The organism is Alloalcanivorax marinus (assembly GCF_016785095.1).
In the GTDB taxonomy this organism is placed as follows: domain Bacteria; phylum Pseudomonadota; class Gammaproteobacteria; order Pseudomonadales; family Alcanivoracaceae; genus Alloalcanivorax; species Alloalcanivorax marinus_A.
Genome location: NZ_JAEKJB010000004.1, coordinates 114,581 through 169,984, shown reverse-complemented (window position 1 = coordinate 169,984; position 55,404 = coordinate 114,581). Strand labels below are relative to the sequence as shown.

Sequence of the window (55,404 nt, the reverse complement as noted above, 5' to 3'; positions counted from 1 at the left end):
CCATCGTACTGGTGGCCGGTGGTGGCGACAGTGCCCTGCGTAAATCCCGCCTGCTGTACAAGGCGGGCGCCAAAGTGCGTCTGGTGGCGCCCCGTTGCCGTGAGGATTTGCGTGCTCTGGTGGAACAGGGAGGTGGTGAGTACCGGGCGCGATCGGTGGCGACCGCCGATCTGGAAGGCGTGCGGCTGGTGGTGGCCGCCACCGACGACGGCGATGCCAACGAAGCCCTGGCGCGGCTCGCCGACGAGCGCGGCCTGCCGGTGAATGTGGTGGATCGCCCGCAACTCAGCAGCTTCGTGTTCCCGGCGCTGATCGACCGCGACCCGCTGTTCGTGGCGATCAGTTCCTCCGGGGTGTCACCGGTGCTGGTACGCCGCTTGCGCGCTCGTCTGGAAGCCTGGCTGCCGGCCCGTTGGGGCCGGCTGGCACACCTGCTGGGCCGGTTCCGCGCGCCGCTGGCACGGCGGCTGCCGGTGCGCCGGGACCGGGAAGCCTTCTGGGAGGCGCAGTTGAACGGCCCCTTGGAGGAGCGCGTGCTGTCCGGCCATGAATCCGAGGCCGAAGCCGGTTTGCGTCAGGCCATCGAGCACGCCTCGGCCCGGCCCGCTGGCGCCACCGGAGAGGTCTACCTGGTGGGCGCCGGCCCCGGCGACCCGGACCTGCTCACCTTCCGCGCCCTGCATCTGCTCGACAAAGCGGACGTGGTGCTCTATGACCGCCTGGTGGCCCCGGAGATCGTCGCCCTGGCCCGCGCCGACGCCGAGAAGGTCTACGTGGGCAAGGCCCGCGACCGCCACACCTTGCCCCAGGACAACATCAACGACCTGCTGGTGCACTACGCCCGCCAAGGGAAAAAAGTGTGCCGCCTGAAGGGCGGTGACCCCTTTATTTTCGGGCGCGGCGGCGAGGAACTGGAAAAGGTGGTGGCCGCCGGCATCGACTTCCAGGTGGTGCCCGGCATCACCGCCGCCAGTGGCTGCGCCGCTTACGCCGGCATCCCGCTGACCCACCGGGACCATGCCCAGTCGGTGCGTTTCGTCACCGGCCACCGCAAGGACGGCAGTGTGGACCTGGACTGGGCCGGGCTGATGGCGCCCAACGAGACGCTGGTGTTCTACATGGGGTTGGTGGGGCTGCGGCAAATCTGCGCGCGGTTGATGGAACACGGCCGCGACCCGGCCACGCCCATCGCGCTGGTGTCCCGGGGTACCACCGACCTGCAGGAAGTAATCACCGGCACCCTGGCGGATTTGCCGGACGCGGTGGAAGGGCGGGAAATCCACGCGCCCACCCTGATCATCGTCGGCGGCGTGGTGGGCCTGCACCCGCGCTACCGCTGGTTCCACTGAAACCGAACGCCGAGCGGCCGCGCCTGCCTCGTTTCCTCGTGCGTAGGAGCGACTGGGCGGCATTCCGCTTCAGTCGCGATCAGCCTCGGTGCCAACATCATCGCGACTAAAGTCGCTCCTACGGCAAACCCGGGCGTTTCAGAGTGCCTGGCGGTCGCGGGCTTCCCAGAGGGCCTCGGCGGCCCGCAGGCCGGCTTCCAGCGTGTCCACCTTCTCCAGACCCCACAGCACCGTGGCCACGGTGCCACGAATCGCCGCCACGCCGTAGGCGTCCTCCGCCTTCTCGCGCCACACCGCGCGCACGTGGGCCGGCGATACCTCGCCCGGCGGCGCCTGGCGGGGCAAAGCGGCGTCCAGCACCGCCTCGGCGGGCTGGCCGTGGCGCAGTCCGGTGAGCGCGGTGCGTGCGTCCGGACGTATCTCCGGCTCACCGCCTTCGCCCTTGAACAGCAGCAGGTCCCGATCGCCGCACAGCGTCGAGGCGCCCAGGTGCAGCTCCAGATAGGCCGGGTGGAATACGCTCTGCATGCTCAGCGGCGCGCCCGACGGATTAAGGCTGCGCGCCAGGGTATTGATCGGCGAGCGCAGACCCAGTTCGAAGCGCATCATCAGCAGCGGGGCGAGAGGCGCGCAAAAATGCTTCAGATCGAGGAAGGTGAACCCGCCGTTGGCCAGTTGCGCAGCGGCCTCGCCCACGGAGCCGGGTAACGGCATGCCCAGCTCCGCCAGCATATCGTCGCTGTAGCGTCGCTGGGGCGTATGGGCGGGGCCGCCGTGCATGAGAATGCGCAGCCCGTGGCCGGCCAGTAAACGGGCGGCGGCCAGATACCACGGATGGTGCTTCTTCTTGCCCGCATAGCTGGGCCAGTCCACATCCACCGCCGGCAGGTCCGCCAGCCGTTCGGCGCAGCGTGGCCGGCAAGCGTCGAGAAAGCCGGCCAGCTCTTCCGGGGTTTCCTCCTTGACCCGCAACAGCATCAGGAAGGCACCCACCTGGGCGTCGGTGGCATGGCCCTCCAGGATCATCGCCATGGCCTCGGCGGCTTCTTCCCGGGTCAGACTGCGGCGGGCACGTTTACCGCGCCCCAAGGTGCGGACAAAAGGAGCAAAGGAATGTTCGGTCATGGTCTCAAGGGTACCAGCTCGTCACCGGCCCGTGTTCCGCCATCAGTGTCACGAAGCGGGCGTGGTCGATGGTCTCCAGGGCGGCGGGGCGGGCCGCCGGCGCGCCGCCCTCAAGCAGATAGCCGGGGCCGCGCAGCGGGAAAGCCGCCGCCACCAGGGCGCCACCGTCGGCGAACACACAGACATCGCCGTCCCGGTACAGCGCCAGGCACTGGCGGGCCAGGGCACCGTCCGGATCGTCGAAGGCAATCACATGCAGCATGGCGGCTCTCTCAGGACAACACGATAATCTGCGCGGCCTGGTCGCGCAGGGCATTCAGGTCGCCGGTGTCGAGCCATGCAATGGCCGTGGGAGCGCCGGCGCCGCGATGGGCCAGGTCGGCCACGCAGCTAACACCGAAATCCGTCAGTTCGGCGAGCAAGGCGTCGCCGTCGTCGCGGCGGGCGAGGGCGGCCACCGCGTCCGGGCCCAGCCATACCCGGGTGGGCAGGGCGAAGGCGGCGCTTGTGAGCGCCATCTCCACGGCATCCCGCCAGCGGCTGTCGCGCCCAGCCGCACCCTGAACGATATAGAGAACGGAATCAGCCAAAGTGCACCACCCGGCCGGCATGGCCCAGGGCATCCACCCAGTCACCCAGGCCCGCCAGGGCGAAACCCTCGGCCAGATTGTCGCTGATCAGGCCCCGTTTCTGGGCGGCGCCCACGCACACCGTGGCCGGGGGCCGCTCGCTGGCGACCCAGTCCTGCCAGGCCCGGGCGGTGTCGCCGGCGGGGCCCGCTTCGTGAAGATAGCGGTTGGCCAGCAGCACGCCGTCGCCGTAGAAGAACAGCCGGTACAGGGAGTAGGGGGAAGCCTGGATGGCGCGGGCGGTGTGCAGGGCGGTGAGGGCGCCGGGCCGTTGGGGCCCGGCGGTCACCAGAACACTGAACTCAGTCATTCCCGCTTAGCGCGGTAAGAATGTTCAGCAGGGACAGGAAGAGGTTGTAGATGGACACGAACAGGGTGACCGTGGCCATGATGTAGTTGGTTTCACCGCCGTGCACGATGGCGCTGGTCTGCCACAGGATCAGCAGGGACGACAGCAGCACGAAAGCGGCGGACACCGCCAGCGACAGCGCCGGAATGTTGAAGAACACCGCCGCCAGCCCGGCCAGGAACGCCACGATCAGGCCCACCATCAGGAAGTTGGTGAGGAAGCTGAAATCCTTGCGCGTCACCAGGGCGATGGCGGACATCACCACGAAGATGGTGGCGGTGCCGCCCAGGGCCAGGGACACGATTTCCATGCCACCGTTGATCTGTGCGTACATGTTGATCAGCGGCCCGGTGGTGAAGCCCAGCCAGCTGGTCAGACCGAACACGGCAAGAATGCCCCAGCCGCTGTTGCGCAGCATGTTGGTGGCGATCAGCAGCACGAAATACACGCCAATGGTCACGAACGGGTTCATGTAACCGATCCCCGCGGACATGGCGAACATCGCCGCGCCGGTGGCGGCGATCAGGGACAGGCCCAACAGCATGTAGGTGTTTTTCAGCACCTGAGCGGCGCGCTCACCGCTGACCTGGGTGCCACCGGCACGAACCGGTGACGCATAGGGATTCGGATGGTTACTCATAATTGGACTCATTGCTTGTGGGTCTCCCCCGGATAATAGGGACGCCCGCGCCAAAATCAAGATTTTCCCGTTGAATCACACAGTTAGGACAGGTTTCTTGACGTGCGGGCGTTGACTGCCGGAGCCGCTCAGGTATCATGTGCGCCGACCGGAGAGGTGGCAGAGTGGTTGAATGCAGCGGTCTTGAAAACCGCCGAGGATTTGCGTCCTCCGTGGGTTCAAATCCCACCCTCTCCGCCACATCGAAAAGGCGCCCTCGCGGCGCCTTTTTTCGTGGCCTCCGCCCTCCAGCCCTGGTCCCCCGCGGCGCCGGGCATAGCCCATCGGCCTCATGCGTGCCTGTCGCCAACGCCGATTCGCCGCGGTCGGGTTTCCTCGAAGTAGCCGCTTACCCGGAAGTTTGAATCTCGGCGCCTTCCATCAGGCCTTGCGGGCAAACGCGGACATGCGATCCAGCCATGTTCGCCGCTTGGCATCCGACGCATACCGCACCGGGCCCAGCACCGTCATTTCAACCGGTTTGATGCCAACGAATTCCAGAATCGTTCTACGTATCTGGTTGTGGGCCGGGCTACGGTACACCAGCTTGAAGTACCAGGGGGGCGTATCCATGGTGGTGATCACATGCGCTGAGCGCCCTGCCAGCAGCTTGTCCCAGAGCTGGGAGTTCTCGCGATACTTGAAGGCATAACCAGGCAGGAAGACACGGTCGAACATGCCTTTCATGATGGCCGGCATGGAACCCCACCATACCGGGAACACCAACACCACATGCTCAGCCCAGGTGAACGCGTCCTTGATCTCCAGCAAGCCAGGTTCCAACTCCTGGCGCTGGTTGTAGCCATGACGCAAGATCGGGTCAAACTCGATCTCGCCCAAGCGAAAATACCGCACCTCATTCCCGGCCTGTTCCGCGCTTTCCGCATAGCGGTCCGCCAGCGCGCGACAGAGACTCGCCGGATCCGGACTGCCCAGAATCACCGCAATCTTCTTTCCCATGGAATTCCCTCGCACCCTTGCCGTTCTGGCACAGAGATGGGGAACGACGGACGTATGGCAAGGCTTTCAACCAAAAGAAAATGCAGGGCCGCGTCTCAGCGTGGTGATGGCCGGCGCGGAAACCCGTGCGTCGAGGCCAGGGTAACGCCGAAGGCACAGGCCAGCAGGAGCAGCAGGGCCGGCGCGAAGGCGTCGACACCGGCAGCCTCCAGCAACAGCCCGCCGATCAGCCCGCCACCGGCGATGGCCGTGTTCCACACCGTGACCAGCATGGACTGGGCCAGATCCGCCGCCGGCCCGGCGGCCTTGGCGCTGGCGGTCTGGAAGAGGGTGGCGGCACCGCCGAACGCCAGCCCCCACAGGGCGATGGCCCCGTACACCAGTGATGGCATGCCTGCGGCCACCGCCAGGAGTACGGCGGCAACCGCGAACAGCAGGATGCTGGCCAGCGTCAGGGTCCGCAGCCAGTGGTCGATCAGGGCCCCCACCACCGCGATGCCGGCCAGCGAGGTGATCCCGAACACCAGCAGCACCCGGTCGGCTTGTTCGGCCATATTGAGCGCCTGGAGAAAGGGGGCGATGTAGGTATAAAGCAGGTTGTGGGCGACCACGAAGCCGAGCACCACCAGCAGCACCGCGCGCACGCCGGGCAGCATCAGGACCCCCTTGAGCGGCTTGCGCTCGCCGGCGGCTTCGCCGGAAAAATCCGGCAGGGCGGCCATGATCCACACAATCAACACCACGCACAGTCCGCTGATCAGCCCGAAGCAGGCGCGCCAGCCAATCAGGGAGCCAAGAAAGGTGCCGCCGGGCACGCCCAGTGACAGCGCCAGCGGCGTGCCCGCCATGGCGATGGCGATGGCCCGGCCTTTCAGCGGCGCGGGCGCCAGACGGGCGGCGTAGCCCGCCGCCAGTGCCCAAAGCAGGCCGGCGGAGACACCGGCGATAAAACGCGCTACCAGGGTGAGCGCATAGCTGCCGGACAGCGCGGTGATGGTGTTGGCGATCAGAAAGCCGGCCAGGGCGGTGAGGAGCAGGGGCCGGCGGTTCAACCCCCGGGTCAGAACGGTCAGCGGTATCGCCGCCACCAGGGAGCCCACCGCATAGACGGTGACAAGCTGCCCGGCGGCGGATTCCGGCACGCCGAGGCCGGCGCTGATGCCCGGCAACAGCCCGGCGGGCAGGGCTTCGGTGAGAATGGTGATGAATGCGGCGGTGGCCAGCGCCAGCAGGCCGTTCAAGGGCAGGCCGCCGGTGGCGGCGCCGGGAGTCCGGGTGGTGGAAATCACATTGAACCTCGTCTCGGGTGGAATCAGCGGCAAAAGTGCCACGCCGTCGAATTCGGAAAAACAGGCTGTAATTCCGCATACTTCGGACTAAAATGTCCGCATTATGTCGATTCCTCTGGACAGTCCCGGTGCCCTGAACGTCTTCGTGAAGGCGGCGGAGACCCGTGGCTTCACCGCCGCCGGCCGCCAACTGGGGCTGTCCTCCTCGGCGGTGGGCAAGGCGGTGGCGCGGCTGGAGGACCGGCTTGGCGTGCGCCTTTTTCACCGCTCCACCCGGGCTATCACGCTGACCCCGGAAGGGCAGCTGTTCCTGGAGCGTTGCCGCCGGATTCTTGGTGAGCTGGAGGCCGCCGAGCTGGAGCTTTCCCGTATGCGTGACCGGCCGGAGGGGGTGCTGAAGGTCAGCCTCCCCTTGGTGGGCATGTTGATGATGCCAACCCTGTCCGCCTTTACCCGGGCCTGGCCGGACATCGAGCTGGATCTGGATTTTTCCGACCGCATGGTGGAGGTCATCGACGAGGGCTTCGACGCGGTGATTCGCACCGGCGAGGTCAGTGATTCCCGTCTGGTCACGCGCACCCTGGGCACTTTCCGGTTCCACCTGGTGGGCGCGCCGGCGTATTTCCAGCGTCATGGCGTGCCGCGCACACCGGCGGATCTGGCCAGCCATCGGGCGCTGCGCCACCGCTACCCGACCACCGGCAAGCTGGAGCCCTGGCCGCTCACCGGCGATGACGCTGGTCTGGTGGATGCCATGACCACGGTCACGGTGGCCAACGCCATCGAGCCTTTGCTGTTCATGGCCGAGCAGGGGCTCGGTCTGGCCTGTCTGCCGGATTTCGCCGTGCGCCCGCAACGGGCGGCGGGAACACTGATCAGTGTGCTGGACGAGGTGCTTGAGCAACGCGGCGTGTTTCGCGTTCTCTGGCCTTCCAGCCGCTATCCATCCCCCAAGCTGCGAGTGTTCATCGACTTCATGGTCGATAACCTGCTGCCGTGATCGTGGTCGGTGCTGCCAATTTGCGGTGAACTCAGTTACCGTGCAGCGTCATCGCGCCCGGGCGCTGACGAAACAGGTTGATGAGGGAGCCAGGCAAGGCCATGACGGAACAGAAGGTAACCCGTAAACGGCGCGGGCCGGGGCGGCCCAAGGACGACCAGGCGGTGCGCGAGGTGATTCTGGATCAGGCGGAGCTGGCGTTCGCCGAGCACGGCTTCGCCGGCACCAAGGTGCGCGACATCGCTCGGGCGGCGGACGTCAACCAGAACATGATCCGTTACTATTTCGGCACCAAGGATGAGCTGTTCAACGCCGTCTACCGCCGCCACGGCGGCGTCATCTCCCGGGCCCGCCATGAGCTGCTGGATGCGCTGCTGGCCGACGACGGCCGCCCCACCGTGCCGCAACTGATCCACGCCTACCTCAAACCCCAATGGGACATGAAGTACAGCGGTCCCGGCGGCGCCGCCTTCGTGCGTCTGCAGGCACGGCTGCACGCGGAACCGGCGGAGTATGCGCTGCGTCTGCGCCGGGAGGTCTATGACGACTCCCTGCGCCGCTATATACAGGCCCTGGCCGAAGCGCTGCCCGGCATTCCGCGCCAGGTGATCAGCGTGCGCATGGCGTTCCTGGTCGGCACCTATATGTTCATGCTCAACGACCTGGGCCGCCTCAACGATCTCACCGACGGGCAGATCGGCGAGCCAGGCCGCGACGAGATGCTGCGCCAACTGGTGCTTTTTCTGAGCACCGGCTTGGCGGCACCGATCCAATAACGGTCTGTTTCAGTCAGTCCGGGTTCGGCTGCGCTGGCGCTGAGAGCGCAGGTAGAGAATCTGGCCGCCCAGGCCGACGATCAGCGTCAGCAACAACACTCCCTGAGCACCCAGCAGCAGAGGGGAGTGGAGGTCGGTGACCAGGGGGTGGCCATCCGGTACCCTCCGCAGGGTTTCACTGACCGTCGGTACCATCAGCAGGAAGACGGTCAGGGTCAGGCAGATCGTTTGTACATAGCGCGCCGCGCCAGACCCCGCCCGATACCGGATTCCGTAGCCCACCAGCAGCAGTGCCAGCGTGGCGCCGCCAATCACATAACCCACCGGCTGGTGGGTGACCAGGAATACGCTCAGGGCGCCGATCAGCATGGCCACGAAATAGATGCCGCCGGCGAGCGATGCCGGCACGATTCGACCGTGGCGAATGAGCATATACAGAGCGGCGGGAATCGCCGGAAGACTGCCCAGGGTGTGGAGCCAGCCGAGAGGGGAAATGCCGAACATGGTGTTCTCCTAGGATGCGGAAAAGTAACCTCGAACAGAAGGGGCTACCTACTAGATGGTAGGTTTGGGAGCGATAAAAATGGACGAACGGGTCATGCCTGCAGTCGCGCCAGCGTGGCGGTGGAGATCCGTTTGAAGGCTCCGGCATCACCATGGGCGCGCGCGGACAGCATGGCTCCATGAACCGTGGCGACCAGTGCCTGGGCTTCGATATCCGGGGCGGCGCTCAGCACCAATCGACCTTGCCGCAGGCCGCGTTCAAGAACCGACTCCAACCAGAGTTCCAGGGTGCGAAAGTGCATGTTCACTTCTTGCGCCACGGATTCCGGCAGGCTGGGCCGCTGCGCGGCGAGCAGTGCACAGACGCAGAACGGAGCACTGGAGTCGGCGATACAGGCTTCCCAATAACCCAGATAGCCCTGTAATTGTTGCAGCGGATCCGGTGTCAGCCGTTCAAGTTCGGCAATGCCCAGCACCGCCTCCTCGCGGTAACCGGCCACCAGGCTCTGCACCAGCTTCTCCTTGGTCGGGAAATGATGATGGATGCTGGCCTTGCGAATGCCGACTTCCTTGGAGATGTCCGCGTAGCTGAACGCGTTGTATCCACCCTTGAGCAGCAGCGCCCGTGTGCAGTGGAGGATATTGTCGTAAGTGCTGGATGAGGGATTCATGGAAAAGAAAACTACCTTCTGGTAGGCAGGTTGTCAACCAGGGTGAGACCGATTGGTGGGCGGTCGATTGAACGCCCGGTAACGGCCGTCCGCATACTGACGTTAAGGCTTGTAATTATACAGAATTATAATTTATGCTCGGACTCAACGGTCACGCCTACCCAATGCGACGAACGCGGGAGAGAAATCATGGATGCCATCAGCTTTACCGAAATCTGTTTGCACCAGCTCAAGATGTCCGGTGTGCACGAGGGCGAAAAACTGGTCGTCCTCACCCAGGGCAACGAGCGCCTTGATTACGCCGACGCCTTCATGGCGGCGGGCCAGAAACTAGGCGCGCGCATGTACCATATGCGTCTGCCGGCGCCGTCGCCCATGGGCGGCTGGAACGTGGGCCAGACCGGCCTGGCGGCGCTGCCCGAGGCGGTGGAAGCGCTCAAGCAGGCGGACATGCTGATCGATTGCGTGTTCCTGCTATTCTCCCCGGAGCAGATGGCGATCCAGGCCGCCGGCACCCGCGTGCTCACCGCCGTGGAACCGCCGGAACTGCTGGCACGCATGCTGCCCACCAAGGAACTGCGCGAGAAGGTGGAAATCGCCGGTGAGCTGCTGGCCAAGGCCAAGGTAATGCGCATCACCTCGCCCCACGGCACCGACGTGACCTACAAGCTCAATACCTACCCGACCATCATGGAATACGCCTGCACCGATGAGCCGGGCCGCTGGGACCACTGGCCCTCCGGGTTCGTGTTCACCGGTGGCGACGACGACGGTGTCGATGGCCAGATCGTGGTGGCCCCCGGCGACGTGCTGCTGCCGCAGAACATGTACGTGCGCGACCCGATCACCTACACCATCGAAAAGGGTTGGATCACCGACATCCGTGGCGGCCTCGACGCCGACCTGGTCAAGTCCTACATGGACAGCTTCAACGACGAGCGTGGCAAGGGCATGAGCCACGTCGGCTGGGGTATGAACCCGGACGCCAAATGGCACCGCATGACCCCGGGCGAGTTCCCCGGCGGCATGGGCATGGAGCCGCGCAGCTTCTACGGCAACGTAATGTTCTCCACCGGCCCCAACAACGAACTGGGCGGTAGCAACGACACCGCCTGTCACCTGGACATCCCGATGCGGAATTGCTCCCTGTTCCTGGACGACGAGCCGGTGGTCATCGACGGCGATATCGTGGTCAAGGAAATCCAGATGGAACGAAACTAACAGCGCTGTCATTCAGTGTTTTCGTCACGGCCCCTCCGGGGCCGTTTTTTTTTGCGCTTTTGGCCCCTGCCAACGACGCAACCGCCCATGGCCGTGGCTCCCACCTGCTGCCAGTATGCGAAACACCATTTCAACAAAACTGTTTCCAACACGGGAGAGCTCAATGATCGGTATTACCGCAGTGATGACCGCCGCCCCGGGGCAGGGCGATGCCCTGGTCGCCGCCATGCAGAAAATCGCCACCGAGGTAGTCAAGGAAGAGGGCAACCATTGCTACCTGGTGCATCAGTCCCTGGACGACGCCGACACCCTGCTGATTTACGAGCAATACACCGACGAAGCGGCGTTGCAGGCCCACCGGGAGCACATGAAGGAGTTGGGCGAGGGCCTCAAGGGCCTGCTGGCCGGCCGCCCGGATGTGAAGCTGTTTGCTCTGAAGGGCTGATCAGCCGCTGATCGACCCCAGCCATCGATGGGCGCGGCGGATCACCGGTTCGTCGATCATCTCGCCCTCCAACTGAAACGGTGGAGGCTGCTGTTCGGCGGCCTGGAGCACCCGTCGTGCCCAGTCCCGCCGGGCTTCATCAATGGCAAAGGCCGCGTGCACCGGCGGGATCTGCGTGGGATGGATGCAAAGCATGCCACCGAAGCCCATCTGCGCCGCCAGGTTCGCGCGGCGGCGCAACGGCCGCGGATCCCGGAACTCGGCCACCACGCTTTCCAAGGGCGGTGCCAGGCCTCGCGCCCGACTGTGCAGCAGTATTTGCACGCGCAGTTGGTCGAGTACCGTGGTGGCGCCTTCGCTGCCGTCCTCCAGGCTCAGATCGAGGGCGCTGTCCAGGGCTCCGAAGGCGAGCCGCTCCAGGCCCCGTGTGGCGGTCAGCTCCGGCAGCGCGAGGACTCCGGCGGCGCTTTCCACCAGAGCCCAAAGTGGCTTGCCCAGGGTGGCGACCTTGACCAGATCGGTGGGCCGCTCCGCTTTCGGGAGCATGACGCCATGGATCGCCGGTTGCCTTGCGCACAGGGCCAGATCGTCGTCGAACCAGGGGCTGCCGGCGGCGTTAACACGTACCCATAAGGGCACTCCGCCGGGATCGTCGGTGAGCGCCTCGGCCAGGGCCCGGCGGGCGCTGTCCTTGTGCCGCGGGGGCAGGGCGTCCTCCAGGTCCACGATCACCGCGTCGGCGCCACTGGCGCGGGCCTTGGCGATACGTTCCGGCCGGCTGGCGGGAACGAACAGCGCCGAGCGTACCGGAGACTGATCATGGTTCATCCGATCACTCCTTGCCGTCGTAGCCGGTCCCGCTCCTCTTGGGCAACGCCCAGGCCGGTAAGGATGGCATCATTGTGTTCGCCCAGATCCGGTACCGCGTCCATGCGCGGCATCCAGTCACTACTGACTCCGGGCGGCAGCAGGGCGGGCAACGGCCCGGCCGGGCTGCCGATCTCCGTCCAGCGGCCACGGGCGGCCAGTTGCGGATGGCGCCACACGCCGTGCATGTCGTTGACGTGGGCGTTGGCGATGCCCGCTTGATCCAGCCTTTTCAGTACCTCTTCGGCGTCCAGGTTCGCGAATTCGGTAAGAATCACCGCCTTCAGCGCGGCCCGGTGACGTACTCGAAGGGTGTTGGAGGCGAAGCGCTCGTCGTCGGCCAGGGGCGCCTGCCGCAGTACCTTGTCGCAGAACAACTTCCATTCCCGTTCGTTTTGCAGCCCCAGCATCACGGTGCCGCCGTCGCCGGTGTCGAATGGCCCGTAGGGGTAAATGGTGGCGTGGGCGGCGCCGGTGCGTGGCGGCGGTTCGGCGCCTTCGAAGGCGTAATAGAGCGGATAGCTCATCCATTCCACCAGACTCTCCAGCATCGAGACCTCGATGCGACTGCCATTGCCGGTTCGCTCGCGCATCAGCAAGGCGGAAAGGATATGGCTGTAGGCGTACATGCCCGCAGCGATGTCAGCGATCGAGCAGCCCGCCTTGGCCATCTCGTCGCCGTTGCCGGTGACCGAAAGAAAGCCGCCTTCGCTCTGGATCAGCAGGTCATAGGCTTTCTTGTGCTGGTAGGGGCCGCCTTCGCCGTAACCGGAAATATCACAGACAATCAATGACGGGAAACGCTCATGCAGGGCGTCGAAGCTTAGTCCCATGCGTGCGGCGGCGCCGGGCGCCAGGTTCTGTACCAGCACATCGGCCTCGGCCAGCAGGCCGTCCAGTATGGGGGTGGCGTCGGCGTGTTTCAGATCCAGGGTCAGGCTTTCCTTGGAGCGGTTGGTCCACACGAAGTGGGAGGCCAGTCCATGTACGCGCCCGTCATAGCCGCGCGCGAAATCGCCCACGCCAGGACGCTCGATCTTGATCACCCTGGCGCCCAGGTCCGCCAGTTGCCGCGTGCAGAACGGCGCGGCGATGGCGTGTTCCAGGCTGACCACGGTTACGCCGTCCAGTGGCCGTGAAGGGGTATCGGTCATGTTGAGTCTCCTTGGCCAGCGTTCAGAACGAGCGTGGCAATTCGAGCAGATGCTCGGCCACGTAGGACAGAATCAGGTTGGTCGAGATCGGCGCGACTTGATAGAGACGGGTCTCGCGGAACTTGCGTTCGACGTCGTATTCGCAGGCGAACCCGAAACCGCCATGGGTTTGCAGGCAGGCGTTGCCGGCCTCCCAGGAGGCCTTGGCGGCCAGGTATTTGGCCATGTTGGCGCTGGCGCCAGCGGGCATACCGGAATCGTATTCGCGGCAGGCGCGCCAGCGCATCAGGTCGGCGGCTTCCACCTCGATGTGTGCCTCCGCCAGCGGGAACTGAATGCCCTGGTTCTGACCGATGGGGCGGCCAAACACTTCCCGTTCCCGAGCGTAGTGGCGGGCCTTGTCGATGAACCAGCGGCCATCGCCAATGCACTCGGCGGCGATCAGGGTGCGTTCCGCGTTGAGGCCATCGAGGATATAGCGAAAGCCCTTGCCTTCCTCGCCAATCAGATTTTCCGCCGGGATCTCCAGGTCATCGAAGAACAGCTCATTGGTGACATGGTGCACCATATTGTCGATAGGCTGGACGGTGAGGCCGTTGCCAATGGCCTGGTGCAGGTCGACCAGGAAGATCGACATGCCATCGGTTTTCTTGCTGACCTGGTCCAGCGGCGTGGTGCGCGCCAGCAGGATCATCAGATCCGAATACTGGATGCGCGAGATCCACACTTTCTGGCCATTGATCACATACTTGTCGCCGCGGCGGATGGCGGTGGTCTTGATCCTGGTGGTATCGGTGCCGGTGGTGGGTTCGGTGACCCCCATGGATTGCAGGCGCAGCTCGCCGCTGGCCAGCCTGGGAAGGTACTCGCGCTTCTGGGCTTCGGAACCATTGCGTAGCAGCGTGAACATATTGTACATCTGGCCGTGCACGGTGCCCGAGTTGCCGCCACAACGATTCACTTCCTCCAGGATCACGGAGGCTTCCGCCAAGCCGAGGCCGGAGCCGCCATATTGCTCGGGGATCATCGCCGCCAGCCAGCCGGCCTCGGTGAGCGCGGCGACGAATTCTTCCGGGAAGCCCTTGTCCCGGTCGATGCCACGCCAGTATTCATCGCTGAACCGTTCACACAGACCGCGAACGCCGTCGCGAATGCCGTCCAGTGCCTGTGCATCGTACTCAACCATCTTGTCTCTCCCGATCTTGTTGGTATGCCTGAAAACGCACCGGGCCGTTGGCGCCAAGCCGCCAGACCCGGGCGATAAGGTCGTCGGCGCGGGTCGCATCGACCTGCCCGAAGGCCGCCAGATGCCGGAACTTCGTCTCCAGTTCCGCCCGTGAAAGGGTATTGCCGGGGTCGCCCTTGGGCTCGTCGATGGCGCCTTGCAGGCGGCGCCCGTCGGTGGTCTCCACGGTGATCCGTCCCAGCCACCGGGCCGGGTAAGCACCGTCCACCTCAGCGTCCAGGATCATCCCCACCTTGTCCCGGAACGCGGCCACGGCCGGATTATCCAGGGGGATGTGGTGGAATTCGCCAAGGCCGGCGCGGCCATGCAGGGCGATCAACGCCAGCACCGTGCCCATGGAGAACTTCGCCTGATGAATGGTGCGCGGCGTCTCCACCCGGCCGAGCACATCCAGCGCCGCCTGGTGGACCCGAGCGGTGACGCTAACGATGTCCTCGGCCATCAGTCGTTCGCGAGTCATCAGGTCGAGCAGGGCGTCCGCCGCCGGGTGGGTGTGTCGGCAGGAGGCGTGGAATTTGAAGGAGGTTTCGGCCAGGGCCCAGCGTTCACCGAGCCGGTCGTCGAGAAACGCCGGGTCGGCGTCCCGCGACAAGCCGGCGGCCAGCCCCTGATCGCCTTCCAGAATGTCGCGGGCGCCGGTGAGGCCCTCGGCCGTGAGGCAGGCGGCGAGCACGCCGTCCGCCGCCGCTTTGCCGGTGTGCAGTTGCTTGGAATCCGCCGCGTCACGGAGGAATTCCCACAGACCGGAGGCCTGGGTGCCGGCGCTGCCGAGCAGATGGGTAAAGCCGTTCTGATCCAGTCCCAGGAGCTTGCCGGCGGCCACGGCCGCCGCCAGGGTGCCCACGGTCCCGGTGGTATGAAACACGCGGTAGTGGGAGCGGCCCAGGAATTCACCAATCCGAATACCCGCTTCATAACCCGCCACCGCCGCCGTGATCAGCGCCTGGCCGTTGCGTTCCTGATCCTGGGCCAGTGCCAGGGCGGCGGGGAACACCACCGTGGCGGGGTGCAGCACGGAACTGTTGTGTAGATCATCCTGCTCCACCACATGGGAAGCGGCACCGTTCACCAGGGCGGCGAAATAGGGTGAGGTGGTGCCACCGTCGACCAGATTCTCGCAGCGCCCCGTGCCTGGCCCCATGCGCCGGGCATAGCCAGAGAAAAGCGGAATCGGTGGCTGCGAGCGACCAGCCAGCAGAGAACCGAGCCAGTCGAGAAACAGGTCCTCGGTGCGCGCCACCACGGGCTGGGGCAGGTCCTCGAAACGCAGGCCCGCCAGAAAGGCGGTGAGATGTTCGCTGTGACGGCTCATCACGGGGTCTCCTTGAAATGCACTTCGGCGGTTTGCGACTGGCCGTCTCTATCGCCGGCGAACAGGCGGGCCCGGCCCGGTTCCTCCCGGATGCCACCGACCACGAATTGGCCGGGGCAGAGCAGTGGCCGCAGACCACGAAATTGGAAGCCCGTGGGTGTGACACCCGGATGGGCGTCGAGAAAGGCATCCAGCACCAGGGTCGCGATCAGCGGGCCGTGCACCACCAGGCCGGTGTAACCCTCGGCGCCAGTGGCGTAGGGCCAGTCGTAATGGATGCGGTGGCTGTTGAAGGTCACCGCTGAATAACGGAACAGCAGCACAGGGTCCGGCTTGATGTCGCGGCGCCAGTGCAGCTCTGGCAGCGGGATGCCGGGCCGGGCGGGCAAGGGGCGTGGTTCGCGGTAAACCAGATCCTGCTGTTCATGCAGCGTTTCTTCGCCGTCCTGCTCGTAATGATGATCCAGGGTCACGAACGTCATGGTCCCGGCGTTGCGGCCGGTCTTGCGTTGGATGTCCCGGACCCGGCTGTGTCGGCGAGCCGGGAAGCCGACCCGTAAAGGGCGCTGGAAGGTGAGCCGGCTGCCGGCCCACATTCGCTGCAGGCCAGGCATGGGGGGCAGGAAGCCACCGCCTTCGGGGTGCCCGTCGTTGGACAGCGTTGCCGCCGGTGCCGCCGCTTGGAAGAAGGCCCAATGCCACAGCCAGGGCAGGGCATCACCTTTGTCCGGCGTGTCCCTTCCCAGGGTAGCGGCCACGCGGGCCACCGCCCCGAGGTCCAGCGTGTCCGTCTGGTTCTGCTCGGCGCCGAGCCAGGTTTGCGGTTGACCAGCAGCCATCGGGCTTCCTTTTCTTCGTTGCTTTCTTTCGTATACTGTATACGGTATACATTAAATCCTTCAACAAGAAGTGACATCGACAAAAAAAGAAACGGGAGAGGAGTTATGTCGAACAGCACTTTGCTCGATGGCAAGGCGGTGGTGGTCACCGGCGCCGGTGGCGGTATTGGGCGTGACATCGCCCTGGCCATGGCGGCCGCTGGCGCGCGGGTGGTGGTCAACGATATCGGCGCGTCCCTGAGTGGCGACGGCACCGACGACGGCCCCGCCCAGGCGGTGGTGGAAGCGATCCGCGCCGCCGGAGGTGAAGCGGTGGCGAGTACTGATAGCGTGTCCGAAGCGAGCAGCGCGAACGCCGTCATAGAGATGGCTCTGGATCATTTCGGGCGCATCGATGGCGTGGTGAACAACGCGGGTATTCTGCGTGACCGTTTTTTTCACAAGATGAGCGTGGATGAATGGGATGCGGTATTGAAGGTGCACTTGTACGGTGCCTTCTACATGAGCCGCGCCGCCGCGCCACATTTCAAGGCTCAGGCAAGCGGCGCCTTCGTGCACATGACTTCCACCTCCGGGCTGATCGGCAACTTGGGACAGGCCAATTATTCCGCCGCCAAACTGGGCGTGGCCGCGCTGTCCAAATCGATCGCCCTGGACATGCAGCGTTTCAACGTGCGTTCAAACTGCATCGCGCCCTTCGCCTGGAGCCGTATGACCGGTTCCGTACCGGCGGACAGCGAGGAGGAAAAACAGCGCGTGGAACGCTTCAAGCGGATGACGCCGGCCAAGATCGCGCCCTTGGCGGTGGCTCTGATGGGCGATCAGACCACCGATGTGAGCGGGCAGATCTTCGCGGTGCGCAACAATGAGATATTCCTGATCAGCCAGCCTCGTCCGGTGCGTTCGGTACACAACAGCGACGGCTGGACCCCGGACACGGTGTTGTCCCAGGCGCTGCCGGCGCTGCGCGCCAGCTTCCACGATCTCGATAAATCCGCCGACGTATTTTGCTGGGACCCGATCTGAGTCCGCTTACCGGAGAACAATGACCATGAATGACAACGCCATCAACCCGGCGGGTCCGGCGGCCCGCGTCTACGCGGAGACGCTGGCCGCCGGCCGCTTTCGGATTCAGCGCTGCCAGGACTGCGATAGCGCTATTTTCTATCCCCGTGAACTCTGCCCGGCCTGCGGTAGCGGTGACCTGCATTGGTTCGCGCCCAGTGGCCGGGGTACCGTCTATGCCACCACCACGGTGCGTCGTAAGGAGGAGGCGGGCGGTGACTACAACGTGGCCCTGATCGACCTCGAGGAAGGGCCAAGATTGATGAGTCGGGTGGATGGGCTATCCCCGGACGCGGTATGTATTGGTCAGCCGGTTCGTGCGCGGGTGGCGGTGGAGGAAGATCAGGGCGTGCTGCTGTTCGATGCGGTGGAAGTGGATCGACAGCCGGAGAAAGATCATGAATAACGCCAGCCTGAGTCATCTACGAGGCAAGACCGCGATTGCCGGCGTGGCTACCTTTGGATGCGGTGAATCCCCCGGCTACAGCGACATGGACCTGCTCGCCAACGCGGCCCGTCGCGCGGTGACGGATGCCGGTCTGACCATGAAGGATATCGACGGAGTATGCACCGCCAGTGTACTGGCCACCATGTGGCCCATGGAGGTGGTGGAACATCTGGGCATCAATGCCCGCTTTATCGACGGTACCATGATCGGAGGCTCCAGCTTCGTGGCGCATCTGATGCCAGCCATGTTGGCGCTGGAGTCCGGGCAGTGCGACGCGGTGCTGGTGTGCTACGGCAGCGCGCAACGTACTTCCACCTTGAATCGCAAGGAAGTGGCCAGGGCGCGCCGGCGTATGGACCCACAACCCTACGAGCATCCGTACCAGCCGATGCTGCCATTGTCCGCCTATGCGCTGGCGGCTTCTCGCCATATGCATGAATTCGGCACCACCAGGGAGCAATTGGCGGAAGTCGCGGTAGCCGCGCGCCAGTGGGCACGCCTTAACCCGGATGCCTTTATGCGTGACCCTCTCACGGTAGCCGACGTGCTGGGCGCGCGCATGGTTTCCGATCCGCTCACGGTACGTGACTCTTGTCTGGTCACCGATGGTGGCGGCGCCTATGTGCTGGTACGTGGCGAGCGTGCCCGCGACCTGCCCAAACCGCCGGTTTATGTGCTTGGCAGTGGCACGGCGGTCTGGCACCGGCAGATTTCATCAATGCCGGACCTCACCGTGACCGCCGCCAGGCAATCCGGTGAGCAGGCTTATCGGATGGCCGGACTGGGCCCCGCCGACATGGACATCGCGGAACTGTACGACGCCTTCACCATCAACACGGTGTTGTTCCTCGAGGACCTGGGATTTTGCGCAAAAGGGGAGGGGGGTGCCTTTGTCGCCGATGGAAATATACGCCCAGGCGGTTCGCTGCCGGTAAACACCAACGGCGGTGGTCTGTCCTGGGGGCACCCGGGCATGTACGGCATTTTCGCCACCATCGAAGCTGTACGGCAGTTGCGTGGTGACGGCGAGGAGCGCCAGGTCGCTGGAGCAAACACCGCCATCGTGCACGGTAACGGGGGGACGCTATCGAGCCAGTCCACCGCGATCCTGGGAACCAGTGCCACGGTGTAATCGACCTGACTGGCGGAAACCGTCATCCAAGGGAGTGAAACCCGCCCGGCGATGACGTTTTCCGCCAACCGGTTTGGCGCCTATCGCCATAGGCGCGGCGGTTCGCCGGGGACATGCTTTCCAGCGGCGAGGCGATAAAAACATCTAATAACAATGAGGAGGTGTGTCGTGAGCACCGATACCCGGGCGCCCGAAGTGGCGCCGTCCCGGCCCGCGTCCAAGGGCCGGCGTCTGAACCGGGGCGAGATCGTGGTGGCGATCGCCTTCACCCTGGTGGGGCTGGCCGTGGCGGGCATCGCCACAGGCTACCAGCTCGGCGATCTGCGCCGCATGGGCCCCGGCTACTTTCCCCTGATTCTCGGCCTGATGCTGGCCGCCATCGGCGTGGCGCTGGTCATCGAGGTGATACGTTCGGATAACCCACCGCCACCCTTGTTGATGCGTCCCTTCATGATGCTGTCCCTGGGTATCATCAGCTTCGCGCAGTTAGTGGAGCGAGCCGGCATGGTGCCGGCGGTGTTCAGCCTGGTGGTGCTCAGCGCTCTCGGGGAACGCACCCTGCGACCACTGGCGATTCTGGCGATCGCGGTGGTGATGTCGGCGGTGAGCGTGATGCTGTTCATTCAGGCCCTGGGCATTCCGGTGTCCGCTTTCCCGGAGTGATACCATGGAATTGTGGAGCAACATCCTGCTGGGCCTGCATGAAGCCCTCACCCTGGAAACCTTTCTGTTTTGTTTCATCGGCGTCACCATTGGTACCTTCGTCGGCGTGTTGCCGGGGATCGGTGCTCTGGCGGCGATTTCCCTGGCGCTGCCGATCACCCACCATTTTGATCCGACCGCCGCGCTGGTGATGTTGGCGGGCATTTTCTACGGAACCATGTACGGTGGGTCCACGGCGGCTATTCTGCTGAACCTGCCAGGCAGCATTACCTCCGCAGTGACTTGCATTGATGGATTTCCCATGGCGCGTAACGGTCGTGCCGGCATCGCCCTTTTCGTTACCGCCATCGCGTCCTTCGTGGGCAGTTCCATCGCCATCGTGGTGGTGATGGGGTTCGCGCCGGTGGTGGCCGCCTTCGCCGTCAAGTTCAGTGCCTATGAATACTTCGCGATCATGTTGTTGGGCCTGGTAGCGGCATCGTCCCTGGCCAGTGGCTCGCCCCTCAAGGGCGTGGCCATGGTGATCGTGGGGGTGGTGCTTGGGCTGATTGGCACGGATGTCACCTCTGGTCAGTATCGCTATACGTTCGGCCTGGAAGGCCTGGCCGATGGCGTCAACCTGATCGCCATCGCCATGGGCCTGTTCGGCATCGGCGAGATCCTCGCCAATGTGGGCCGCGACCCGGGTGAGCGGCGTCGCCCTGAAAAAGTGACCCTGCGATCCATGATGCCCGACCGCGACGACTGGAGGCGGTTCTGGATGCCGGCCGGGCGCGGTTCGCTGCTGGGCACGGTGATCGGGGTGCTGCCCGGCGTCGGCGCGGTGCTGTCTTCCTTCCTGGCCTATATTGGCGAGAAGAAGCTGTCGCGGGAGCCGGAGCGCTTCGGCAAGGGCGCCGTGGAAGGGGTGGTGGCCCCGGAGGCGGCCAACAACGCCGCCACCCAGAGCGGTTTCATTCCTACCCTGACGCTGGGCATTCCCGGCGACGCGGTGATGGCCCTGTTGCTGGGTGCGATGATGCTACACGGTATCGTGCCGGGTCCGCGTTTTATCACCGAGAACCCTGACATGTTTTGGGGGCTGGTCATGAGTTTTTGGATCGGCAATCTGCTATTGCTGGTGCTCAATATCCCCTTGATCGGTTTGTGGGTGAGGATGGTGTCGATTCCCTACCAGATTCTCTATCCGATTATCCTGGTGTTCGTATGCGTGGGCGTGTACAGCGCGCGCAACAATGTGTTCGATCTTTATGTGGCGCTTTTCTTTGGGCTGGTGGGCTATGTGCTCAGTGCTTTTCGTTATCCGGCGGCGCCATTGTTGCTCGGCTTCGTGCTGGGGCCGGCTCTTGAGGAGCATCTGCGCCGTGCCTTGCTTCTCTCGCGAGGGGATTTCATGGTGTTCATGGAGCGCCCGTTAAGCGCGACCCTGATCGTCGCCAGCATCCTGATCTTTCTGTTCTCCCTGAGAAACCTCGTGGGTCGGGGTGTTCAATTCGCGCGGGGGGTGGGCTCATGAACGCGCGCGTGGCGCCGCCCACCCATACCATCGCCATCTCCCACGTTATTGAAATTACCGAGGGGGCGCGCTCCCAGGGTGTGGATGTGCGCCGCCTTCTACGCCGCTCGGGCATCTCGCCTTCGTTACTGGAAACGCCCCTGTCGAGGGTGTCCCAGGATCAGTATGCGCGGCTGCTATCGTTGCTTGGCCGTACCTTGCGTGACGAATACTTCGGGCTGTGCAGTCAGCCGGTGCGGCTGGGCGCCTTTGCCCATATCTGCCGAGAATTGATTGGCTGCGGTACGTTGGGGGAAGCCATGCGCAAGGGCTTCTCGTTCTACCACCTGATGCTCGATGATTTCGTGGCGCGGCTTACGGTACGGCGCGGGGTTGCCCGGGTAATCATCCACCAGAACAACCGTGATCCGCGCGCGCAACACTATGCGCGCCGTACTTTCATGTTCTTCTCCTGGGGCCTGGCGTCGTGGTTGGTGGCGCGACGGCTGCCTTTGCGCGCAGTGCACTATCAGCAGCCCGGGCCCGGCAGCGGCACCGACCCTTACGTGATGTTCCAGGCGCCGGTACTCTACGACCAGCCGGTTTTCGGTTATCAGTTCGATGCCCGTTGGCTGGACCTGCCGGTGGTGCAGAACCGCCTCAGCGTGGAGGAGTTTTTCCATCAGGCGCCGGCCAATCTTCTGGTGCGTTACCGTGACGAGACCTCCTGCACCGAGCGGATTCGACGGCTACTGAGAAAGCACCTGGACAGTGGCCTGCCTACGCTGGAGCAGGTTGGCGATACTCTTGGCATGACCCCGCAGACACTACGCCGTCGACTACGCGCCGAGGGTCAGACCTATCAGGGGCTGAAGGATCGCCTCCGTCGTGATGCGGCCATCGAATACCTCTCCAATCCGGAGTTGCAGCTGCAGGACGTCGCTTTCCGGCTGGGTTTCTCCGAGCTCAGTACCTTTCATCGCGCATTCAAGAAATGGACCGGGCTGCCCCCCGGCGAATACCGCTATACCCATCTCAAACGTCGTGCCCGAAGCGGGCAAATTGTTTAGTTCGGCCAATCACTTTGAGGGGTCGGGCCATGCCGGATTCCCGGGTCGGGCGGCACCATGAGTGTCAATGAGATGGGAGAGAACAATGGCAGAACGCGTGTACGTCGCCGGGGTCGGGATGATCCCGTTCAGCAAGCCGGGTCGCAGTGAGGCCTACCATGTGATGGCGTCCCGCGCCGTCCGCGCCGCTCTGAAGGATGCCGGCATTGATTACCCCCAGGTTCGGCAAGCCTACGCCGGCTATGTGTATGGCGATTCCACCAGCGGTCAGGCCGGTCTCTATGAAGTCGGCCTTTCCGGCATCCCTGTCATCAATGTCAACAATAACTGCGCCAGCGGTTCCAGTGCGTTGTTCCTTGCCCGTCAGGCGGTTGCCCACGGTGTGGTGGACTGCGCGCTGGCGGTGGGCTTCGAGCAGATGACGCCGGGCGCGCTGAGCAGCCCGTTCCCGGATCGCCGTCCGGCGGTGGCCGGCCTGGTCGACGCCATGGTCGAGGTGCAGGGCTACGATGAACAAGCCCCCCGGGCAGCTCAGTTGTTCGGTGGCGCCGCGCGTGCCTACATGAACGAGTACGGGGCCGCGCCGGAGACCTTCGCGCGCATCTCGGTCAAGGCACGCCAACATGCCGCCAACAATCCCTATGCGGTGTTTCGCGACACCGTAGCTCTGGAGCAGGTGCTGGACGCGCCGATGATTTTTGATCCGCTGACGCGCCTGCAATGCTGCCCGCCTACCTGTGGAGCGGCGGCGGCGGTGGTGTGTTCGGCGGATTTCGCCGCCCGTCAGGGCCTGACCGGGGCGGTACACATCGTCGCGCAGTCGATGACCACTGATATGCCTGGCACTTTCGAGAGCAAGGACATGCGAAAGGTAGTCGGCTACGACATGACCGAGCTGGCTGCGCGCCGGGTCTATGAGGAGGCAGGCGTAGGCCCTGGAGACGTCGACGTGGTGGAGCTGCATGACTGTTTCACCGCCAACGAACTGATCACCTACGAAGGGCTGGGACTTACCGCTCCTGGCACCGCGGAACGTTTCATCCTGGACGGTGATAACACCTACGGTGGCCGTGTCGTCACCAATCCCTCGGGCGGCCTGCTTTCCAAAGGGCATCCCCTGGGCGCCACCGGCCTTGCCCAGTGCGCCGAGCTTGTCTGGCAACTGCGTGGCGACGCAGGCCCGCGTCAGGTCGAGGGCGCGCGGGTGGCTTTGCAGCATAACCTGGGGCTGGGTGGCGCCTGCGTGGTCACTCTGTACGGCAAGGACTGAGGCGGCGCGATGATTGATACCTCTTATATCGGCACGTCCTTGCCCTCCTTCGAGGTCATGGTTGAGCGCGGCCGCCTGGCGTTGTTCGCCAAGGCCATCGGTCAGGACGATCCGCTCTACAGCGATCTCGCCACGGCTCGGGGTGCCGGCCACCCCGATCTGCCGGTGCCGCCCACCTTCCTTTTCTGTCTGGAGATGGATGCTCCGGACCCGGCGGCGTTGCGCAAGCTTTTGAGCATCGATATAGCCCGGGTGCTGCACGGTGAACAGCACTTCCGTTACCACCGCCAGGCGCACGCCGGCGACCGGTTGCGATTCGAGCCAGTGATCGCGGATATCCATGCCAAGAAGGGTGGTGCCCTGGAATTCGTGGTGCGTGATACGCGGGTCACTAATCAGCACGGCCAGGCGGTGGCGGATCTGCGCTGCGTCACCGTGGTTCGAAATCCGCAAGGAGGAGATTCATGAACGGAATGGCCATCGACGATGTACTTCCCGAGTTGTCAGTGGGTCCTGTGTCGCGGCTGGACCTGGCACTGTATTGCGGCGCGTCCGGCGATCACAACCCGATTCACGTGGATATTGACTTCGCCCGCGCGGCGGGCATGGAGGATGTGTTCGCCCACGGGATGTTGTCGATGGCCTATCTTGGTCGGGTTCTGACCAACTGGGTCCCGCAATCCTGGATTGAAACCTACTCGGTGCGTTTCTCCTCGATTACCCCGGTGGGCGCGCGACTGCGATGCGTGGGCCGGGTGTCCGCCATCGAGCAACTGGGTGAGAGCTGTCGGGTGACGCTGGCGCTGTCGGTACGAGACCAGGGCGAGGCGCTGAAAATCAAAGGCGAGGCTACCGTGCGAGTGCCCGCCGATGGCATCACGAACAGGGGGAACAACAATGGCAAAGCTTGACGGCAAAGTGGCGCTGGTGACCGGTTCCGGGCGTGGCATAGGCCGGGAGATCGCCTTGAAACTGGCGCAAGAGGGCGCGGCGGTGGTGGTCAATGACCTGGACCCGGTGCCGGCCGCGGATACCGTGGCGGATATCGAGGCCGCCGGCGGCCGGGCCGTGAGCTTCCCCGGCAGCGTCACCGATCCGGATTTCGCCGAAGGCTTCGTGGCCACTGCCGTGGAATCCCTGGGCGGGCTGGACATCATCGTCAATAACGCCGGCTACACCTGGGACAACGTGATCCAGAAAATGGATGACGAGCAGTGGTCGGCGATTCTCGACGTGCACCTGACCGCGCCGTTCCGGATTCTGCGGGCCGCCGCGCCCTACCTGCGTGAGAGCGCTAAACGGGAGGCTGAAGAAGGTCGGGAGGTATTCCGCAAGGTGGTTAATATTTCCTCCACTTCCGGGGTCATGGGTAATGCCGGCCAGGCCAACTATTCCGCTGCCAAGGCTGGCGTCATGGGCTTTACCAAGGCGATGGCGAAGGAATGGGGTCGATACAAGGTTAATGTGAACTGCGTGGCCTTTGCCTTGATCGCCACTCGCCTGACCCAGGCAACCGAAGAGCGTAAGACCGTGAAAATCGAGGGCCGGGATATCGCGGTGGGTGTGTCCGCCCGCAATCTGCGCGCCGCCGAGGCCAGTATTCCCCTGGGCCGCGCCGGCACGCCCCGGGAAGCCGCCGACGCGGTTTATCTGTTTTGTACCCCTGAATCCAATTACATCAGCGGCCAGACCGTCGTTTGCGGCGGTGGCCGGCCCTAGGGAGCCATGCATGAGTATTCCCGCACCGGCGTGGATGAACGAGGACCTGCGCATCTTCCAGGACTCGGTGCGCCGCATGTTCGAAAACGAGTTCGTGCCCCGGGAAGCCCGCTGGCTGGCCCAGGGCTACCCTGACCGGGAAGTATGGCGCGAGCTGGGGCGCCTGGGGCTGCTGTGCGCCGGCATTCCGGAACAATATGGCGGTGGTGGCGGTGGCTTTGGCCACGAAGCGGTGATTTGCCAGGAACAGTTCCGTGCCCAGCTCAACAGTTTCAGCCTCAACGTGCACAGTAATATTGTCGCCCATTATCTCCTCAACTATGGCAGCGAGGAGCAGCGGCGCCATTGGCTGCCCGGCATGGCCAGTGGCGAAACGGTGGCGGCCATCGCCATGAGTGAACCCGGTGCGGGGTCCGACCTGCAGGCGGTGCGCACCACCGCCCAACGGGACGGAGACGACTACCTTATCAACGGCGCCAAGACGTTTATCACCAACGGATACCATGCGGATCTGGTGTGCGTGGTGGCGAAAACCGATGGTCAGGCCAAGGGCAGCCGCGGTATCTCCCTGATTCTGGTGGATGCCCGGGAGGTGGACGGGTTCCGGCGTGGCCGGCTACTGAAGAAAATCGGCCAGCGCGGTCAGGATACCGCCGAGCTGTTCTTTGACCAGGTGCGCGTGCCGCGTCGCCAGTTGCTCGGTGGCGAGGAGGGAAGGGGGTTCACTCAGCTCATGGAGCAGCTTCCCCGCGAGCGCTTACTGATCGCCATTGGCGCGGCGGCGGCGATGCGTCGGGCCATCGACGACACCCTGGAGTACGTCAACCAGCGGCAAGTATTCGGTCAGCGCCTCCTTGATATGCAGAACACCCGTTTCAAGCTCGCCGAGGCTCACACCCAGGCCACCGTGGTTGATTGCTTCATCAATGACTGCATCCAGCGCGTTATGGACGGCGGCCTGGATGTACCCACCGCCGCCATGGCCAAGTGGTGGACCACCCAGTTGCACTGTCAGGTGGTGGACGAATGTCTGCAGCTGCACGGTGGCTACGGCTATATGGAGGAGTACCCGATCTCGCGCATGTACACCGACGCTCGAGTCGGCAAGGTTTACGGCGGCGCCAACGAAATCATGAAGGAAGTGATCGCCCGGGATCTGGACCGCCGCTTCGTCTGATATTCACGGAGAAACCATGAATAACAATCATCTCCAGTTCTATCCACGGGGCCTGAGGCAGGATATTCGTGTGCCTTCGATCACCCTGCCGGAGGCGCTGTCCCAATCGGCGCGCCGGTTTCCGGACAAGCCGGCGCTGGTATTCTACGAAACGGAAGTCAGTTACGCGCAACTGCAGGAGCAGGTTGAACGACTGGCGGGTTATCTGCGGCAACACTGGGGCGTGGTGCGCGGTGAAAGAGTGTTGCTGCTTGCCCAGAACTGCCCGCAATTCGTGATCGCCTTCTACGCCGTAACTTCAATTGGCGCGGCGGTGGTTCCGGTGAATGCCATGAGCACCGCCGACGAATTGCAATACTACCTGGACGACAGCGGCGCCCACCTGGCGATCTGTGCCGAGGAACTCTATCCCTCGCTGCGCCCCTGTGTGGACAATGGTACCGTGACTCGCACCCTGGTGTTCCACTACACGGACGGGCTGGGCACCCAGGGCGAGACCGATCCGCCGATGCCAGCGTGGCTTACCGCCGAGCGCCGGCCACCGCGCGACCCGGCCGTGGTGTTCTGGGATCAGGCCCTGCAAGAGGGGGGGCGTCCCGCCGCCCAGCCCTTCGATTCGGATCAGCTCTGCGTGCTGCCCTATACCTCCGGTACCACCGGCAAACCGAAGGGGTGTCGGCACAGCCACCGCACGCTGATAACCGCACTCCATGCCTCCACGCTGTGGCGCGCATTCAACTCGGAAGCGGTGTTTTTATCCGTGGCGCCCATGTTCCACATGCTGGGGCTACAGAACTCCATGAACCTGCCCCTTTTCCTCGGGGGAACCCTGGTGATTCTGCCACGTTGGGATCGGCACACCGCGGCCCGTCTGATCGAAGCCCGGGGTGTCACCATTTGGGGCGCACCGCCGTCCATGGTCATGGGCTTCTTTTCCGACCCGGAGGTGACCGGTCATGATTTGTCCAGCCTGTCGCTGATTTTCGGCGGCGGCGCCGCCATGCCGGAGGCGGTGTCGCGCAAACTCAACGACGATCACGGCATTGTCTTCAATGAGTCCTACGGCCTTACTGAAACCGCGGCCTTCCTGCACGCCAATCCGGTGCATCGCAATAAACGGCAATGCCTTGGCGTGCCTACCTTCGGTGTTCATTCGCTGATCATCCATCCCGACACCGGCGTCCCTCTCCCGGACAATGAGCAGGGCGAGCTGGTAACCAGCGGGGGGCAGGTGATGCTCGGTTACTGGAATAACGACCAGGCCAACCGGGATGCCTTTATCGAGATCGAAGGGCGCCGCTACTTCCGAACCGGCGATCTGGCCTATCGTGACGAGGACGGCTATTTCTTCCTCACCGACCGGCTCAAGCGAATGATCACGGTATCCGGTTACAAGGTCTGGCCGGCGGAAATCGAGAACTTGATGTATCGGCATCCGGGGGTCCGTGAGGCGTGTGTCGTGGGCGTACCGGATAAAGAGAAAGGCGAGCGGGTGCAAGCGGTTCTGGTGCTTGACGACGACTACCGTGATCGACTCGGCGAGAACGACATTATCGAATGGGCCCGCTCCGAAATGGCGGTGTACAAGGCGCCACGTTCGGTCAGCTTCGTCGATGAATTGCCTAAATCCGCCGCCGGAAAGATTCTCTGGCGGCATGTTCAGGAGGAATACGCGGCCCGGGCCGTGCAGTGATTTCAACCTCAATCAAAAAAGGTGATGACAATGCCAATAACAAGATTACGGGCACCCGCGCTGGTGATGCTATGCGGGCTGATTCTGTCCAGCGTGGGGTTCGCCGATCCGGTCGACGCCCACGCCTATCCTGAACGTGAGATCGAGATCGTGGTGCCCTATCCGCCGGGCGGTGCCACCGACACCCTGGCAAGAGCAGTGTCGCAGAAACTCTCGGAGCGCTGGGGACAGGCCGTGGTGGTGGACAATCGTCCCGGAGCCAGCGGCAATATCGGCGCTTCCTACGTGGCCCGCGACCAGGGCAACCCCTACAGGCTGTTGTTCGGCATCAACTTGCTAGTGCAGGCTCCTGCCCTGTTTGACAACCTGGATTATGACGTTCGCCGGGATCTCACGCCGCTCTCCCTGGTGGCCCGTTCGCAAAGCCTGTTCGTGGCCACGCCGGACGTTCCGGCGGAGACCTTTGATGAACTGGTCCGTGAAGTCCTGGAGCATCCAGGCGAGTACGAGCTCGGCAACTACGGGATGGGCACCTCCGCCCACATCCAGGGAGAGTCACTGAATCTGCAGACTGGCATGGACCTGCTGCACGTACCCTATCCGGGCTCGGCGCCTTTGCTGAATGCCATTCTGGGTCAGCAGGTACGACTGGCCATCATCGATGCGGCCAGTTCGCGCTCCCATCTCGACAGCGACGCCTTCAAGGTGCTCGCGGTGACTGGCTCGGAGCGTCTTTCCACCCAGCCTGACGTGCCTACCTTCAAGGAGCTGGGTTATGAGGGTCTCGATGCCTACGGCTGGTTTGGCGTGCTGGCGCCAGCCGGCATTCCCGGTGACGTGCGCGATAAGTTGTCGGCGGCGATTTCAGAGGTGGTCCGTTCAGACGATGTTTCTTCGTTGCTGATTCGGTTGGGCCTGACCCCGGTGGGTAACCGCGGCGATGAATTCGCGGAGGTCATCGAGAAGGACCTGAAAACCTGGCGGACGCTGGTGGATGAAACCGGCATCAGTATTCGGTGACTTTGATGAATGAACTGAACTTTGAAAACACATCGGTATTCGTGGCTGGCGGCAGCAGCGGCATCAATCTGGCCATTGCCGAGGCATTTGCTGCCCGGGGCGCCCGCCTGTTTCTGATCAGCCGCTCGGAGGAACGGGTGGACGCCGCCGTGGCCGGGTTACGCGAGCGAGGTGGCGAGGCACGTGGCTGCGCCGCGGATGTGCGCGATCCGGCCGCGCTGGAGGCGGCTTACCTGCAAGCCACGGAGTGGTTTGGCGAGATCGATGTGTTGATTTCCGGGGCCGCCGGTAATTTCCTGGCCGGCGCCTTGGAGATGTCCTGTAACGCCTTCAAGACCGTGATCGACATCGACCTGCTGGGTACCTTCAACGTATTGCGCTGCGGGCATGCCTTTCTGCGCAAGCCTGGCGCGTCGGTGCTGAATATCTCCGCGCCACAGGCGTTCAACCCGACCCGCTATCAGGTTCATGCCTGCGCCGCCAAGGCCGGTGTGGACATGGTTACCAGAGTGCTGGCGATGGAGTGGGGCGGGCACGGTATCCGCATCAACTCCCTGGTTCCAGGACCGATCGGCGACACCGAGGGCATTCGCCGTCTGGCGCCAAACGAGGCGGCCCTGGCGCGCATGCGTGAGACCGTGCCTCTGCGCCGTCTTGGCTCACTGGCCGAGGTAGCGAACATGGCGATGACCCTGTGTTCACCGCTGGCCGGCTTCGTCACCGGCGCGGTGCTCACCGTGGATGGCGGCAGTTCCTTGCAGGGCGGCCGCGATCTGAAGCCGGAGTAGACCATGGAAGCGTTGCGTTTACAGCGAGAGGGTGGCGTGGTGGTCGTCACCCTGTCCCGCCCTGGCACCCGCAATGCCCTTGATGAAGTGCTGCGCGAGGAACTTAGAGCAGTGGTTTCCCGCCTGGCCGACGATCAGGATCTTCGTGCCCTGGTGATTCAGGGGGAGGGAGGCGCCTTCTGCGCTGGCGGTGATCTCAAGAGCATTGGCGGGTCACGCCTGGACGCGGACGGTTGGCGCCGGCGCATGGCCCGTGGCCACGAATGGCTTAAGCCATTGCTCGCGCTCAACTGCCCGGTCATCACCGCGGTTGATGGGGCCGCTTACGGCGCGGGCTTCAGCCTGGCGCTGGTGGGCGATTTTCTGCTCGCCGGCCCCCGTGCCCGCTTTTGTATGTCATTTCTGCGTGTCGGCCTGATGCCGGACCTGGGTGGGTTGCCGGCACTGGTGGCCGCGCTCGGCCCGCGCCGTGCGCGCGAACTGGCGCTCAGCGCTCGGGAACTATCCGCCGTCGAGGCACGGACGCTGGGATTGGTGAGCGAGTGCCACGATAGCGAGCGCCTGCCAGAGCGTGCTCTGGAGATCGCCAGAGCGTTTGAAGGTGCCTCGCCGGCGGCGGTGGCGTTGATCAAAAGCGAAATCCGGAATTTGTCAGCCGGACACATCGATGATCTGTTGCATCGCGAGGCCCTGGGTCAAGTGGTGTTGTTCGACACGGTGGAGCATCGTGAAGCCGTGGACCGTTTCCTCAATAAAAAACCCGCCACTTTTCTATGGCCGCGGGAGCGCTCGGGAGAAAGGCATGATTCGTGATCAGGAAACCATGACGGCGCTGCTCGACACGGTGCGTCGCTTTGTTCGGGATACCCTGGTGCCCAGGGAAGAGTGGGTGGCGGAGCATGATCAAATTCCGGACGACGTGGTCCGCCAAATGAAGGAGATCGGGCTGTTTGGTCTTACCATTCCTGAACAATACGGGGGCCTGGGCGTGACCATGGAAGAGGAAGCTCTGGTGATGATCGAGATGGGCAAAACATCGCCGGCGTTCCGTTCCCTGTTCGGCACCACAGTGGGCATCGGGTCCCAGGGCATCCTCATGGACGGCACCGAGGCGCAGAAAAGAGAATGGCTGCCCCGGCTCGCCAGCGGCGAACTGATCGCTTCGTTCGCGCTTACCGAGCCGGAGGCCGGTTCCGACGCGGCGTCACTCACCACCCGGGCGGTGCGCGATGGTGACGACTATGTGATCCACGGCACCAAACGCTACATCACCAATGCGCCGCACGCCGGCGTGTTCACGTTGATGGCGCGCAGCGAGCCGGACCAGCCCGGACACAAGGGCGTGTCGGCCTTTATCGTCGATGCGTGCAGCCCGGGTATCAGCCTTGGCAAGCCGGACCGCAAGATGGGTCAGCGCGGCGCGCACACCTGTGACGTGGTGTTCGATGGCTGCCGGGTGCCGGCGGAGAATATCATCGGCGGCGAGCCCGGCCGAGGCTTCAGCACCGCGATGAAGGTGTTGGAGAAGGGGCGTATTCATATCGCCGCGATCTGTGTCGGCGTCGCCGAACGCATGCTCGATGACGCCCTGCGCTACGCCATGGAGCGCAAACAGTTCGGTCAGGCGGTGGCGGAGTTCCAGCTTGTGCAGGCGATGCTCGCTGACTGCCGCACTGAGATCTACGCGGCCCGCTGCATGGTCATGGACGCGGCCCGGCGCCGCGATCTGGGAGAGAACGTGGCCACCGAGGCCTCCTGCTGCAAGTACTACGCCTCGGAGATGTGCGGTCGGGTCGCTGACCGCGCGGTACAGATTCATGGTGGCGCCGGCTACATGTCCGAATACGGAATCGAGCGCTTTTATCGGGACGTCCGTCTGTTCCGGATTTACGAGGGTACCAGCCAGATTCAGCAATTGGTGATCGCCCGCAACATGATGCGAGAAGCCGGCTGAACGTCGTGTCCATGATCATCACGATAACAAGGAGAATGATGATGAAGACTCGTTTGCTACACGCTTTGATGGCCTCCTTCTTTATCCTTTGGGTACCGTTTGCCCGCGCCGGTTTTCCCGACCAGGAGGTGCGTATCGTGGTGCCATACCCGCCCGGCGGCGCCAATGACATTCTCGCCCGCACCCTGGGTCAGGAGCTGTCCGAGCGCTGGGGAGTGCCCGTGGTGGTGGACAATCGATCAGGTGCCGCGGGCATGATCGCCACCGAGTACGTGGCCCAGGCCCAGCCGGATGGGCATACCCTTTTGTTGCCCAATATCGCCTTGATTCAGGCGCCGCATCTCTACCCGAACGTTAAGGTCGACCCGATGGAAGCGCTGAGGCCGGTGGCCGGTATCGCCACCACCAGCCTGCTGATGGTGGTGCGCTCTGATCTCGATGTTCACGACGCGGGCGAATTCGTCGAGCATGTGCGTGCCCATCCCGACGATGCCTTCTATGGCACCTACGGCGCCGGTTCAAGCGCCCATTTGTATGGCCATGTTTTCAGCGAGCAGAACGATCTGGACCTGATCCATGTGGCTTTTCGCGGCGAGGCGCCGTCCGTCAATGAGCTGTTGGCGGGACAGATTCCCATGGTGTTCATGTCAGGGAAGGGTGCCTTGCCATTGATCGAGGACGGCCAGGTGCGCGCCCTCGGGGTCACCGGTGAAAAACGCCTGCCACAATTGCCGGAGGTCAGGACCTTCCAGGAACAGGGATTCGAGCGCATGAACTACCAGGGATGGTTTGGCGTGTTCGGTCCGAGCGGCATGCCGGAGCCGGTGGTGGCGGAGATATCCGATGCGTTGATGGCGGCGGTGGCGGAACCGTCCGTGGTCGAGCGCATGGGAAAGCTGAGCCTGATCATGGAAGGAACTCCCCATGACCAGTTCGTCGACCGGGTGGAACGGGACAGCCAGGTCTGGGGCGGCATCATCGATGACGCCGGTTTGACGCTGGATTAAGGAGCGAGCCATGTACCTGACGCAAGGCCTGCACCGGGCGGTACAGCAGTTTCCCGAGCGAACGGCGGTCATCGATGATGGTCTGCGCCGTGATTACCGGACCCTAGCGGACCGATGTGCGCGCCTTGCCGGGGCGCTCGCCGAGGCCGGCCTCAAGCCCGGTGATCGAGTGGCGATTCTGGCGCTCAACGGCGCGACGCACTGGGATTACTTCGCCGGCCTTTGGTGGGGCGGGTTCGTGGCCAATCCGGTCAATACTCGCTGGAGCCTCAAGGAGATGGCCTATTCATTGGCGGACAGCGGTGCCCGGGTGTTGCTGGTCGACGACGAGTTTCTGGAGCGGGTGCCGGAGTTGCGGCAGCGATGCCCCGCGCTGGAGAGGATCATTCATGTGGGGAGTGAGCCGACACCGCCGGGACTCATACCCTACGAGCCCTGGCTTGCCGCGGCGCAGGCGGTGTCGGACCGGCGCGCCGACGGCGAGGAACTGGCGGTGATCCTGTATACCGGCGGTACCACCGGCTTTCCCAAGGGGGTGATGCTCTCGCATTCCAATCTGTGGAGTTCGGCGGTGGGGCGGCTGGCGGAAACGGAGGTACCGTCACCCTTCGTGACGCTGATGGCGGTACCCCTGTTCCATACCGCCGGACTTGGTAAGTTGGTTTCGCAGCTGATCGTGGGTGGCACCTCGGTGGTGTTGCCTGGTTTCCGGGTCGAGAAGGCTCTGGCGGCGATCGCCCGGGAAAAGGTCACCGATGTGATTCTGGTGCCGAGCATGATCCAGATGATGGTGGATGACCCCGGGTTCGCGGCTCATGACCTGAGTGCGCTGCAAACGGTGACCTACGGTGCCTCGCCAATGTCCCTGCCGCTGCTGGAGCGGGCCATGGCGGCACTTCCCGGTGCTCGTTTCATGCAGTCCTACGGCATGACCGAGGCCGCGCCGGTGATCACCGTGAACCCTTGGTGGAATCACCAGGGTGAGGCGTTACGCAACGGCAGGGTTAAATCCGCCGGGCGCGCCGGTTGGGGCCTGGAAGTGCGGATCGTCGACGAAAGTGGCACCGAGCTGCCGCGCGGTGAAATCGGCGAGGTCATCGCCCGCGGTGACAACATCATGCTCGGTTACTGGAACCAGCCGGCGCAGACCGCCGAGGTGCTGCGTGATGGCTGGCTGCACACCGGCGACGGCGGTTACATGGACGAGGGCGGCTATATCTACATCGTTGACCGCCTCAAGGACATGATTGTCAGTGGTGGCGAGAATGTGTACTGCGCGGAAGTTGAAAACCGACTCGCGCGTCATCCGGCGGTGGTCAGTTGCGCGGTGATCGGCGTGCCGCATGCCCAGTGGGGCGAAAGTGTCCATGCCGTCGTGGTGCTGCGGGAAGGCGCGCGGGCCTCCGAGGCCGAGCTGTGTGACTTCTGTCGCCAGGAACTGGCCGGTTACAAGTGCCCGCGCTCAGTGGAATATCGGGACCAGATGCCGTTGTCCGGGGCCGGCAAGATTCTCAAAAACGTGCTACGCGAGCCGTACTGGCGGGGCCGGGACCGGCGTGTCTCCTGAGAGCGCCGGTCATCAACGCAGGTTCACCTCGCCACGGGCCACATGGTCAAGCAGCGCTCGACCGGCGGTGGCGATGTGGGCGCGCATCGCCTGTCCAGCACCGGCGCTGTCGCCGGCACGCAGCGCGGCGATGATGGCGCGGTGCTCGCGGCTGGATTCCTCCATGCGGTGTTCAATGGTGAGCGGCGTCAGGGGCGGAATGCCCTGCCACAGCGAGAGAATGATCTTTTCCGTGCGTGGCTGGGCGGCGGCATCGTACAGCGCGCGGTGGAAGCGCTGGTTGAGTGCCACATAGGCCTCCGCGTCCTGGTTCGCTTGGGCATGCTCCATTTCTTCCTGGAGCTGTTCCAGCTCGTCCAGGGCCTCCGCGCCCAGGTGTTCGCAGGCATGCGCGGCGAGGTGGCCTTCCAGCAGTTCGCGCAGGGCGTAGACCTCCTTGAGGTCGTCCGGCCCGAAGCGGGTGACGCTGTAGACGCCCCGGGCTCCGGCTTCCACCAAACCGTCCGCGTCCAGCCGTCGCAGCGCGTCGCGCACCGGGATGCGGCTGGTACCGAAACGCTGGGCGATGTCCTCCTGCACCAGGCGCTCCCCGCCAGGCAGGTCGCCCTGCAGGATCGCCTCGCGCATTCGCAGATAGACTTCTTCCTCCATGGAGCGGCGGCGGACCGGAGCGAATGGGCTGCTTTTGGACGCGGGCATAGATACCTCGAAAAACCTGGCTTGGGCGACAGTATACGCGCTCCAGGCGGGATGTGATGAACCAACGAGACACTGATGGGCCGGACTCTTGATGAGGAAATCACCTGGAACGGGGCAATCCTTTCCGTTGCCATCTGGAGCCCGCGGACGTCAGGACAGCAGCCGGCTAGAGAAGGCCTCCAGTGCTTGCAGCCCATGGATGTCGTCGGCGAGCAGGGGCAGATGGTGACGGGGCAGGGCGCCGAGGCGTGCCTCGATGTCCGCCAGGTGACGTTGTTCCCGCTCTCTGCGGGCGCGGAAGAAGGCCCCTTCGGCGTCGTCCGGCAGCACCCGGTTGACGATGGCGCCGGCCACCGGGATGCCGGCGTCCGCCAGGCTGGCCACCGCCCGCTCGGTTTCCAGGATCGGTAGCTTCTCCGGGGTCAATACAAACAGGAAGCCGCTGTGGGCGGCGTCCTGCAAGCGCCGGCGGGCGCGGTGAAAACGCCGTTGGCGTTCGAGCAGCGGCGCGGCGAGGCCGCGGGCCCGCTCATCCAGGTCGGCCAATTCGCGCTGTTCCGGTTCCTCGGTGAGGCTGTCCAGATCGCGGCCCGGGGTCAGGTGGTTGAGCACCTTGCCCAATTCCTCGCCGCGCCGGTTCTGGCGTAGCAGGCCCTCGGTCCAGGCGGCCATCACTTCCGGCAGGCTGAGCAGGCGCAGGGTATGGCCGGTGGGGGCGGTGTCGAACACCATCAGGTCGTAGTCATCGACCTGATCCATCAGCGTGGTCAGCCGCTCCAGCAACGCCGCTTCCTGGGCGCCGGGGGATTGGCGGCTGAGCCGCAGTTGGCGTTCCAGCTCCGGGCGCTGGTCCGGGGCGGCGAAGCGGGCCATGCGGGCGCGTACCGTATCCAGGTGGGCGTCCACTTCGTGATCCGGGTCGATTTCCAGGCCGAACAAATTCGGCGCCAGGGCGGTCTCCCGGTCACCGATTTCCCGGTCGAAGGCGTCGGACAGACTGTGCGCCGGGTCGGTGGAGACCAGCAGCACCCGCCGGCCCTGGCCGGCGGCGGCCAGGGCCAGGGCGGCGGCGGTGGTGGTCTTGCCGACGCCTCCCTTGCCACCCACCATCAGAAGGCGCCGCTGTTGCAGTAAAGTGGTGAAATCGAGATCGGTCATCAGCAGCAGCGGAATTGATCCAGGGGGGAATGGGGCAGCCCCATGCGCCGGTGCCAGTCGTGGAAACGGTCCAGCAGCAGAGGCTGCAACTCCAGGGTGTACCAGCCGACCGGGTTGGGAATGCCGAGGGTCTCGGCGAACACCAGCAGCATGAACAGGTCTTCCTCGTCGCGCCGGGCGCGGGCGATGGCGGCCCGGTAGGGGGCGTTGTAATACTCCGCCCCCCAATGGCTGGCGTGCCGGTACCAGCGCTTCAGCCGGCCGACGATGGGCGCGCTCTTCAAGAGCGCGCCTCCTCCTGGTGCAGGCGTTTATGGCGACGCAGGGCGGCGGCGCACTCCAGGGTCACCAGAACCGCCGCCACCAGCACCACCAGGTCCAGGCCCAGCAGGAACCAATTCTCGTCGGTGTAGAAGCCCTTGAGCTGGATCAGCAGCGCGGCAAGGGTCATCAGCAGCAGGAACACCAGCGGCACCAACGTGTAGAAGGTGGGACGCCCGCGCCGCACCAGCATCACGGTGATCACCAGCAGGGTCAGACCGGCGAGCAACTGGTTGGTGGTGCCGAACAGAGGCCAGATCAGCAGGCCGCCGGAGCCGTCGGCGCCACCGGCGCCGAACGCCAGCACCAGGCAACTGATCACCGCCAGCATGGTGGCCGGGAACGGCTTGCGCATCCACGCCTGATCATAGATCTCGCCCCATTCCTGGAAAATGTAGCGCTGCAGACGCAGGCCGGTGTCCATGGTGGTGCCGGCGAACAGGGCGGCCATTACCGTGAGCAGGGTGGCGGCCACCTCGGCATCGAGCCCGGTGCCACCGCTGAGAATGGCGGCGCCGCCGTCCACGAAGGCGGTCAGGCTGCCCTGGCCGAACCCGGAATAGACCGCCTGCCAGTCCGCCAGGGAGGCGAAGCCGGCGGTGGCGGCGAGAATCGCGGCCAGCGCCAGGGCGCCTTCGCCCACGGCGCCGAAGTAGCCCACGAAGCGGGCATCGGTTTCCTTGTTGAGCTGCTTGGAAGTGGTGCCCGAGGCGACCAGCCCGTGGAAGCCGGAGATGGCGCCGCAGGCGATGGTCACGAACAGCAGCGGAATCATGGACGGCGTACCCACTGGCGCGTCGAAGTTGATCATCGGCGCCACCACGGTGGGGTTACCGATCAGCACCGCCGCGTACAGCAGGATCAGGCCCACGAACAGCTGCAGGCCGTTGATGTAGTCCCGGGGTTGCAGCAGCATCCATACCGGCAGCAGGGAGGCGATGGCCGCGTAGCCGAACAGGATCAGAATCCAGACCGCGTTGGCGGACAGGCCGCCCACCGTCTCCGGCAGTGCTACCGGCACCTGCGGCCCCAGGAAGATGAGCCCGTACAGGCAGGCCACGCCGAGCACGGAAACCAGCCCGAGGCCAATGACGCGGCGGCGGATCAACTGGCCGATCACCAGGGCCACGGCGATCGCGCCCCACACCGGTACCACCGCGCCGGGGTTGTTGATCAGCAGTTTGGCGATCACCACGCCGAACACCGCGTTGACCATCAACAGCACCAGGAAGATAACGATCATGAACACACTGCGGGCGCGCCCGCCGACCACCTCGCCGGTCAGGGCGCCGACGGACTTGGCGCGGTTACGCACGCTTGCCCAGATCGCGCCGGCGTCGTGTACGCCAGCGAAGAAGATGGTGCCCAGCACCACCCACAGGAACGCCGGCAACCAGCCCCAGATCACCGCGATCGCCGGCCCGACGATGGGTGCCGCCCCGGCCACGGAGGTAAAGTGGTGGCCCCAGAGCACGAATCGGTTGGTGGGCACGAAGTCCACGCCGTCCTCGAATTCGTGGGCCGGCGTGCGGAAGTCGGGATCAAGCTGATAGACCTTGGCCGCGATGAAACGGGAATAGAAAAAGTAGCCCGCGGCCATGCCACCCAGGCCGAGAACCAGAAGCAATATTGCGCTCATTTGTTTGTCCTTGTGATTGGTTCTGCCATTCCGAGCGCCAGGATGGCGCCGGTGTCCGGGGGCGTCAATCGAATCGCCCGCAAAGGGGGCGTCAATACGACCAAGGTCGAGGGTTGGCCGGGGGCCTAGGCAGGAGAGCGCCGTCGCGCTAGTCTTGGACTCTTCTGAACAGCCACTGTCAGGGACGCCAAGTGGGGGAGTAGAACAATGATCAAGGTAATGGTGGTCGACGACCACGACCTGGTGAGAACGGGCATCGCCCGTATGCTTGATGACCAGGAAGGGATTCGCGTGGTCGCCCAGGCCAGTTCCGGCGAGGACGCCGTGAGCCTGGCCCGGGAGTCTAACCCGGATGTGGTGCTCATGGACATCAAGATGCCGGGCATTGGTGGCCTGGAAGCCACCCGGCGCATGCTGCGCCAGGACGACGGGGTGCGGGTGATCGCGGTGACCGTGTGCGAGGACGAGCCGTTCCCGTCCCGGTTGATGCAGGCCGGCGCCGCCGGCTACATGAGCAAGGGCGCGGATCTGGATGAGATGCTGCGGGCCATCAAGGTGGTCAACGCGGGGCAGCGTTACATCAGCCCCGAGATCGCCCAGACCATGGCGCTGCGGCCCTACGTGCCGACCCACCACGCGCCCCTGGACATGCTCTCCGAGCGGGAATTGCAGATCATGATGCTGATCGTGAACTGTCATAAGGTCCAGGACGTGGCCGATCAGCTCTGCCTGTCACCGAAAACGGTGAATACCTACCGCTATCGCATCTTCGATAAACTGGGCATCAGCAGCGACGTGGAAATGGCCCTGGTGGCGGTGCGCCACGGCATGGTGGACGCCAACGAGCTCAATCCGGCCTGAACCGTCGGGCCCTTGACAGTTTCCCGCGCGGCGCCATCATTCGATGCCCCCATCGCGACCCGACGGAGCCGTTCTTGCCCGAGTTCGACGCCAAGCAGTTTCTGGCCCATTGCGCCCGCAAGCCGGGCGTTTACCGCATGATCGGTGCCGCCGGCGAGGTGCTGTACGTGGGCAAGGCCCGCGACCTCAAGGCCCGCCTGGGCAGCTATTTCCAGAAAAATCTGGCCAGCGCCAAGACCCGGGCCCTGGTGTCGCGCATCGCCGGCGTGGAGACCACGGTCACCGGCAGTGAGGCGGAGGCGCTGCTGCTTGAGCAGTCGCTGATCAAGGAACTGCGACCGCCCTACAACATTCTGCTGCGCGACGACAAATCCTACCCCTACATCAAGATCACCAGCTCGGACGACTACCCGCGCATCACCTTCCATCGCGGCAAGCGCCGGCCCGGCAGCCGCTACTTCGGGCCTTACCCGAGTGCCGGCAGCGTGCGCGATACCCTGGCCCTGGTGGAAAAGGTGTTCCGGGTGCGCAACTGCCGCGACAGCTTCTTCCGTAACCGAACCCGGCCTTGCCTGCAATATCAGATTCGCCGCTGCACCGCGCCCTGCGTGGGGGCGGTAAGCCGCGAGGCCTACGCCGAGCAGGTGCGCCTGGCCATGGATTTTCTCTCCGGTCGCAGCCGCGCGGTCACCGACCAGCTCACCGCCGAGATGGAGCAGGCCGCCGCCAACCTGGATTTCGAGCGCGCCGCGGAGCTGCGCGACCAGCTGGCCGCCATCCAGTCCGTGCAGCAGAAGCAGAACGTGGAGACCGATCGCGGTGGCAATGTGGATGCGGTGGCCGTGGCCGCCCGTCACGGCCTGGCGGTGGTGGAGGTGCTGATGGTGCGCCAGGGCAGGGTGCTCGGGCACCGCAGCTTCCGCCCGGATACCCGTGGCGAGGAGGATCTCACCGAGATCCTGGAGGCGTTTCTGGCCCAGTACTACCTGGGCGAGCGCGATGACCAGTCGATCCCCCACGAGGTGGTGCTGCCGGAGGCCCTGCCCGGCCAGGAGGCCCTGCAGGAAGCTCTGCAAACCCGGCTCGGGCGGCGCATCCGGCTGGCCCACCGGGTTCGCGGCCAGCGCCTCGCCTGGCTGAACATGGCGCGCACCAACGCCGAGCAGTCGCTGGTCGGTGATCTGGCGGCCCGGGAGCACCTGGAGGAACGTTTCCACGCTTTGGAAACCCTGCTCGAGGCGGACGCCTCCATCCGTCGCATCGAGTGCTTTGATATCAGTCATACCCGGGGCGAGCGGGCGGTGGCGTCCTGCGTGGTGTTCGATCAGCAGGGCGCGCGCAAGGCGGATTACCGCCGTTTCAACGTCAACCCGGAGCACGGTGGCGATGATTACGAAGCCCTGGAGGAAGCCGTGCGCAGGCGCTACCAGCGGGTGGTCAAGGAAGAGGGCAAGCTGCCGGATCTGCTGCTCATCGATGGCGGCAAGGGCCAGATGCGGCGCTGCTTCGAAGTGATACAGTCGCTGCAGTTGGATAACCGGGTACTGGTGATGGGTATCGGCAAGGGGCCCAGCCGTCGTCCCGGCCTGGAAGTCCTGTATCTGCCCGACGGCCGGGAACTGGTACCCGGCGGTGCCAGCGCCGCCCTGCACCTGTTGCAACAGGTGCGCGACGAGGCGCACCGCTTCGCCATTACCGGCCACCGGGCACGGCGCGGCAAGGCGCGCCGCTCCGGCCTGGAAGAGATCCCCGGCGTGGGCCCCAAGCGTCGCAAGGCGCTGCTCAACCACTTCGGCGGCCTCAAGCAACTCCGCAACGCCTCCCGGGAAGAGCTGGCGCGGGTGGAAGGGATCAATGCCCAGACCGCCGAAACGCTGTACAACTGGTTCCATGAATAGCGGGCCGGAATGCGTCGTGGAATGAGAGCCGCGCCGCTTTCCGATATACTTTCTTTTTTCGCCGACGGCACAGACGGTATTCATGTCCAAGCACGCGCCCATTCTTAATCTGCCCAACATCCTCACCCTGATCCGCGTGGCCGCGATTCCGGTGCTGGTGGCGGTGTTCTACCTGCCTTTTGGCTGGAGCGACATGCTGGCCGCCGGGCTGTTCCTGGCCGCCGGCCTCACCGATTGGCTGGACGGCTACCTGGCCCGCAAGCTCGGTCAGACAAGCCCGTTCGGCGCCTTCCTGGACCCGGTGGCGGACAAACTGATCGTGGCGGTGGCGCTGGTGGTGCTGGTGCAGGTGCACGCCACCATCTGGCTGTCGGTGCCGGCCATGGTGATCGTGTGCCGGGAAATCGCCGTGTCCGCCCTGCGTGAGTGGATGGCGGAGCTCGGCCAGCGTGCCCGGGTGGCGGTGAGCGCGGTGGGCAAGGTGAAGACCGTGGCGCAGATGGGCTCGATCACCGTGCTGCTGGCGCTCAAGCCGGCACACGGCGCCGATGGCGATATTCTCATGACGCCGGGCCTGTGGATTGGCTATGCCGCGCTCTACCTGGCCATGGTGCTCACGCTCTGGTCCATGATGCGCTATCTGCGTGCCGCCGCGCCTCAGTTCCTGGCCGCTGGCGGCGGTGACTGAGCCCGCGCCCCGGCTGCGCAAAGTTTGGCCAAGATGTTGAAAGGACAGAAAAAACAGTCTTGACAGAGAGGGTCGCTCGGGTAGAATGCGGCTTCGCATCGGGGCGATGCCCACGATGAAGAAAAAAGCGGGAATAGCTCAGTTGGTAGAGCACAACCTTGCCAAGGTTGGGGTCGCGAGTTCGAATCTCGTTTCCCGCTCCAGATTAAAAAGAACCTCGGTTCACATACCGGGGTTTTTTATTCCCCAGGTTCACGGCGCGGTGGCAGAGTGGTTATGCAGCGGACTGCAACTCCGTATACGCCGGTTCGATTCCGACCCGCGCCTCCATTTCCGCTTCACCCCACCGTGTTACACGAGTAGCCTCTGCTGTCAGGCGGGTATGGTGAAACTGGTAGACACAAGAGACTTAAAATCTCTCGGCCGTATGGCCGTGCCGGTTCGAATCCGGCTACCCGCACCATTTTTCGAGGTCTCCGCCGTATCATTCCACCCCTGACGGATTGCTCGGCGCATTCGCCAAAAGCAGATCATAAAGTGCTTGTCCGGCGACCGACAGTGAGCGCCGCCGCCTCCTGATAAGATACAATCGCCTCGCCGGTACCCTGCCGCTCAGGGGTTTGATCACCAGGCCGGGGCGCTCGAATTGAAACAGGGTCATGGCCGGAACCAACGCAATCCCCATACCGGCTTTCACCAGCCCGGTAACGGTGGCCAGGTGCGCCACTTCCAATAATGCCGAAGGTGTTTCGTCACCCAGTGCCTGTTCCAGATGCTTGCGCACGCTGCTGTTTCGCGCCGTGGCGATCCAGGGCCATTTCAAGGCGTCTCGTAGTCTGATTCGATCCCGCGACGCGAGTGGGTGGTCTTGCCTGCATACCAGAAAGAACGGGTCGGCGTGCAAGAACTGCCCCTCCAGGTCCGACATGTCCGGCCGCAGTGCCGCTACCGCGAAATCCGCCTCGCCCCGCGCGACCAGATCCAGACAGGGGTCCAGCACGGCATCGTGAACCTGCAAGGTCACGCCGGGATAGCGCTCATGAAAACGGGCCAACAGTTCCGGCAGCCAACCGGCGGCGAGAGAGGGCAGCGCGGCGACCGACACCCGGCCTCGCCGTTTGGCGGCGTGATCACGAAGATTTTCCAGGGCCAGGGACATATCGGTCAGTAGCCCGCGAGCGCTGGTTTCCAGCTCGTGTCCTTCCGCGGTGAGGTCGACATGTCGGGTGCTGCGATCAAACAGCCGCACTCCGGCTTCCTGCTCCAGTGATTGGATCAAGGCTGAAAAGGCCGGCTGGGAGAGGTGGCAGCGTTTGGCCGCGCGAGTGAAATTGCGCTCCTCCACCAGAGCCACGAACGCCTTCAATTGCCGGCTCGAAAGATTCATCCGTATTCCCGATCAAATGATCTGATTTTTCTATTTCGCAGATTAATTTGCGCTGACTATAGTGAAAAACACGCTGGTGGCCAACCGGCGTGCTCCACCTGCTGACCAACATTCAAATAAGAGGTGTCATGGGCGATTCGATTTGTCGCGTGGGTTGCGCCACCGGCTTCTCCGGTGATCGGGCGGACGGCGCGCTGCCGCTGGTACGCACTCTGGTGGCCCGCGGCGGGGGCACCTTGATTTTCGAAACCCTGGCCGAGCGCACGCTGGCGCTGGCACAACTGGCCCGGGACGAAAACCCGGCGCTCGGCTATGAATCCCAGCTCGACGACCTGATTTCACCGGTGCTCAGCGAGTGTCTTTCCCATTCCATTCCCATTATCGGCAATTTCGGTGCCGCCAATCCGCCAGCGGCAGCGGCGCGGATCCGCGAACTCGCCCGTCAACAGGGGTTGCCCGCGCCCCGCGTCGCGGTGGTGACCGGCGATCGCCTGGAAAGCGCGGAGCAGTGGGCGGTACTGCGCGAGCGCTTGGGCGCGAAGCTGGATCGTGCCGATGTCGTTAGTGCCAATGCCTATATCGGCGCCATGGATATCGCGGACGCCCTACGGGCCGGGGCCCAGGTCGTGGTTACCGGGCGGGTAGCGGACCCCTCTCTGACACTCGCCCCGGCTATCGCCCACCACGGTTGGAGCCAGCATGATTGGGCGCGCCTCGGGCGAGCCAGCATCGCTGGCCATCTATTGGAGTGCGGCGCCCAGGTAAGCGGCGGCTATTTCGCGATCCCCGGCCTGAAAGACGTACCGGATCTGCATGCCGTCGGCATGCCGATTGCTGAAATAGACCGGGATGGCGGCTTCGTGGTGGGCAAGGCGGACAACACCGGCGGTCAGGTGACATCACGTACCGTCAAGGAACAGCTCCTCTATGAGGTGCATGATCCGGCGCGCTATCTCACCCCGGATGTGATCGCTGATCTGAGCGCCGCGAGCGTGCAGGAGATGGGCGCTGATCGTGTCGCGGTGCATGGTGTTACCGGCCACCGGCGTCCGGAAGAATTAAAGGTCAATGTTTGCTATCGAGGCGGCTGGTTGGTGGAGGCGAGTATTTCCTACGCCGGCCTGCAGGCGGAGGCACGCGCGCGCCTGGCGGCGGACATCGTTCGTAAACGGCTTGCCGGCGTCCTGCCGCTGCGAGTCGATCTGATCGGCGCGGTAAGCATCTTGGGCGACGATGAAGGCCGCCGTCTGGCGCGGGAGCCGGATCGGCACCGAGAGGATGTGCGCTTACGCGTGGCGGCGGTGCACCCTGACCGACGAACGGCGAGCCAGGTCGGCCGGGAAGTGCTATCGCTTTACACCTGTGGGCCGGCCGGTGGCGGAGGGGTTAGAACCACGCTTCGCCCGCGACTGAACATGTTGTCGTGCACCATTCCCCGTGGCCAGGTGCCAACCGGGTGGTACTGGCAGGAGGAGGTGGCATGAAAGGCCCGATTGAAACCACCCCCGTACCACTTTACCGGCTGGCCCATTGTCGTACCGGCGACAAAGGGGACATCGCCAATATCGCCGTGGTCGCCTGGAATGACGATTGTTATGGCGTGCTGCTGGATCAACTGACGGTGGCCCGGGTCGGCGAGTGGTTCGAGGATCGCGCGCCAACCTGTGTGCTGCGCTACACCCTGCCTGGATTACGCGCTTTTAACCTGGTGCTGGAAGGGGTGCTGGACGGCGGTGTCAACGGTGCCTTGAACCTGGATGCGCATGGCAAGGGGTTGTCGTTCTTGCTGCTGGAAATGCCTGTGCCGGTTCCCCGCTCATTGGTTCCCGGACTACCGGAAATAGCTGTCATGCCAATGGGTGATGGAGATCGGCGGTGAACCGACCTTGGGAGAATAGAATGCCAAATGACCGTTACGATTGTTTTATCGGGGGCGACTGGACGGCGGCCGCGTCCGGTGAATATCTGGATGTGCTGGACCCGGCTAATGGCCTGCGGCTGGCGGAAATCGCCCGTGGCGGAGCGCAAGAGGTGGATGCCGCCGTGGCCAGTGCCAGGTCGGCGCTGCCGGGCTGGTGTGAACGGCCGCCCGTGGAACGCTCGCGAATACTCTCCGCCATTGCGCGCCGGCTGCTCGCCGAGCAGGACCGGCTGGCGCATCTGGAAAGTCGGGATACCGGCAAACCGTTATTTCAAGCCAGAGCCGACGCGGTGGCGGCGGCCCGTTTCTTTGAATACTACGCAGGCGCCGCCGACAAGGTGCTCGGTGACGCTATCCCCATGGGGCCTGAATACGTGGACTTCACCGTGCGTGAGCCAATGGGGGTGACGGCCCAGATCGTACCCTGGAATTACCCGTTGCAGATCGCCTGCCGTGGCCTGGCTCCAGCGCTGGCCACCGGCAATACCGTGGTCATGAAACCCGCTGAACTGGCCTGCTTGAGTGTGCTGGAAGTGGCCCGAATCTGTCAGGAAGAAGGGTTGCCCGCGGGCGTACTCAATATTGTCACCGGCCTGGGGCAGGAAGCCGGGGCGGCCCTCGCTTCCCACCCCGACATCAATCTCGCGGTCTTCACGGGATCGGTTCAAACAGGCCGGTTGGTAATGAAATCAGCGGCCGAAAACATCGTTCCCGTATTGCTGGAACTGGGCGGGAAGTCGCCGAATGTCTTACTACCGGATACCGATCTGGAAAGCGCGGTACCGACGTTGATCAAGGCCGCCTTTCCTCATGCCGGCCAGACCTGCTCCGCGGCCACCCGGGTGGTGGTGCATCGCGGCCAACACGCGGAGTTGGTGGCCCGCCTGGCGGAGGCCATCGCCGAGCTCACCGTTGGTCCGGGGCTGGAAGATCCATCAATCGGAGCGTTGGTCAGCCAGGATCAGAAACAAAAGGTCACCGATTACATCCGCATCGCGGAGGAGGAGGGCGCCCGGGTTATCAGCGGAGGGCGGGCTTTGCCAGGAGCGCGGCTCGAAAATGGAAACTTCGTAATGCCAACCTTGCTGGACAACGTGAAACCGGGCATGCGCGTACACCAGGAGGAGATTTTTGGGCCGGTGCTTGCCGTGGTGCCATACGACGACGTCGAAGAAGCGGTGACGATCGCCAACGGTACTGAGTACGGATTGGTCGCCGGCGTTTGGGGCGCGGATGTAAAAGCCACCCACCGTTTGGCGTCGCGGTTGCGGGCCGGCCAGGTATTCGTCAATTGTTATGGCGCTGGTGGTGGCGTGGAGCTGCCCTTTGGAGGCTACGGCAAATCCGGGTTCGGCCGGGAGAAAGGGATGGACGCGCTGCTCGCCTACACCCAGGTCAAGAATGTCTGCGTCCGTATCGCGGGCTGACCACCTGTGCCTGGAGTTCACACCTCATGAACCGTATCAACACCTTTTTTTGTCCCACTCGTTTGTTATGCGGCGTGGACGCACACCGCCGGCTTCCGGAGATGATCGCCGATCAGGGCGCCCGGCGGGTATTCCTGGTGATCGATCCGGCGTTGGCCGACAGTCCGATCGCCGCCGCCATCGACGAGACGTTGCGGAACCGGGGCATCGCCCTTGAACGCTATACCGACATCCGGCCAGACCCGGACGATGTGATGGTGGCATCGGCCTTCGAGGGCTGTCGGGCCCACGGTGCCGACGCCATCGTGACGATTGGCGGCGGAAGTACCATGGACGTGGCGAAGGCGGTGGCGATTCTGAGCACTAATGGAGGCGCCATTGGCGATTACGAGGGCGTGGACCGTTTTTCCTTGCCCCCGCTGCCGGTTTATGCCGTTCCCACCACCGCGGGCACCGGCTCCGAGGTCTCCGGTGCCTGCGTGATCACCGATCACGCGCGTGGAGTCAAAATGGCGATTCGGCACGCCGCCTATTGCCCCGCCAAGGTGGCGATTCTAGACCCTCTGGCGGTGGCTTCGATGCCCCCTCAGGTCGCCGCTCACGCCGGCCTGGACGCCTTTGTTCACGCCTTTGAATCCTATTTGTCCAAGCTCGCCACGCCCTTTTCGGATGCGCTCAATATTCAGGCGATGACGTTGATTGCCGGTAGCATTCGGGCTTTTTTCGCCGACCGTGGTGATACCGGCGCGGCGCTGGATATGTTGTCGGGTTCGTCGATGGCGGCGATGTCGTTCGGCGTCACCGGGCTCGGCAATGTGCATTGCATGGCGTTGCCTCTTGGCGCGCTATTCCATGTTCCGCACGGGCTCGCCAATGCCATCTGCCTGCCCGCCGTGGCCGCGTTTAATCAGCCGGCGCGTCGGGAGCGGTACCTGAAAGTCGCTGAACTGATGGGCGTTAACACCGATGGCCTCGGAGAGATCGAGGGCGGCGAATGCGCTGTCGCGGCCATTCGCCAATTGTGCGTCGATCTGTCCATCCCGCCACGGCTCAGGGATGTTGGCGTGCGGGAAGAGGCATTGCCGGAACTGGCCAAACGCAGCTTCAGTGCCGACTACAACCGATGGAACCCGCGTTACACCAGTGAAGAGCAGTTCCTGTCTCTCTTTAGCGAGGCCTATTGATAAAGATCGTGCTTGATGAATAACAACTTTCTGACCAGGAGCGCCATTATGAAAAGAACACTTCTCGCGGCCACCGCCTTCCTGACACTGGGCTTGTCCGGCCCCGGCCATGCCGCAAAGAGCCTGGATGTGGCGAGTACCTATCCAAAGAATATGATCTTTCTTGGTGAGAGCCTGCAGTATTTCGCGCTTCAGGTGAATGAAATCAGCGATGGTGAGCTGAAGATCAATGTTCATGGCGCCGGTGATCTGGTACCCGCGCTGAGCGTACTGACCGCGGTAAGCGGTGGAGCCGTGGAGGCGGGCTACGATTGGGTGGGCTACTGGGGTGGCAGCATTCCGGTGGCGAACCTGGCCGGGGCATTACCGTTTGGTCCCACGCCGGAAGTCCTGGCGGAATGGATGTGGGAAGGCGGTGGCATGCGGATTGTCCAAAAAGCCTATGACAAATATAACCTTAAGTTCCTCCCGTGTTCCTTCACTCCCGCGGAACCCGCCGGCTGGTTCCGCGAGGAAATCACCGCTCCGGAGGATTTGGACGGTTTAAAAATGCGAGTGGGTGGGTTGGCTGGACGGGCGTTGGCCAAACTGGGCGTAACCCCCCAAATGATTCCCGCCGGAGAGGTGTTCGTCTCTCTCGACCGGGGGCGTATCGATGCCGCTGAATTCTCGTTGCCGGCCATCGACGAAACCATCCAACTGCAGAAGGCGGCCAAATTCTATTATTTCCCTGGCTGGCATCAACCCTCCAGCATTAATTCAGTGATCATTAATGGGAAAATCTGGGAGGGTTTTTCCAAGCTGGAGAAAGAACAGATAGTGACGGCATGCCGCTCCACGGCGATGTGGTCCCTGACCAACGGTGTGCAACCACAGATCGAGGCGCTCAAACGGATCGAGCGTCAGGGCGTAAAAATCAAACGGTTACCGGACAGCGTGCTCTCGGCCTTGCGAGATGCCGCCGATGAGGTGGTTAGGGAAGAATCCAAAAAGGACGACATATTCAAGGAAGCCTATGAATCGCTGAAGGCGCACATGGCACGCTCGGAAAGCTGGCATGACCTGCAGAGCCTCGATTGAGGAGACACCGATGAATGGTCGATCCAAGGCTGATGCGCTGGCCACTGCCGGAGAGGCATTGATGGCTATCAGCGCAAAACCCGGGCGGTACGGCGCCTGGATACTCATCGCTCTGAATCTCAGCGTGTTGGTGTCCGTGTTCGGTGCCCAGATGGGATGGAGCGATCTGCTCCGCTGGGAGGGTGACTTCCCCTTGCTAGGCAATCATTTGAACATGACCAGCATCGCCGAACTGCAATGGCACTTTTTTGCTCTCCTGGTGATGCTCTCGGGTGTTTATGCCATGCGCGCCGACCAGCATATCAGGGTGGATGTTCTATCGGCGGGTTTCTCGCCACGAACGCGGTTGGTGATTGATTTGATCGGTGACCTGTTCTTCCTGATGCCGTTCTTCGGTTTGGTGGCCTGGTATTCGATGGACTTCGTTGCCATGGCCTTTCAGTTCGGCGAGCAATCAAACAGTGGAGGTCTGGTTGATCGCTATCTGGTCAAGGCGGTGGTGCCACTCGGCGCTGGCTTGATGTTGCTATGCGGCCTGGGGCGGGTATTACGCAATCTTGGCCTGTTGTTCGCGGGTCGGGCGCGTGAGGAGCGGGTATGACCTATCTGTTGCCTTTGTTGATGATCGTCGCGCTGATGGCCGGTATCTTCTCTGGCTATTCGGTTGCGTTTCTTCTGGGCGGCCTGGCGGTGCTGTTCATGCTGCTCGGCGATATCTCGATGTTGTCCTTTTCGCTGGTCGTCAATCGTATCTTCGGGTCCGTATTGGAAAACTGGATACTCGCGGCGATTCCTTTGTTCGTGTTCATGGGCATCATGCTTGAGCGCTCAAAGATCGCGGATAACCTGCTTTTGGAGCTTGAAGGACTATTCCGGGGCCGGCCCGGAGGCTTGGCTTTGTCGGTGGTGGCGGTGGGCGTGGTGATGGCCGCGAGCACCGGTATCATCGGCGCCTCCGTGGTTCTTATGGGAACGCTGGCATTGCCGCTGATGCTGCGCCGTAATTACGACAAGACGCTGGCGGTCGGTACTGTGCTGGGCTCCGGCGTTTTGGGTATTCTGCTGCCGCCGAGCATCATGTTGGTGGTGTTCGGCGAGGTAATGCGGGTGCCGGTGGGCGACCTGTTTGTCGCCGCGATGGTGCCAAGCCTGTTGCTGGCCTCGGCCTATGCGCTGTATATCATTTATACGGGCGTGGTCCGGCCCGAGAAAGTGCCCGCCAATGTGAGCGTTGTTCGGCAACCGATGTCCGCCGCCGCTGCTCGTGTCATTAAGGACCTGGTGGTGCCGGCGGCGTTGATTTGCAGCGTGCTGGTCTCCATCATCGTGGGCGTCGCCACACCGACGGAGGGCGCCGCCATCGGGGCCACCGGCGCGATGCTTATGGCGCTGGCTAAGCGGAAGTTGAACTGGAAAGTCCTTGATCAGTCGCTGCGCTCGACCATTGGCACCACCGGCATGATCCTGTTCCTGGCGATTGGTGCTACCGCCTACAGTCTGGTGTTCAAGAAGCTGGGCGGGCAGTCAATGATCGAGGACATCGTTGCATCCTTTGGTGTCAGCCCGTACATGGTTGTGTTCGGGATTATGCTGCTGATTTTCGTGCTGGGCTTCTTCCTGGAATGGATCGAAATTTCCTTTCTGGTATTGCCGCTGTTCACACCGATCATCGCCGGTCTTGATTTCGGCGACGCCTTCGCCAACCAGGGCGAGGTGTTACTCTGGTTCGCGGTATTGGTGGCCGTTAATCTTCAGACCTCTTTCCTGACACCGCCATTCGGTTACGCCGTATTCTACCTGAAAGGCATCGCGCCGCCGGAGATCAATACCGTGGACATATATCGTGGCGTGGCGCCGATCGTATCGCTGCAATTGGTGGTGTTATTCATACTGGCGTTGTGGCCGGCGGTGATTCTCTGGCTTCCCCGCCTGTTCCAGGGGCCCTGGGGGTAATACCTTGCAGGCTTTTCAGAAAGGCATTCGATGGACGCCCCAAGCCAGCCGGTCCGCTTTCCTGGTTTTTTCGTCCTGGTACGCGGTGTACCATGGCCGATTGACCCATCCATGGCCAGGAGAGCCGGTTTGGCTTCACGACAACGCGGCAGCGGTGATAATGCGTCGACCCCTGAAGGGCTGATTGAGGCCGAGGTGCGGGGCGCCAGGAACGAAGCGCTGACGGAAACCCGCCGTGAGCAGATCTGTGACGCGGCGCTGGAACTGTTTCTCGAGAAGGGCTTCGCTTCCACCACCATCCGCGATATCTGCGCCCGCTCCGGTGTCAATCAGGCCAGCATCTACGATTACATCGCCAACAAGAACGACATCCTCCGCCGACTGCTCAATCGTCTCTGGTTCGATCACGACGTGCCTTCCCTGGCGGAGCGGCTGAGCGAGCAGGACGACCGGGCGCTTACCGATATCATCGCCGATTACCTCAGGGACACCTGGACCCACAAGCGCCAGGGCACGCTGCTGGTATACCGTTCCGTGCCTTATCTGCAGGCCGATGATCGGCGCACCATGCGTGCCCGGGACGAGGCCGTGATCGCCACCCTGGCGGCGCGTCTGCGCGAGCGGGCGGGGCTGCCCGAGGACGACCGCCGGGCGGAGGTGATGGCCAACCTGATCATCTTCATTTCCGCGTTCGGTCCGATGCGTGATTGGCTGGGCAACGATATCGACGACGGTCTCATGCTGCGGACCGTGGCGGCCGGGGTGGCCGCCATGATCAAGGAATTGGGCCGCGATCTGCCTACCGGTTGATGCTTCCCTTCGTTCAGGTCGCCTGCATGGCCGGGTCGCGGCGGTTGTCCCACCACACCAGCGCCACGAACAGCACGCACAGAACGCCGCCGATCAGAGTGCTGGTCAGTGACGGAAAGCTGAATACGAAACCGGAGATCACCAGCCCCGGACGCCAGTGGCGGCGGACCCGGCCGGCGCCCAGCAGCCAGCCTTCCAGCCCTCCGGAGATCAGCACGATGCCGGCGACGATGGACGGCAGGATGTACACCAGCGGCGTCAAATCCCCTTGCAGCACCAGTGCCGGCTGGAACAGGAAGAACAGCGGCACGAAGTAGATCACCACACCCAGCCGCATGGCGGTGAAACAGGTGCGCATCGGGCTGCTCCCGGCGATGGTGCCCGCCAGGAAGGCGGCGGTGCCCACCGGTGGCGTGATCACCGACAGCATGGCGTAGTAGACGATGAAGAAATGCACCGCCACGGTGTTCAGCCCGCCGACCTCGATGATCGCCGGCGCCAGGGTCACCGCCAGGAAGATGTAGGCGACAATGGCGAGGCCGGCCATGCCCATGATGAAACAGGCCAGCACCCCGAAGAACAGAATCAGGTACAGGTTTTCGCCGCCCAGGGCGATCAGCCCGGAGGTCACCGAACCGGTGACCCCGGTGATGGTGAGCGCGCTGACCACGAACGCCACCGGCAGGATGATGGCGGCGGTCTGGGTAACCAGAAAACCGATCTGGCGCAGCGCCTCGAACAGCTTGACCGGGGTGAGCCGGGTACTTTTCTGCAGGTAGGACAGTGCCACGATCAGCGCCGCCGCGTACCAGGGCGCGTAATACTCCCAGCGCATGTAGAGCAGCCCCCAGACCAGAAACGACAGCACCAGCAGGAACGGCCAGCCCCGTTTCAGCACGCCCTTCATGGCCGGTAGCTCTTCTTTCTTCAGCCCCTTGATGCCGGACTTGGCGGCGTAGGCGTCGACCTGCAGCAACAGTCCGAAATAGAACAGCAGAGAAGGGATCACCGCGGCCAGCAGCACGGTGGCGTAGCCCACCCCGATGGTGATCGCCATGACGAAGGCGATGGCGCCCATTACCGGCGGCATTACCACGCCACCGGTGGAGGCGCAGGCTTCGATGGCGCCGGCGTAGTGGGGTGGGTAGCCTGATTTCTTCATCGCCGGAATGGTGATCGAGCCGGTGCCGGCGATGTTGGAGAAGATCGAACCGGACAGGCTGCCAAAGAACCCGCTGGCGACAATCGCCACCTTGGCCGGGCCGCCCCGGTGCCGGCCGAAGCCGGCGTTGGCCAGGTCGATGAAGAACTGCCCGGCGCCAGTAGCGATCAGCACACCCGCGAACACCAGAAAGCCGAGAATAATCTCCGCCACGATCTTGGTGGTGATGCCCATCATCCCTTCGGCGCGAAAAATATGGGCATCGATCATGCGCTCGAAGTCGTAGGGAATGCCCATCAGCAGCCCGGGGAAGCGGTCCGCCACCAGCGGGTAGCTGCCCAGCAGGGCCACCACCAGCAGAAACGGCACCCCGCCACTGCGTCGCGCCAGCTCCATCATCAGCAACCAGATAACCACCGCGCTGGGCACGTGCGCCCAGCCGCTCTGCACCATGTCCCAGGCGTGCAGGGAGTAGTAGAAGCTGATCGCCATGGCCACCGCCGCCGCCGCCAGGTCGTGGAACGGGATGTGGCGCTGGCCCTTGTAGGCGGGCAGGGCGATAAAGGCGGCGGCCACGAACAGACCGATGAAGATCCAGTAATACTGGCCTTCCAGCAGTCGTTGCCCGTTCCAGGTGAAACCGAACACATAGGCCAGGCCGGTGATCAGCCCGGCGGAGCACAGCACCACGAACAGAATGCTCTGCCAGGAGAACAGCTCGCCCAGGCGGCTGATCTCCGGCTGCGGTGCCGGCTCCTCGACGGTGGACACGGAAGTGTTCATAAAGGGCGCTCCACGCTGGGTGTCAGATCCTGGAGCGGAAGCCGTCCAGACCGTCGGTGTGCTTGTTCTGGATTTCCAGGAACGCCGGGTTCTGGAAATCCACCTTGACGCCGGCCTCCCGGGCTTCTTCCACGGCGGCACGACGGGCGGCGATCCAGCGGTCCATTTTCTCGATGGCCTGCTGGTTGTGCTGCTCGTCCTGATCACTCCATTCACCGATCTCACGGAGGTATTTCACGGTGCCCTCGTGCACCGGCAGGGGGGTGCGGTCCAGATAGGCGCGGAACTGTTCCAGGGACATGCGCGCGGCGAGAGGGTGTTTACCCTGGTATTGGTCATAGGACTGGTGCATCCATTTGGACAGGTTGTAGACCAGCCCGGCATCGGCGTCGGCGGTCACCGTGTAGAGGAAATTGGAGGTCGCCCCTTCGACACCGCGAGCGGAATCCACACCCTGGTCGATGGTGGTGGGCACCAGCATCGGGCGGTGTCCCAGGTAACGCTTCCAGCCCTCGGTGTTGCTCTGCGTCATGGGCAACCAGCGGATGCCGCCGGGGGCGCCTTCCATTTCCGAGACCACCGCGCTGATCGTGGCGCAATAGGCCACGTCGGCCTTGCCTTCCACCACCGAGCGGCAGTTTTCCGCGTAGCTGCTGGCCGGCACATACTGGAAGTGCTCGGCGGTTTGAGCCTCGCTCATGCCGAGAAACGCCGGCAGTGCCTCGCGCACGGCCACGGTCATGGGCGGAGAGAACATCCCCTGGGCAACGCGCACCTTGCCGTTCTTGAGGTCGTCCAGGGCGGTCAGGTCGGAATCACCGGAAACCACATAACCCCAGGGCGAATCATTATGGTGCCAGACGATGCGCTGTGGCGCCGGGATGGTGTTGATGTAGCCGCCCACGCCCTCTACCTGGAAACGCATTTCGGCGGCGGTCACCGAACTGATGGCGATGTCCTTGCGGTCGGTCAGCCGCCGGTAGCGCATGGTTTCGCTATCCTCGGGCACGATGCGCACCACCGTGCCCACCTCCTTTTGCAGAATCGGCGCCCAGGCGTTGGTGGAGATGAAACTGCCGGAGGCGGTCCCGGGAGTGCCGATGACCAGAAGTCGTGGCCACTCGAATGCCTGATCCGCGCTGACGGCGGGGGCGGCGATCAACAGGGCACCGCCACATAACGCGCCACCCAGAATCCGTTTCAAGCCGGTTGTCTTCATCGGATGCTCCTTGTTGTTCTGATTTTGCCGAATGTTTTTTGTGAAAAACGAAATAGTTTTTCGATACTGACATTTGTCAGCCTAAGGCCGGCTTTTGATCCCCGCAACCACTAAAATCGTTTTATTGAATCAAACAAGTTGGTTGTTATTTTAACGCTGTTACCGCGCCCGGGACGCCCGTGGGCGCCGGACTTGACACCCCCGGGGAGGGCCGCTTAGCTTAGCTCCTGACAACTGTCAGTGACCGCCGGAGCAGGCATTGCCGGGGCGTTGGCCAGAACAACAAGTGGAGAACAACAATATGGGCCAGGGCCAGCAGGGCCGCCCCCCGACAGCGTCGTGGGCCGGCCCGCCAATGACCTTCGAGCAGGCGGCGGCGCACCTGGTGGCCACCGACCCTCGCTTCGCCGTCCAGGAAACCACGGTGCGTGGTGAGCGTTATACGGTATTTCGTAACACACCATTCCATTTGCGCGATTTGCTTCGCGGAACCGCCAGTGCGTTCGGTGACCGCGACGTGCTGGTCTACCAGCGGGAACGCTGGGATCACCCGGCTTTGTGCGCGGAGGTGGGCGCTCTCGCAACGGCGTTGCGCGACCAACTGGGCGTCGCCGCCGGTGACCGGGTGGCGCTGGCCATGCGCAATTACCCGGAACTGCCGATCCTGATTCTGGCGGTGGCGGCGGTGGGCGCCGTGGCGGTGCCAATGAACGCCTGGTGGGGCGAACAGG

The 55,404-nt window shown here is 63.8% G+C and carries 56 protein-coding genes and 4 tRNA genes (2 of these 60 only partly in view); 39 read left to right on the top strand and 21 right to left on the bottom strand.

Translation table 11 applies throughout. The features are described 5' to 3' along the window. Window positions 1-1,349, top strand: partial view of a siroheme synthase CysG gene (gene cysG, locus JF515_RS05485; protein WP_203101761.1) — the 3' portion only. Its footprint begins 37 nt before the window's first position; the window shows 1,349 of its 1,386 coding nt (coding positions 38-1,386); its start codon lies beyond the left edge, outside the window; it ends in the stop codon at window positions 1,347-1,349. A gap of 138 nt (window positions 1,350-1,487) precedes the next feature. Here cysG and JF515_RS05480 read toward each other — a convergent pair whose 3' ends face one another. The 5 genes from JF515_RS05480 to JF515_RS05460 form a co-directional block, all read right to left on the bottom strand. After that, a complete protein-coding gene (locus JF515_RS05480; protein WP_203101759.1) occupies window positions 1,488-2,474 on the bottom strand; it encodes a glycosyl transferase family protein in 987 nt (328 codons plus the stop codon). Between the two features lie 4 nt (window positions 2,475-2,478). Next, window positions 2,479-2,736 (bottom strand): hypothetical protein, encoded by a 258-nt coding sequence (locus tag JF515_RS05475; protein WP_203101757.1) that lies wholly within the window; start codon window positions 2,734-2,736, stop codon window positions 2,479-2,481. 10 nt (window positions 2,737-2,746) lie between these two features. Next, complete coding sequence (locus tag JF515_RS05470; RefSeq protein WP_203101755.1) at window positions 2,747-2,992, bottom strand: hypothetical protein; 246 nt, start codon at window positions 2,990-2,992, stop codon at window positions 2,747-2,749. Window positions 2,993-3,056: 64 nt separating this feature from the next. Then, the gene (locus tag JF515_RS05465; RefSeq protein WP_203101753.1) at window positions 3,057-3,413 is read right to left on the bottom strand and encodes a DsrE/DsrF/TusD sulfur relay family protein; all 357 of its coding nucleotides are present in this window, start codon (window positions 3,411-3,413) and stop codon (window positions 3,057-3,059) included. Continuing rightward, the gene (locus tag JF515_RS05460; protein ID WP_238400875.1) at window positions 3,406-4,092 is read right to left on the bottom strand and encodes a Bax inhibitor-1/YccA family protein; all 687 of its coding nucleotides are present in this window, start codon (window positions 4,090-4,092) and stop codon (window positions 3,406-3,408) included. Before JF515_RS05460 ends, JF515_RS05465 begins: the two co-directional genes overlap by 8 nt. A 150-nt stretch (window positions 4,093-4,242) precedes the next feature. Between JF515_RS05460 and JF515_RS05455 the strand changes: the two genes are divergently transcribed. Then, a tRNA-Ser gene (locus tag JF515_RS05455) sits at window positions 4,243-4,332 on the top strand. A gap of 180 nt (window positions 4,333-4,512) precedes the next feature. On the opposite strand, the gene JF515_RS05450 is transcribed toward JF515_RS05455, so the two are convergent. Together JF515_RS05450 and JF515_RS05445 are read right to left on the bottom strand one after the other, a co-directional pair. Next, the gene (locus JF515_RS05450) at window positions 4,513-5,091 is read right to left on the bottom strand and encodes an NAD(P)H-dependent oxidoreductase (RefSeq protein ID WP_203101749.1); all 579 of its coding nucleotides are present in this window, start codon (window positions 5,089-5,091) and stop codon (window positions 4,513-4,515) included. Window positions 5,092-5,186: 95 nt separating this feature from the next. Then, window positions 5,187-6,380: an MFS transporter gene (locus JF515_RS05445; protein WP_203101747.1), complete on the bottom strand. Its 1,194-nt coding sequence runs from the start codon at window positions 6,378-6,380 to the stop codon at window positions 5,187-5,189. A 103-nt stretch (window positions 6,381-6,483) separates the two neighbouring features. On the opposite strand from JF515_RS05445, the gene JF515_RS05440 reads away from it, so the two are divergent. Both JF515_RS05440 and JF515_RS05435 read left to right on the top strand, forming a co-directional pair. Continuing rightward, entirely contained in the window at window positions 6,484-7,380 is an 897-nt protein-coding gene (locus JF515_RS05440; protein WP_203101744.1) for a LysR family transcriptional regulator, read from the top strand. Window positions 7,381-7,481: 101 nt separating this feature from the next. Further along, the gene (locus JF515_RS05435; protein ID WP_203101742.1) at window positions 7,482-8,156 is read left to right on the top strand and encodes a TetR/AcrR family transcriptional regulator; all 675 of its coding nucleotides are present in this window, start codon (window positions 7,482-7,484) and stop codon (window positions 8,154-8,156) included. 9 nt (window positions 8,157-8,165) lie between these two features. On the opposite strand, the gene JF515_RS05430 is transcribed toward JF515_RS05435, so the two are convergent. Together JF515_RS05430 and JF515_RS05425 are read right to left on the bottom strand one after the other, a co-directional pair. After that, complete coding sequence (locus JF515_RS05430) at window positions 8,166-8,660, bottom strand: hypothetical protein (protein ID WP_203101740.1); 495 nt, start codon at window positions 8,658-8,660, stop codon at window positions 8,166-8,168. 92 nt (window positions 8,661-8,752) lie between these two features. Further along, window positions 8,753-9,331: a TetR/AcrR family transcriptional regulator gene (locus JF515_RS05425; RefSeq protein ID WP_203101738.1), complete on the bottom strand. Its 579-nt coding sequence runs from the start codon at window positions 9,329-9,331 to the stop codon at window positions 8,753-8,755. Between the two features lie 189 nt (window positions 9,332-9,520). Between JF515_RS05425 and JF515_RS05420 the strand changes: the two genes are divergently transcribed. Then, window positions 9,521-10,552, top strand: coding sequence for a leucyl aminopeptidase (locus JF515_RS05420; RefSeq protein ID WP_203101736.1), 1,032 nt, complete (start codon window positions 9,521-9,523; stop codon window positions 10,550-10,552). Window positions 10,553-10,715: 163 nt separating this feature from the next. Next, window positions 10,716-10,997, top strand: coding sequence for a putative quinol monooxygenase (locus JF515_RS05415; protein ID WP_203101734.1), 282 nt, complete (start codon window positions 10,716-10,718; stop codon window positions 10,995-10,997). Here JF515_RS05415 and JF515_RS05410 read toward each other — a convergent pair whose 3' ends face one another. The 5 genes from JF515_RS05410 to JF515_RS05390 are packed head-to-tail and all read right to left on the bottom strand — an operon-like array spanning window position 10,998 to window position 16,415. Further along, window positions 10,998-11,825 (bottom strand): HpcH/HpaI aldolase/citrate lyase family protein, encoded by an 828-nt coding sequence (locus JF515_RS05410; protein ID WP_203101732.1) that lies wholly within the window; start codon window positions 11,823-11,825, stop codon window positions 10,998-11,000. Then, a complete protein-coding gene (locus JF515_RS05405; RefSeq protein WP_203101730.1) occupies window positions 11,822-13,018 on the bottom strand; it encodes a CaiB/BaiF CoA transferase family protein in 1,197 nt (398 codons plus the stop codon). Before JF515_RS05405 ends, JF515_RS05410 begins: the two co-directional genes overlap by 4 nt. A gap of 22 nt (window positions 13,019-13,040) precedes the next feature. Then, window positions 13,041-14,204, bottom strand: a complete 1,164-nt coding sequence (locus JF515_RS05400) for an acyl-CoA dehydrogenase family protein (RefSeq protein ID WP_203101728.1) — start codon at window positions 14,202-14,204, stop codon at window positions 13,041-13,043. Next, complete coding sequence (locus tag JF515_RS05395) at window positions 14,197-15,576, bottom strand: MmgE/PrpD family protein (RefSeq protein ID WP_203101727.1); 1,380 nt, start codon at window positions 15,574-15,576, stop codon at window positions 14,197-14,199. The genes JF515_RS05400 and JF515_RS05395 overlap by 8 nt, the downstream gene beginning before the upstream one ends. After that, on the bottom strand, window positions 15,576-16,415 hold the full coding sequence (locus JF515_RS05390) for an FAS1-like dehydratase domain-containing protein (RefSeq protein WP_203101726.1): 840 nt from the start codon (window positions 16,413-16,415) through the stop codon (window positions 15,576-15,578). The genes JF515_RS05395 and JF515_RS05390 overlap by 1 nt, the downstream gene beginning before the upstream one ends. Before the next feature lie 105 nt (window positions 16,416-16,520). Between JF515_RS05390 and JF515_RS05385 the strand changes: the two genes are divergently transcribed. The 18 genes from JF515_RS05385 (at window position 16,521) to JF515_RS05300 (ending at window position 34,483) form a co-directional block, all read left to right on the top strand. Continuing rightward, window positions 16,521-17,441, top strand: coding sequence for an SDR family NAD(P)-dependent oxidoreductase (locus tag JF515_RS05385; RefSeq protein WP_238400874.1), 921 nt, complete (start codon window positions 16,521-16,523; stop codon window positions 17,439-17,441). A 19-nt stretch (window positions 17,442-17,460) separates the two neighbouring features. Then, a complete protein-coding gene (locus JF515_RS05380) occupies window positions 17,461-17,886 on the top strand; it encodes a Zn-ribbon domain-containing OB-fold protein (protein ID WP_238400873.1) in 426 nt (141 codons plus the stop codon). Further along, window positions 17,879-19,060, top strand: coding sequence for a thiolase (locus tag JF515_RS05375; protein ID WP_203101725.1), 1,182 nt, complete (start codon window positions 17,879-17,881; stop codon window positions 19,058-19,060). Before JF515_RS05380 ends, JF515_RS05375 begins: the two co-directional genes overlap by 8 nt. A gap of 168 nt (window positions 19,061-19,228) precedes the next feature. After that, entirely contained in the window at window positions 19,229-19,723 is a 495-nt protein-coding gene (locus JF515_RS05370) for a tripartite tricarboxylate transporter TctB family protein (protein ID WP_203101724.1), read from the top strand. Window positions 19,724-19,727: 4 nt separating this feature from the next. Then, window positions 19,728-21,239, top strand: coding sequence for a tripartite tricarboxylate transporter permease (locus JF515_RS05365; RefSeq protein WP_203101723.1), 1,512 nt, complete (start codon window positions 19,728-19,730; stop codon window positions 21,237-21,239). After that, window positions 21,236-22,288 carry an AraC family transcriptional regulator gene (locus JF515_RS05360; protein ID WP_203101722.1) on the top strand — a complete coding sequence of 351 codons (1,053 nt, stop codon included), beginning with the start codon at window positions 21,236-21,238 and terminating at the stop codon, window positions 22,286-22,288. Before JF515_RS05365 ends, JF515_RS05360 begins: the two co-directional genes overlap by 4 nt. An 85-nt stretch (window positions 22,289-22,373) precedes the next feature. After that, window positions 22,374-23,558, top strand: a complete 1,185-nt coding sequence (locus JF515_RS05355; protein ID WP_203101721.1) for a lipid-transfer protein — start codon at window positions 22,374-22,376, stop codon at window positions 23,556-23,558. A gap of 9 nt (window positions 23,559-23,567) precedes the next feature. Next, window positions 23,568-24,026: a MaoC family dehydratase N-terminal domain-containing protein gene (locus JF515_RS05350; RefSeq protein ID WP_203101720.1), complete on the top strand. Its 459-nt coding sequence runs from the start codon at window positions 23,568-23,570 to the stop codon at window positions 24,024-24,026. Continuing rightward, window positions 24,023-24,469, top strand: coding sequence for a MaoC/PaaZ C-terminal domain-containing protein (locus JF515_RS05345; RefSeq protein ID WP_203101718.1), 447 nt, complete (start codon window positions 24,023-24,025; stop codon window positions 24,467-24,469). The genes JF515_RS05350 and JF515_RS05345 overlap by 4 nt, the downstream gene beginning before the upstream one ends. Then, a complete protein-coding gene (locus JF515_RS05340) occupies window positions 24,456-25,277 on the top strand; it encodes an SDR family NAD(P)-dependent oxidoreductase (protein WP_203101716.1) in 822 nt (273 codons plus the stop codon). Before JF515_RS05345 ends, JF515_RS05340 begins: the two co-directional genes overlap by 14 nt. 10 nt (window positions 25,278-25,287) lie before the next feature. Then, on the top strand, window positions 25,288-26,454 hold the full coding sequence (locus JF515_RS05335) for an acyl-CoA dehydrogenase family protein (RefSeq protein ID WP_203101714.1): 1,167 nt from the start codon (window positions 25,288-25,290) through the stop codon (window positions 26,452-26,454). Window positions 26,455-26,470: 16 nt separating this feature from the next. Continuing rightward, window positions 26,471-28,147, top strand: a complete 1,677-nt coding sequence (locus JF515_RS05330) for a long-chain-fatty-acid--CoA ligase (protein WP_203101712.1) — start codon at window positions 26,471-26,473, stop codon at window positions 28,145-28,147. A 30-nt stretch (window positions 28,148-28,177) separates the two neighbouring features. After that, window positions 28,178-29,167 carry a Bug family tripartite tricarboxylate transporter substrate binding protein gene (locus tag JF515_RS05325; RefSeq protein ID WP_203101710.1) on the top strand — a complete coding sequence of 330 codons (990 nt, stop codon included), beginning with the start codon at window positions 28,178-28,180 and terminating at the stop codon, window positions 29,165-29,167. Window positions 29,168-29,172: 5 nt separating this feature from the next. Beyond that, the gene (locus JF515_RS05320) at window positions 29,173-29,955 is read left to right on the top strand and encodes an SDR family oxidoreductase (RefSeq protein ID WP_203101708.1); all 783 of its coding nucleotides are present in this window, start codon (window positions 29,173-29,175) and stop codon (window positions 29,953-29,955) included. A gap of 3 nt (window positions 29,956-29,958) precedes the next feature. Further along, on the top strand, window positions 29,959-30,768 hold the full coding sequence (locus JF515_RS05315) for an enoyl-CoA hydratase/isomerase family protein (RefSeq protein WP_203101706.1): 810 nt from the start codon (window positions 29,959-29,961) through the stop codon (window positions 30,766-30,768). Continuing rightward, on the top strand, window positions 30,758-31,909 hold the full coding sequence (locus JF515_RS05310) for an acyl-CoA dehydrogenase family protein (RefSeq protein ID WP_203101704.1): 1,152 nt from the start codon (window positions 30,758-30,760) through the stop codon (window positions 31,907-31,909). Before JF515_RS05315 ends, JF515_RS05310 begins: the two co-directional genes overlap by 11 nt. A 41-nt stretch (window positions 31,910-31,950) precedes the next feature. Continuing rightward, window positions 31,951-32,916 carry a Bug family tripartite tricarboxylate transporter substrate binding protein gene (locus JF515_RS05305; RefSeq protein ID WP_203101702.1) on the top strand — a complete coding sequence of 322 codons (966 nt, stop codon included), beginning with the start codon at window positions 31,951-31,953 and terminating at the stop codon, window positions 32,914-32,916. A gap of 10 nt (window positions 32,917-32,926) precedes the next feature. Continuing rightward, window positions 32,927-34,483: a class I adenylate-forming enzyme family protein gene (locus JF515_RS05300; RefSeq protein ID WP_203101700.1), complete on the top strand. Its 1,557-nt coding sequence runs from the start codon at window positions 32,927-32,929 to the stop codon at window positions 34,481-34,483. A gap of 12 nt (window positions 34,484-34,495) precedes the next feature. Here JF515_RS05300 and JF515_RS05295 read toward each other — a convergent pair whose 3' ends face one another. The 4 genes from JF515_RS05295 to JF515_RS05280 form a co-directional block, all read right to left on the bottom strand. Beyond that, the gene (locus JF515_RS05295) at window positions 34,496-35,182 is read right to left on the bottom strand and encodes a GntR family transcriptional regulator (RefSeq protein ID WP_203101698.1); all 687 of its coding nucleotides are present in this window, start codon (window positions 35,180-35,182) and stop codon (window positions 34,496-34,498) included. Between the two features lie 150 nt (window positions 35,183-35,332). After that, the gene (locus JF515_RS05290; RefSeq protein ID WP_203101696.1) at window positions 35,333-36,340 is read right to left on the bottom strand and encodes an ArsA family ATPase; all 1,008 of its coding nucleotides are present in this window, start codon (window positions 36,338-36,340) and stop codon (window positions 35,333-35,335) included. Next, window positions 36,340-36,609 (bottom strand): cory-CC-star protein, encoded by a 270-nt coding sequence (locus tag JF515_RS05285; RefSeq protein ID WP_338015172.1) that lies wholly within the window; start codon window positions 36,607-36,609, stop codon window positions 36,340-36,342. The genes JF515_RS05290 and JF515_RS05285 overlap by 1 nt, the downstream gene beginning before the upstream one ends. A gap of 11 nt (window positions 36,610-36,620) precedes the next feature. After that, entirely contained in the window at window positions 36,621-38,300 is a 1,680-nt protein-coding gene (locus JF515_RS05280; RefSeq protein WP_203101692.1) for a carbon starvation CstA family protein, read from the bottom strand. Window positions 38,301-38,507: 207 nt separating this feature from the next. On the opposite strand from JF515_RS05280, the gene uvrY reads away from it, so the two are divergent. The 6 genes from uvrY to JF515_RS05250 all read left to right on the top strand — a co-directional run bounded on the left by uvrY (window position 38,508) and on the right by JF515_RS05250 (window position 42,210). Further along, the gene (gene uvrY, locus JF515_RS05275) at window positions 38,508-39,161 is read left to right on the top strand and encodes a UvrY/SirA/GacA family response regulator transcription factor (protein WP_203101690.1); all 654 of its coding nucleotides are present in this window, start codon (window positions 38,508-38,510) and stop codon (window positions 39,159-39,161) included. A 74-nt stretch (window positions 39,162-39,235) separates the two neighbouring features. Further along, on the top strand, window positions 39,236-41,059 hold the full coding sequence (gene uvrC, locus JF515_RS05270; protein WP_203101688.1) for an excinuclease ABC subunit UvrC: 1,824 nt from the start codon (window positions 39,236-39,238) through the stop codon (window positions 41,057-41,059). An 82-nt stretch (window positions 41,060-41,141) separates the two neighbouring features. Beyond that, window positions 41,142-41,747 (top strand): CDP-diacylglycerol--glycerol-3-phosphate 3-phosphatidyltransferase, encoded by a 606-nt coding sequence (pgsA, locus tag JF515_RS05265; protein WP_203101686.1) that lies wholly within the window; start codon window positions 41,142-41,144, stop codon window positions 41,745-41,747. Window positions 41,748-41,874: 127 nt separating this feature from the next. Beyond that, window positions 41,875-41,950, top strand: a tRNA-Gly gene (locus JF515_RS05260). 53 nt (window positions 41,951-42,003) lie between these two features. Then, a tRNA-Cys gene (locus JF515_RS05255) sits at window positions 42,004-42,077 on the top strand. A 46-nt stretch (window positions 42,078-42,123) separates the two neighbouring features. Further along, window positions 42,124-42,210 (top strand) — tRNA-Leu (locus JF515_RS05250). A 21-nt stretch (window positions 42,211-42,231) separates the two neighbouring features. Here JF515_RS05250 and JF515_RS05245 read toward each other — a convergent pair. After that, window positions 42,232-43,134 (bottom strand): LysR family transcriptional regulator, encoded by a 903-nt coding sequence (locus JF515_RS05245; RefSeq protein WP_203101684.1) that lies wholly within the window; start codon window positions 43,132-43,134, stop codon window positions 42,232-42,234. Window positions 43,135-43,262: 128 nt separating this feature from the next. On the opposite strand from JF515_RS05245, the gene JF515_RS05240 reads away from it, so the two are divergent. From JF515_RS05240 to JF515_RS05205, 8 genes are all read left to right on the top strand, one after another. Next, entirely contained in the window at window positions 43,263-44,618 is a 1,356-nt protein-coding gene (locus JF515_RS05240; protein WP_203101682.1) for an acyclic terpene utilization AtuA family protein, read from the top strand. After that, window positions 44,615-45,013, top strand: coding sequence for an AtuA-related protein (locus JF515_RS05235; protein ID WP_203101680.1), 399 nt, complete (start codon window positions 44,615-44,617; stop codon window positions 45,011-45,013). Before JF515_RS05240 ends, JF515_RS05235 begins: the two co-directional genes overlap by 4 nt. A 20-nt stretch (window positions 45,014-45,033) precedes the next feature. After that, window positions 45,034-46,482, top strand: coding sequence for an aldehyde dehydrogenase family protein (locus JF515_RS05230; protein ID WP_203101678.1), 1,449 nt, complete (start codon window positions 45,034-45,036; stop codon window positions 46,480-46,482). A 26-nt stretch (window positions 46,483-46,508) separates the two neighbouring features. After that, entirely contained in the window at window positions 46,509-47,666 is a 1,158-nt protein-coding gene (locus JF515_RS05225) for an iron-containing alcohol dehydrogenase (RefSeq protein ID WP_203101677.1), read from the top strand. A 48-nt stretch (window positions 47,667-47,714) separates the two neighbouring features. After that, window positions 47,715-48,746 carry a TRAP transporter substrate-binding protein gene (locus JF515_RS05220; protein WP_203101674.1) on the top strand — a complete coding sequence of 344 codons (1,032 nt, stop codon included), beginning with the start codon at window positions 47,715-47,717 and terminating at the stop codon, window positions 48,744-48,746. A gap of 10 nt (window positions 48,747-48,756) precedes the next feature. Continuing rightward, the gene (locus JF515_RS05215; protein WP_203101672.1) at window positions 48,757-49,347 is read left to right on the top strand and encodes a TRAP transporter small permease subunit; all 591 of its coding nucleotides are present in this window, start codon (window positions 48,757-48,759) and stop codon (window positions 49,345-49,347) included. Next, the gene (locus JF515_RS05210; RefSeq protein ID WP_203101670.1) at window positions 49,344-50,699 is read left to right on the top strand and encodes a TRAP transporter large permease; all 1,356 of its coding nucleotides are present in this window, start codon (window positions 49,344-49,346) and stop codon (window positions 50,697-50,699) included. Before JF515_RS05215 ends, JF515_RS05210 begins: the two co-directional genes overlap by 4 nt. Before the next feature lie 129 nt (window positions 50,700-50,828). Then, window positions 50,829-51,509, top strand: a complete 681-nt coding sequence (locus tag JF515_RS05205; protein WP_238400871.1) for a TetR/AcrR family transcriptional regulator — start codon at window positions 50,829-50,831, stop codon at window positions 51,507-51,509. Window positions 51,510-51,522: 13 nt separating this feature from the next. On the opposite strand, the gene JF515_RS05200 is transcribed toward JF515_RS05205, so the two are convergent. Continuing rightward, complete coding sequence (locus JF515_RS05200) at window positions 51,523-53,454, bottom strand: TRAP transporter permease (RefSeq protein WP_203101666.1); 1,932 nt, start codon at window positions 53,452-53,454, stop codon at window positions 51,523-51,525. A gap of 22 nt (window positions 53,455-53,476) precedes the next feature. Next, window positions 53,477-54,673 (bottom strand): TAXI family TRAP transporter solute-binding subunit, encoded by a 1,197-nt coding sequence (locus tag JF515_RS05195; protein ID WP_203101664.1) that lies wholly within the window; start codon window positions 54,671-54,673, stop codon window positions 53,477-53,479. Between the two features lie 355 nt (window positions 54,674-55,028). Between JF515_RS05195 and JF515_RS05190 the strand changes: the two genes are divergently transcribed. Then, window positions 55,029-55,404, top strand: partial view of a class I adenylate-forming enzyme family protein gene (locus JF515_RS05190; RefSeq protein ID WP_238400870.1) — the beginning only. The gene runs 1,328 nt beyond the window's last position; 376 of the gene's 1,704 nt are visible here — the first part of the coding sequence; it begins with the start codon at window positions 55,029-55,031; its stop codon lies off the right edge, out of view.

Excerpts from the sequence above, each read along its gene's own strand:
- JF515_RS05480 (WP_203101759.1), bottom strand. The coding sequence starts at position 2,474 with ATGACCGAACATTCCTTTGCTCCTTTTGTCCGCACCTTGGGGCGCGGT.
- JF515_RS05475 (WP_203101757.1), bottom strand. The coding sequence starts at position 2,736 with ATGCTGCATGTGATTGCCTTCGACGATCCGGACGGTGCCCTGGCCCGC.
- JF515_RS05470 (WP_203101755.1), bottom strand. The coding sequence starts at position 2,992 with ATGGCGCTCACAAGCGCCGCCTTCGCCCTGCCCACCCGGGTATGGCTG.
- JF515_RS05465 (WP_203101753.1), bottom strand. The coding sequence starts at position 3,413 with ATGACTGAGTTCAGTGTTCTGGTGACCGCCGGGCCCCAACGGCCCGGC.
- JF515_RS05460 (WP_238400875.1), bottom strand. The coding sequence starts at position 4,092 with ATGAGTAACCATCCGAATCCCTATGCGTCACCGGTTCGTGCCGGTGGC.
- JF515_RS05450 (WP_203101749.1), bottom strand. The coding sequence starts at position 5,091 with ATGGGAAAGAAGATTGCGGTGATTCTGGGCAGTCCGGATCCGGCGAGT.
- JF515_RS05440 (WP_203101744.1), top strand. The coding sequence starts at position 6,484 with ATGTCGATTCCTCTGGACAGTCCCGGTGCCCTGAACGTCTTCGTGAAG.
- JF515_RS05435 (WP_203101742.1), top strand. The coding sequence starts at position 7,482 with ATGACGGAACAGAAGGTAACCCGTAAACGGCGCGGGCCGGGGCGGCCC.
- JF515_RS05430 (WP_203101740.1), bottom strand. The coding sequence starts at position 8,660 with ATGTTCGGCATTTCCCCTCTCGGCTGGCTCCACACCCTGGGCAGTCTT.
- JF515_RS05425 (WP_203101738.1), bottom strand. The coding sequence starts at position 9,331 with ATGAATCCCTCATCCAGCACTTACGACAATATCCTCCACTGCACACGG.
- JF515_RS05420 (WP_203101736.1), top strand. The coding sequence starts at position 9,521 with ATGGATGCCATCAGCTTTACCGAAATCTGTTTGCACCAGCTCAAGATG.
- JF515_RS05415 (WP_203101734.1), top strand. The coding sequence starts at position 10,716 with ATGATCGGTATTACCGCAGTGATGACCGCCGCCCCGGGGCAGGGCGAT.
- JF515_RS05410 (WP_203101732.1), bottom strand. The coding sequence starts at position 11,825 with ATGAACCATGATCAGTCTCCGGTACGCTCGGCGCTGTTCGTTCCCGCC.
- JF515_RS05405 (WP_203101730.1), bottom strand. The coding sequence starts at position 13,018 with ATGACCGATACCCCTTCACGGCCACTGGACGGCGTAACCGTGGTCAGC.
- JF515_RS05400 (WP_203101728.1), bottom strand. The coding sequence starts at position 14,204 with ATGGTTGAGTACGATGCACAGGCACTGGACGGCATTCGCGACGGCGTT.
- JF515_RS05395 (WP_203101727.1), bottom strand. The coding sequence starts at position 15,576 with ATGAGCCGTCACAGCGAACATCTCACCGCCTTTCTGGCGGGCCTGCGT.
- JF515_RS05390 (WP_203101726.1), bottom strand. The coding sequence starts at position 16,415 with ATGGCTGCTGGTCAACCGCAAACCTGGCTCGGCGCCGAGCAGAACCAG.
- JF515_RS05385 (WP_238400874.1), top strand. The coding sequence starts at position 16,521 with ATGTCGAACAGCACTTTGCTCGATGGCAAGGCGGTGGTGGTCACCGGC.
- JF515_RS05380 (WP_238400873.1), top strand. The coding sequence starts at position 17,461 with ATGACCATGAATGACAACGCCATCAACCCGGCGGGTCCGGCGGCCCGC.
- JF515_RS05375 (WP_203101725.1), top strand. The coding sequence starts at position 17,879 with ATGAATAACGCCAGCCTGAGTCATCTACGAGGCAAGACCGCGATTGCC.
- JF515_RS05365 (WP_203101723.1), top strand. The coding sequence starts at position 19,728 with ATGGAATTGTGGAGCAACATCCTGCTGGGCCTGCATGAAGCCCTCACC.
- JF515_RS05360 (WP_203101722.1), top strand. The coding sequence starts at position 21,236 with ATGAACGCGCGCGTGGCGCCGCCCACCCATACCATCGCCATCTCCCAC.
- JF515_RS05355 (WP_203101721.1), top strand. The coding sequence starts at position 22,374 with ATGGCAGAACGCGTGTACGTCGCCGGGGTCGGGATGATCCCGTTCAGC.
- JF515_RS05350 (WP_203101720.1), top strand. The coding sequence starts at position 23,568 with ATGATTGATACCTCTTATATCGGCACGTCCTTGCCCTCCTTCGAGGTC.
- JF515_RS05345 (WP_203101718.1), top strand. The coding sequence starts at position 24,023 with ATGAACGGAATGGCCATCGACGATGTACTTCCCGAGTTGTCAGTGGGT.
- JF515_RS05340 (WP_203101716.1), top strand. The coding sequence starts at position 24,456 with ATGGCAAAGCTTGACGGCAAAGTGGCGCTGGTGACCGGTTCCGGGCGT.
- JF515_RS05335 (WP_203101714.1), top strand. The coding sequence starts at position 25,288 with ATGAGTATTCCCGCACCGGCGTGGATGAACGAGGACCTGCGCATCTTC.
- JF515_RS05330 (WP_203101712.1), top strand. The coding sequence starts at position 26,471 with ATGAATAACAATCATCTCCAGTTCTATCCACGGGGCCTGAGGCAGGAT.
- JF515_RS05325 (WP_203101710.1), top strand. The coding sequence starts at position 28,178 with ATGCCAATAACAAGATTACGGGCACCCGCGCTGGTGATGCTATGCGGG.
- JF515_RS05320 (WP_203101708.1), top strand. The coding sequence starts at position 29,173 with ATGAATGAACTGAACTTTGAAAACACATCGGTATTCGTGGCTGGCGGC.
- JF515_RS05315 (WP_203101706.1), top strand. The coding sequence starts at position 29,959 with ATGGAAGCGTTGCGTTTACAGCGAGAGGGTGGCGTGGTGGTCGTCACC.
- JF515_RS05310 (WP_203101704.1), top strand. The coding sequence starts at position 30,758 with ATGATTCGTGATCAGGAAACCATGACGGCGCTGCTCGACACGGTGCGT.
- JF515_RS05305 (WP_203101702.1), top strand. The coding sequence starts at position 31,951 with ATGAAGACTCGTTTGCTACACGCTTTGATGGCCTCCTTCTTTATCCTT.
- JF515_RS05300 (WP_203101700.1), top strand. The coding sequence starts at position 32,927 with ATGTACCTGACGCAAGGCCTGCACCGGGCGGTACAGCAGTTTCCCGAG.
- JF515_RS05295 (WP_203101698.1), bottom strand. The coding sequence starts at position 35,182 with ATGCCCGCGTCCAAAAGCAGCCCATTCGCTCCGGTCCGCCGCCGCTCC.
- JF515_RS05290 (WP_203101696.1), bottom strand. The coding sequence starts at position 36,340 with ATGACCGATCTCGATTTCACCACTTTACTGCAACAGCGGCGCCTTCTG.
- JF515_RS05280 (WP_203101692.1), bottom strand. The coding sequence starts at position 38,300 with ATGAGCGCAATATTGCTTCTGGTTCTCGGCCTGGGTGGCATGGCCGCG.
- uvrY (WP_203101690.1), top strand. The coding sequence starts at position 38,508 with ATGATCAAGGTAATGGTGGTCGACGACCACGACCTGGTGAGAACGGGC.
- pgsA (WP_203101686.1), top strand. The coding sequence starts at position 41,142 with ATGTCCAAGCACGCGCCCATTCTTAATCTGCCCAACATCCTCACCCTG.
- JF515_RS05245 (WP_203101684.1), bottom strand. The coding sequence starts at position 43,134 with ATGAATCTTTCGAGCCGGCAATTGAAGGCGTTCGTGGCTCTGGTGGAG.
- JF515_RS05240 (WP_203101682.1), top strand. The coding sequence starts at position 43,263 with ATGGGCGATTCGATTTGTCGCGTGGGTTGCGCCACCGGCTTCTCCGGT.
- JF515_RS05235 (WP_203101680.1), top strand. The coding sequence starts at position 44,615 with ATGAAAGGCCCGATTGAAACCACCCCCGTACCACTTTACCGGCTGGCC.
- JF515_RS05230 (WP_203101678.1), top strand. The coding sequence starts at position 45,034 with ATGCCAAATGACCGTTACGATTGTTTTATCGGGGGCGACTGGACGGCG.
- JF515_RS05225 (WP_203101677.1), top strand. The coding sequence starts at position 46,509 with ATGAACCGTATCAACACCTTTTTTTGTCCCACTCGTTTGTTATGCGGC.
- JF515_RS05220 (WP_203101674.1), top strand. The coding sequence starts at position 47,715 with ATGAAAAGAACACTTCTCGCGGCCACCGCCTTCCTGACACTGGGCTTG.
- JF515_RS05215 (WP_203101672.1), top strand. The coding sequence starts at position 48,757 with ATGAATGGTCGATCCAAGGCTGATGCGCTGGCCACTGCCGGAGAGGCA.
- JF515_RS05210 (WP_203101670.1), top strand. The coding sequence starts at position 49,344 with ATGACCTATCTGTTGCCTTTGTTGATGATCGTCGCGCTGATGGCCGGT.
- JF515_RS05200 (WP_203101666.1), bottom strand. The coding sequence starts at position 53,454 with ATGAACACTTCCGTGTCCACCGTCGAGGAGCCGGCACCGCAGCCGGAG.
- JF515_RS05195 (WP_203101664.1), bottom strand. The coding sequence starts at position 54,673 with ATGAAGACAACCGGCTTGAAACGGATTCTGGGTGGCGCGTTATGTGGC.